This window comes from Streptomyces sp. H27-H1, assembly GCF_026627445.1.
GTDB lineage: Bacteria > Actinomycetota > Actinomycetes > Streptomycetales > Streptomycetaceae > Streptomyces.
Genome location: NZ_JAPNLJ010000024.1, coordinates 1 through 56,227 on the forward strand (window position 1 = coordinate 1; position 56,227 = coordinate 56,227).

The 56,227-nt window shown below is 70.7% G+C and carries 53 protein-coding genes and 1 tRNA gene (1 of these 54 cut by a window edge); 23 read left to right on the forward strand and 31 right to left on the reverse strand.

Annotation, left to right across the window (positions count from 1 at the left end; translation table 11 throughout):
* Positions 1–409 precede the first annotated feature (409 nt).
* The 10 genes from OTB20_RS24415 to OTB20_RS24460 all read right to left on the reverse strand — a co-directional run bounded on the left by OTB20_RS24415 (position 410) and on the right by OTB20_RS24460 (position 10,440).
* On the reverse strand, positions 410–1,303 hold the full coding sequence (locus OTB20_RS24415; RefSeq protein ID WP_267820631.1) for an alpha/beta hydrolase: 894 nt from the start codon (positions 1,301–1,303) through the stop codon (positions 410–412).
* 170 nt (positions 1,304–1,473) lie between these two features.
* On the reverse strand, positions 1,474–2,685 hold the full coding sequence (kynU, locus tag OTB20_RS24420; RefSeq protein ID WP_267820634.1) for a kynureninase: 1,212 nt from the start codon (positions 2,683–2,685) through the stop codon (positions 1,474–1,476).
* The gene (locus OTB20_RS24425) at positions 2,678–3,526 is read right to left on the reverse strand and encodes a tryptophan 2,3-dioxygenase family protein (RefSeq protein ID WP_267820636.1); all 849 of its coding nucleotides are present in this window, start codon (positions 3,524–3,526) and stop codon (positions 2,678–2,680) included. The genes kynU and OTB20_RS24425 overlap by 8 nt, the downstream gene beginning before the upstream one ends.
* Positions 3,527–3,780: 254 nt before the next feature.
* Positions 3,781–4,194 (reverse strand): DUF3151 domain-containing protein, encoded by a 414-nt coding sequence (locus tag OTB20_RS24430; protein ID WP_267751754.1) that lies wholly within the window; start codon positions 4,192–4,194, stop codon positions 3,781–3,783.
* Between the two features lie 97 nt (positions 4,195–4,291).
* Positions 4,292–5,314, reverse strand: coding sequence for a class II fructose-bisphosphate aldolase (fbaA, locus tag OTB20_RS24435; protein ID WP_267751753.1), 1,023 nt, complete (start codon positions 5,312–5,314; stop codon positions 4,292–4,294).
* 254 nt (positions 5,315–5,568) lie between these two features.
* The gene (gene pyrE / locus OTB20_RS24440) at positions 5,569–6,108 is read right to left on the reverse strand and encodes an orotate phosphoribosyltransferase (protein ID WP_267820638.1); all 540 of its coding nucleotides are present in this window, start codon (positions 6,106–6,108) and stop codon (positions 5,569–5,571) included.
* A gap of 21 nt (positions 6,109–6,129) precedes the next feature.
* Positions 6,130–6,918 (reverse strand): aldose 1-epimerase, encoded by a 789-nt coding sequence (locus tag OTB20_RS24445; protein ID WP_267751752.1) that lies wholly within the window; start codon positions 6,916–6,918, stop codon positions 6,130–6,132.
* 93 nt (positions 6,919–7,011) lie between these two features.
* Entirely contained in the window at positions 7,012–7,962 is a 951-nt protein-coding gene (locus OTB20_RS24450) for a CoxG family protein (RefSeq protein ID WP_267820640.1), read from the reverse strand.
* Positions 7,963–7,992: 30 nt separating this feature from the next.
* Positions 7,993–9,642, reverse strand: coding sequence for a polyamine aminopropyltransferase (locus OTB20_RS24455; protein WP_267820642.1), 1,650 nt, complete (start codon positions 9,640–9,642; stop codon positions 7,993–7,995).
* A gap of 228 nt (positions 9,643–9,870) precedes the next feature.
* On the reverse strand, positions 9,871–10,440 hold the full coding sequence (locus tag OTB20_RS24460; protein WP_267820644.1) for a DUF2617 family protein: 570 nt from the start codon (positions 10,438–10,440) through the stop codon (positions 9,871–9,873).
* A gap of 755 nt (positions 10,441–11,195) precedes the next feature.
* On the opposite strand from OTB20_RS24460, the gene OTB20_RS24465 reads away from it, so the two are divergent.
* Together OTB20_RS24465 and OTB20_RS24470 are read left to right on the forward strand one after the other, a co-directional pair.
* Positions 11,196–12,389, forward strand: coding sequence for a pyridoxal phosphate-dependent aminotransferase (locus tag OTB20_RS24465; RefSeq protein WP_267820645.1), 1,194 nt, complete (start codon positions 11,196–11,198; stop codon positions 12,387–12,389).
* A gap of 159 nt (positions 12,390–12,548) precedes the next feature.
* Positions 12,549–13,727 (forward strand): mannosyltransferase family protein, encoded by a 1,179-nt coding sequence (locus OTB20_RS24470; RefSeq protein WP_267820647.1) that lies wholly within the window; start codon positions 12,549–12,551, stop codon positions 13,725–13,727.
* A gap of 25 nt (positions 13,728–13,752) precedes the next feature.
* Here the strand turns inward: OTB20_RS24470 and OTB20_RS24475 are convergent, their stop codons facing one another.
* Both OTB20_RS24475 and clpB read right to left on the reverse strand, forming a co-directional pair.
* Positions 13,753–14,304, reverse strand: a complete 552-nt coding sequence (locus OTB20_RS24475; protein WP_267820649.1) for a YbjN domain-containing protein — start codon at positions 14,302–14,304, stop codon at positions 13,753–13,755.
* A 209-nt stretch (positions 14,305–14,513) separates the two neighbouring features.
* Positions 14,514–17,111 (reverse strand): ATP-dependent chaperone ClpB, encoded by a 2,598-nt coding sequence (gene clpB / locus OTB20_RS24480; RefSeq protein WP_267820651.1) that lies wholly within the window; start codon positions 17,109–17,111, stop codon positions 14,514–14,516.
* A gap of 145 nt (positions 17,112–17,256) precedes the next feature.
* On the opposite strand from clpB, the gene OTB20_RS24485 reads away from it, so the two are divergent.
* Positions 17,257–17,697 carry a pyridoxamine 5'-phosphate oxidase family protein gene (locus tag OTB20_RS24485; protein WP_267820653.1) on the forward strand — a complete coding sequence of 147 codons (441 nt, stop codon included), beginning with the start codon at positions 17,257–17,259 and terminating at the stop codon, positions 17,695–17,697.
* Between the two features lie 214 nt (positions 17,698–17,911).
* On the opposite strand, the gene OTB20_RS24490 is transcribed toward OTB20_RS24485, so the two are convergent.
* Positions 17,912–18,223 (reverse strand): (2Fe-2S)-binding protein, encoded by a 312-nt coding sequence (locus OTB20_RS24490; protein WP_266906367.1) that lies wholly within the window; start codon positions 18,221–18,223, stop codon positions 17,912–17,914.
* Positions 18,223–18,429: a hypothetical protein gene (locus tag OTB20_RS24495; RefSeq protein ID WP_267820655.1), complete on the reverse strand. Its 207-nt coding sequence runs from the start codon at positions 18,427–18,429 to the stop codon at positions 18,223–18,225. The genes OTB20_RS24490 and OTB20_RS24495 overlap by 1 nt, the downstream gene beginning before the upstream one ends.
* Positions 18,430–18,532: 103 nt before the next feature.
* Between OTB20_RS24495 and OTB20_RS24500 the strand changes: the two genes are divergently transcribed.
* The gene (locus OTB20_RS24500) at positions 18,533–19,552 is read left to right on the forward strand and encodes a helix-turn-helix transcriptional regulator (RefSeq protein ID WP_267820657.1); all 1,020 of its coding nucleotides are present in this window, start codon (positions 18,533–18,535) and stop codon (positions 19,550–19,552) included.
* 118 nt (positions 19,553–19,670) lie between these two features.
* On the opposite strand, the gene OTB20_RS24505 is transcribed toward OTB20_RS24500, so the two are convergent.
* The 4 genes from OTB20_RS24505 to dnaK all read right to left on the reverse strand — a co-directional run bounded on the left by OTB20_RS24505 (position 19,671) and on the right by dnaK (position 23,894).
* Positions 19,671–20,123, reverse strand: a complete 453-nt coding sequence (locus OTB20_RS24505) for a heat shock protein transcriptional repressor HspR (protein ID WP_267820659.1) — start codon at positions 20,121–20,123, stop codon at positions 19,671–19,673.
* 1 nt (position 20,124) lies between these two features.
* Positions 20,125–21,312, reverse strand: coding sequence for a molecular chaperone DnaJ (dnaJ, locus tag OTB20_RS24510; protein WP_267820660.1), 1,188 nt, complete (start codon positions 21,310–21,312; stop codon positions 20,125–20,127).
* Positions 21,313–21,381: 69 nt separating this feature from the next.
* The gene (gene grpE / locus OTB20_RS24515; RefSeq protein ID WP_267820661.1) at positions 21,382–22,047 is read right to left on the reverse strand and encodes a nucleotide exchange factor GrpE; all 666 of its coding nucleotides are present in this window, start codon (positions 22,045–22,047) and stop codon (positions 21,382–21,384) included.
* Positions 22,047–23,894, reverse strand: coding sequence for a molecular chaperone DnaK (gene dnaK / locus OTB20_RS24520; RefSeq protein WP_267820663.1), 1,848 nt, complete (start codon positions 23,892–23,894; stop codon positions 22,047–22,049). Before dnaK ends, grpE begins: the two co-directional genes overlap by 1 nt.
* Positions 23,895–24,125: 231 nt before the next feature.
* On the opposite strand from dnaK, the gene OTB20_RS24525 reads away from it, so the two are divergent.
* Together OTB20_RS24525 and OTB20_RS24530 are read left to right on the forward strand one after the other, a co-directional pair.
* A complete protein-coding gene (locus OTB20_RS24525; protein WP_267820665.1) occupies positions 24,126–24,674 on the forward strand; it encodes a sugar transferase in 549 nt (182 codons plus the stop codon).
* A 217-nt stretch (positions 24,675–24,891) separates the two neighbouring features.
* Complete coding sequence (locus OTB20_RS24530) at positions 24,892–27,267, forward strand: (Fe-S)-binding protein (RefSeq protein WP_267820667.1); 2,376 nt, start codon at positions 24,892–24,894, stop codon at positions 27,265–27,267.
* Positions 27,268–27,342: 75 nt separating this feature from the next.
* On the opposite strand, the gene OTB20_RS24535 is transcribed toward OTB20_RS24530, so the two are convergent.
* Entirely contained in the window at positions 27,343–28,410 is a 1,068-nt protein-coding gene (locus OTB20_RS24535) for a hypothetical protein (protein WP_267820669.1), read from the reverse strand.
* 267 nt (positions 28,411–28,677) lie between these two features.
* On the opposite strand from OTB20_RS24535, the gene OTB20_RS24540 reads away from it, so the two are divergent.
* Positions 28,678–29,586, forward strand: a complete 909-nt coding sequence (locus OTB20_RS24540; protein WP_267820671.1) for a Yip1 family protein — start codon at positions 28,678–28,680, stop codon at positions 29,584–29,586.
* A gap of 92 nt (positions 29,587–29,678) precedes the next feature.
* Here OTB20_RS24540 and OTB20_RS24545 read toward each other — a convergent pair whose 3' ends face one another.
* On the reverse strand, positions 29,679–30,179 hold the full coding sequence (locus OTB20_RS24545; protein ID WP_267751730.1) for a phosphoribosyltransferase: 501 nt from the start codon (positions 30,177–30,179) through the stop codon (positions 29,679–29,681).
* Positions 30,176–30,763, reverse strand: a complete 588-nt coding sequence (dcd, locus tag OTB20_RS24550; RefSeq protein WP_267751728.1) for a dCTP deaminase — start codon at positions 30,761–30,763, stop codon at positions 30,176–30,178. Before dcd ends, OTB20_RS24545 begins: the two co-directional genes overlap by 4 nt.
* A 464-nt stretch (positions 30,764–31,227) precedes the next feature.
* On the opposite strand from dcd, the gene OTB20_RS24555 reads away from it, so the two are divergent.
* Positions 31,228–31,298: transfer RNA gene (locus tag OTB20_RS24555), tRNA-Gly, on the forward strand.
* A gap of 188 nt (positions 31,299–31,486) precedes the next feature.
* Here OTB20_RS24555 and OTB20_RS24560 read toward each other — a convergent pair.
* From OTB20_RS24560 to OTB20_RS24570, 3 genes are read right to left on the reverse strand one after another with little or no spacing between them, the layout of a single operon-like run.
* Positions 31,487–32,524 carry an ABC transporter ATP-binding protein gene (locus OTB20_RS24560; RefSeq protein ID WP_267820673.1) on the reverse strand — a complete coding sequence of 346 codons (1,038 nt, stop codon included), beginning with the start codon at positions 32,522–32,524 and terminating at the stop codon, positions 31,487–31,489.
* Entirely contained in the window at positions 32,521–34,068 is a 1,548-nt protein-coding gene (locus OTB20_RS24565; RefSeq protein WP_267820675.1) for an ABC transporter permease, read from the reverse strand. Before OTB20_RS24565 ends, OTB20_RS24560 begins: the two co-directional genes overlap by 4 nt.
* A 2-nt stretch (positions 34,069–34,070) precedes the next feature.
* Entirely contained in the window at positions 34,071–35,090 is a 1,020-nt protein-coding gene (locus OTB20_RS24570) for an iron ABC transporter substrate-binding protein (protein WP_267820677.1), read from the reverse strand.
* A gap of 270 nt (positions 35,091–35,360) precedes the next feature.
* Here OTB20_RS24570 and OTB20_RS24575 point away from each other — a divergent pair, with 270 nt between their 5' ends.
* Both OTB20_RS24575 and OTB20_RS24580 read left to right on the forward strand, forming a co-directional pair.
* Positions 35,361–37,979 (forward strand): AMP-binding protein, encoded by a 2,619-nt coding sequence (locus OTB20_RS24575; RefSeq protein ID WP_267820679.1) that lies wholly within the window; start codon positions 35,361–35,363, stop codon positions 37,977–37,979.
* 86 nt (positions 37,980–38,065) lie between these two features.
* Entirely contained in the window at positions 38,066–38,641 is a 576-nt protein-coding gene (locus tag OTB20_RS24580) for a hypothetical protein (protein WP_267820681.1), read from the forward strand.
* A 105-nt stretch (positions 38,642–38,746) separates the two neighbouring features.
* On the opposite strand, the gene OTB20_RS24585 is transcribed toward OTB20_RS24580, so the two are convergent.
* The 3 genes from OTB20_RS24585 to OTB20_RS24595 all read right to left on the reverse strand — a co-directional run bounded on the left by OTB20_RS24585 (position 38,747) and on the right by OTB20_RS24595 (position 41,040).
* Positions 38,747–39,484 (reverse strand): hypothetical protein, encoded by a 738-nt coding sequence (locus OTB20_RS24585; protein ID WP_267820683.1) that lies wholly within the window; start codon positions 39,482–39,484, stop codon positions 38,747–38,749.
* Positions 39,485–39,592: 108 nt separating this feature from the next.
* Entirely contained in the window at positions 39,593–40,021 is a 429-nt protein-coding gene (locus OTB20_RS24590; RefSeq protein WP_267820685.1) for a hypothetical protein, read from the reverse strand.
* Between the two features lie 725 nt (positions 40,022–40,746).
* A complete protein-coding gene (locus OTB20_RS24595) occupies positions 40,747–41,040 on the reverse strand; it encodes a thioredoxin family protein (RefSeq protein ID WP_267820687.1) in 294 nt (97 codons plus the stop codon).
* Positions 41,041–41,167: 127 nt separating this feature from the next.
* Between OTB20_RS24595 and OTB20_RS24600 the strand changes: the two genes are divergently transcribed.
* Positions 41,168–41,500 (forward strand): MerR family DNA-binding protein, encoded by a 333-nt coding sequence (locus OTB20_RS24600; RefSeq protein WP_267820688.1) that lies wholly within the window; start codon positions 41,168–41,170, stop codon positions 41,498–41,500.
* 98 nt (positions 41,501–41,598) lie between these two features.
* Here the strand turns inward: OTB20_RS24600 and OTB20_RS24605 are convergent, their stop codons facing one another.
* Together OTB20_RS24605 and OTB20_RS24610 are read right to left on the reverse strand one after the other, a co-directional pair.
* Positions 41,599–42,867: an MFS transporter gene (locus OTB20_RS24605; RefSeq protein WP_267820690.1), complete on the reverse strand. Its 1,269-nt coding sequence runs from the start codon at positions 42,865–42,867 to the stop codon at positions 41,599–41,601.
* A complete protein-coding gene (locus tag OTB20_RS24610) occupies positions 42,864–44,228 on the reverse strand; it encodes an MBL fold metallo-hydrolase (protein ID WP_267820692.1) in 1,365 nt (454 codons plus the stop codon). Before OTB20_RS24610 ends, OTB20_RS24605 begins: the two co-directional genes overlap by 4 nt.
* A gap of 90 nt (positions 44,229–44,318) precedes the next feature.
* On the opposite strand from OTB20_RS24610, the gene OTB20_RS24615 reads away from it, so the two are divergent.
* From OTB20_RS24615 to OTB20_RS24640, 6 genes are all read left to right on the forward strand, one after another.
* Entirely contained in the window at positions 44,319–44,987 is a 669-nt protein-coding gene (locus OTB20_RS24615; protein ID WP_267820694.1) for an ArsR/SmtB family transcription factor, read from the forward strand.
* A 662-nt stretch (positions 44,988–45,649) separates the two neighbouring features.
* Positions 45,650–46,111 (forward strand): hypothetical protein, encoded by a 462-nt coding sequence (locus tag OTB20_RS24620; RefSeq protein WP_267820696.1) that lies wholly within the window; start codon positions 45,650–45,652, stop codon positions 46,109–46,111.
* A gap of 380 nt (positions 46,112–46,491) precedes the next feature.
* On the forward strand, positions 46,492–46,626 hold the full coding sequence (locus tag OTB20_RS24625; protein ID WP_267820698.1) for a hypothetical protein: 135 nt from the start codon (positions 46,492–46,494) through the stop codon (positions 46,624–46,626).
* A 378-nt stretch (positions 46,627–47,004) separates the two neighbouring features.
* A complete protein-coding gene (locus OTB20_RS24630) occupies positions 47,005–47,217 on the forward strand; it encodes a hypothetical protein (RefSeq protein ID WP_324290414.1) in 213 nt (70 codons plus the stop codon).
* Complete coding sequence (locus OTB20_RS24635) at positions 47,217–47,681, forward strand: hypothetical protein (protein ID WP_267820700.1); 465 nt, start codon at positions 47,217–47,219, stop codon at positions 47,679–47,681. The genes OTB20_RS24630 and OTB20_RS24635 overlap by 1 nt, the downstream gene beginning before the upstream one ends.
* Positions 47,681–48,325, forward strand: coding sequence for a hypothetical protein (locus OTB20_RS24640; RefSeq protein ID WP_267820702.1), 645 nt, complete (start codon positions 47,681–47,683; stop codon positions 48,323–48,325). The genes OTB20_RS24635 and OTB20_RS24640 overlap by 1 nt, the downstream gene beginning before the upstream one ends.
* 314 nt (positions 48,326–48,639) lie before the next feature.
* Here OTB20_RS24640 and OTB20_RS24645 read toward each other — a convergent pair whose 3' ends face one another.
* Positions 48,640–49,359 carry a DUF4232 domain-containing protein gene (locus OTB20_RS24645; protein WP_267820704.1) on the reverse strand — a complete coding sequence of 240 codons (720 nt, stop codon included), beginning with the start codon at positions 49,357–49,359 and terminating at the stop codon, positions 48,640–48,642.
* A 330-nt stretch (positions 49,360–49,689) separates the two neighbouring features.
* Here OTB20_RS24645 and OTB20_RS24650 point away from each other — a divergent pair, with 330 nt between their 5' ends.
* The 5 genes from OTB20_RS24650 (at position 49,690) to OTB20_RS24670 (ending at position 54,555) form a co-directional block, all read left to right on the forward strand.
* Positions 49,690–51,153, forward strand: a complete 1,464-nt coding sequence (locus OTB20_RS24650) for a helix-turn-helix domain-containing protein (RefSeq protein WP_267820705.1) — start codon at positions 49,690–49,692, stop codon at positions 51,151–51,153.
* 508 nt (positions 51,154–51,661) lie between these two features.
* Complete coding sequence (locus OTB20_RS24655) at positions 51,662–51,865, forward strand: cold-shock protein (protein WP_030873616.1); 204 nt, start codon at positions 51,662–51,664, stop codon at positions 51,863–51,865.
* A gap of 323 nt (positions 51,866–52,188) precedes the next feature.
* Positions 52,189–53,739, forward strand: a complete 1,551-nt coding sequence (locus OTB20_RS24660) for a DEAD/DEAH box helicase (RefSeq protein WP_267820706.1) — start codon at positions 52,189–52,191, stop codon at positions 53,737–53,739.
* Between the two features lie 47 nt (positions 53,740–53,786).
* On the forward strand, positions 53,787–54,191 hold the full coding sequence (locus OTB20_RS24665; RefSeq protein WP_267820708.1) for a CBS domain-containing protein: 405 nt from the start codon (positions 53,787–53,789) through the stop codon (positions 54,189–54,191).
* A gap of 49 nt (positions 54,192–54,240) precedes the next feature.
* The gene (locus OTB20_RS24670; protein ID WP_267820709.1) at positions 54,241–54,555 is read left to right on the forward strand and encodes an SCO5918 family protein; all 315 of its coding nucleotides are present in this window, start codon (positions 54,241–54,243) and stop codon (positions 54,553–54,555) included.
* Between the two features lie 94 nt (positions 54,556–54,649).
* Here the strand turns inward: OTB20_RS24670 and OTB20_RS24675 are convergent, their stop codons facing one another.
* Positions 54,650–55,054 (reverse strand): ATP-binding protein, encoded by a 405-nt coding sequence (locus tag OTB20_RS24675; protein WP_267820710.1) that lies wholly within the window; start codon positions 55,052–55,054, stop codon positions 54,650–54,652.
* Between the two features lie 1,170 nt (positions 55,055–56,224).
* Between OTB20_RS24675 and OTB20_RS24680 the strand changes: the two genes are divergently transcribed.
* Positions 56,225–56,227 carry the 5' portion of a MerR family transcriptional regulator gene (locus OTB20_RS24680; protein WP_267820712.1) on the forward strand. It continues 336 nt past the right edge of the window, so the window shows 3 of its 339 coding nt (coding positions 1–3); it begins with the start codon at positions 56,225–56,227; its stop codon lies beyond the right edge, outside the window.

The window sequence follows — 56,227 nt, forward strand, 5'->3', positions numbered from 1 at the left end:
GAACAACACAAGACTCCAGGGAACCCCCCGGCCGTGCACCGGGGGGATCCCTGGTGTCTTGTGTTGTTCCGTGGGGGGACGGCCCGTCAAGGGTGGCCGAAGGCCATCGCGAAGCGACGCGACCGCAGGGAGCGCCCTTGACGGGCCGTCCCACCACGGAAGGACACTCGACTGCCGGGACGCCCACCGGCACTCACGCAGCCCCCGACCAGCCCGCAGCACAAGCCCACCCCCGGGGCACCATGAGCCTCGTCCATCTCCGGGCCGGGCAGATCGTAGGGAACTCCCTACGGCCAGATCAACTTCTTCATCGCCCTCGCCTTCATCGGCAAGCCGGCCCCGGTCTCGTCCCTGGCCGACCAGCAGTGGGGCTTACGGCCGCACCGGCCGTCATCGGCCCCCAACACCCCTACCAAGCCAGTTGGGAGATCTCCTCCGACACCACCGCGCACGCGTCCGCCGCCGGGTCGATGAGCGGGAAGTGGCCGACCCCGTCCAGCAGGGTCAGCCCCACCGTCTCCCCCGCCAGTGCGGCCGCCGCGACGTACGCCTCGGACACCGCCTCCGGGACCACGATGTCGCTGCGTCCCTGGACCAGCGCCGTCGCGATGCCCGTCGGGAGCAGCGCCGCCGGGTCGGCGTACGGGCGCCGCGCGGCGAAGCCGCTCGTCCCGCCGAGCAGCTGCGCCGAGGCTCCTCCGCACACCCCGAGCTCCTCGGCGACGGTGAAGTCGGCGATCGGGGCCAGCGCCACCACGCCGCGCAGCGGCGGCGGCGCGGGCAGTCGCCAGCCGGGCGGGGCGTCGTACGGGAGCACGTGCCGGGCCGCGGCCCACAGTGCGAGGTGGCCTCCTGCCGAGTGGCCGGTCAGGACCATGCGGCGCGGTGCGGCCTCGGGCAGGCAGTCGGCGGCCAGGTCCGGCAGGGCGTCGAGGGCGGCGGCGACGTCGTCGAAGGTCTCGGGCCAGCGGCCGGCCACCGGGCCCTGGGCGTCCTGGTGGGGCAGGGAACTCCCGCGTCGGTACTCGACGTTGGCGACGGCGAATCCCTGTCGGGCCAGGAAGTCCGCGAAGGGGGTGATGTGCTGCCGGTCGTAGGGGGCGCGCCAGGCTCCGCCGTGGAGCAGCACGACCAGCGGGGCGGAGTTGCGCGGTCCGGCCGGGCCCGCGCGGCGCGGGGCGTAGAAGTCGACGATCTGGTCGGGGTGTTCACCGTAGGAAGCCGTCGCGTCGGAAGCGACGGGCGGATGCGAGAAGGCCGAGGCTGCCTCGGCGGCGTCCCGTTCGACTGCGGGGTCCGTCATCGGCTCAACCTCCGGTAACGCATGGGACAGGGGGGACTGATGTTCCGGTGTTCCGGCAGAGCGGGACCGTATCAGGCCGGAACGGCCCCCTCCGTGGTGGGCCGGGGAGATACCGGCGCGGGCGGGGCCGCAGCCCCGCCCGCGTGGTGATGTGACGTTTCGCTACTGGTTCACCCGAAAATGTGACCCAGTACGCGCGCCGCACGCTCCGCGTCCGCGAAGCCGACGTACAGCGGGGTGAATCCGAAGCGCAGCACATCGGGGGCGCGGAAGTCCCCGATCACGCCCCGGGAGATGAGCTCGCGCATGATCCCGTCCGCGTTCTCCGTCCGGAGGGACACCTGGCTGGCACGTTGCCCGTGCTCCTCGGGGGTGACCAGCTCGACCTTGCCCGCCGGGACGTACGCCGCCACGCAGTCGAGGAAGAAGTCGGTCAGTGCGAGGGACTTCGCGCGGACGTCTTCGACCGCGACCCCGTCCCAGGCGTCCAGGGCGGCCTCCAGGGCGAGCATGGACAGGATGTCCGGAGTGCCGACGCGGGCCCGCGCCACGCCCTGCGCGCCTTCGTAGGAGGGGGTCATCGCGAAGGGGTCCGCGTGGCCGTTCCAGCCCGGCAGCGGGGTGTCGAAGGCGGGCTGGTGGCGGGCGGCGACGTACAGGTACGCGGGGGCCCCGGGGCCGCCGTTGAGGTACTTGTACGTACAGCCGACCGCGAGGTCCACCGCGTGCGCGTCGAGGCCCACGGGCAGGGCCCCGGCGGTGTGGCACAGGTCCCAGACGACGAGCGCCCCGGCGGCGTGCGCCGCCGCGGTGAGTGCGGGGAGGTCGTGCAGGCGGCCGGTGCGGTAGTCGGCGTGGTTGAGGAGGACCACGGCGGTGTCGGGGCCCATCGCCCCCGCGGCGGCGGCCGGGTCGACCGGGACGACGCGCAGGCCCGTCATCCGGGCCGCCGATTCGGCGATGTAGCCGTCGGTGGGGAAGGTGGCGGCGTCCACGAGCAGCTCGGTCCGGCCGGGAGCGGCCAGCCGGGCGGCGCCGACCAGGGCCTTGAAGAGGTTGACGCTGGTGGAGTCACCGACGACCACCTGGCCGGCGGCGGCGCCGACCAGGGGGGCTATCCGGTCGCCGATGCGCTCGGGGGCGTTCCACCAGTTGGCTTCGCCCTCGGTCCAGGAGCGGATGAGCTTGGTGCCCCACTGCTCCGTGACGACCTCGGCGAGGCGGGCGGCCACTCCTGCGGGGAGCGCGCCGAGGCTGTTGCCGTCGAGGTAGACGACGCCCTCGGGGAGGGTGAAGCGGTCCCGGAGCTTGCCCAGGGGATCGGCCGCGTCCAGGGCTTCGGCGCGGGCCGACAGGTCCGGGGCCGCGGTCGGCTCAGACATGGCTGCGCGCCGTCCACAGTTCCGGGAAGACGTTCTTCGTCGCCCGCTTCTCCAGCCAGGCCACGCCGGCCGAGCCGCCCGTGCCCGTCTTCGCGCCCATCGCGCGCCGGGTGGCGACCAGGTGGTCGTTGCGCCAGCGCCAGACCAGCTCGGCGACGTCCGTCAGGACCTCGCCGAGGCGGTGGAGGTCCGGGTGGGCGTCCGGGGCCGCGTACAGGGCCGTCCACACGGTCTCGACCTCGGGCGAGGGCTCGTAGCGCTGGGAGAGGTCGCGGTCCAGGACGGACTGCGGGACCGGGAGCCCGCGGCGGGCGAGGAGGCGCAGGACCTCGTCGTAGAGGCTGGGCTCCTGGAGGGCCTTCTCCAGCTCCGCGTGGACGCGCGGGGCGCCGCGGTGCGGGACCAGCATGGAGGCGGCCTTGTCGCCGAGCAGGAACTCCATCCGGCGGTACATCGCCGACTGGAAGCCGGAGCCTTCGCCGAGGGCCGCGCGGTAGGCGTTGAACTGGCCCGGGGTCAGCTGGGCGAGGGGGCGCCAGGAGGCGTTGAGGGCCTCCAGCTCGCGGAGGGATCGTTTCAGCGCATCCATCGCGACGGGGAGCTGGTCCTCGCGGAGTGCCTTCGCGGCGGTCTCCCACTCGTGGACGATGACCGTGAACCACAGCTCCATGACCTGGGTGGTGACCAGGAAGACCATCTCGCCCGGGTCGTCCGACCGCAGGTGCTGGAGGTGGGTGAGGACGTCCGCCTGGACGTAGTCCTCGTAGGGGGTCGTGCCGGCGAAGTCGAGGTTCGGGGTGGCCGAACCGCCGTCTCCGGAGGCATCAAGGGCGTGCGACATCGCTGTCTCCTCGATACGTGCTTCCGGGTAGCGGTCCGCTCCTTCCGGTGAGGTGAGTGGAGCTCCGGTCCCCTGTCCGCATCATAAGACCGTCGTGCCGCAGGGCTTCAATAGTCAGTGGCGCACGTCACGTCCCGCGACCGGGCTGAGCCGGTCGGTCGAGCCGGTCGAGCGGTCGGTCGAGCCGGTCGGGTCGAGCGCGACCGGACCGGGCGGGCCCCCGTGGAGCCCGCCCGGTGCCGGACGCCGGGGCGTCAGGCGCCGAGGACGTCCGCGGCCGTCTCGGAGGAGTCGCGCAGGAAGGTCGAGCAGCGCTCGTACTCCTCCTTCTCGTCGATCGCGCCGGCCGCACGGGCCAGGGCGTTCAGGGCGCGCAGGAAGCCGCGGTTCGCCTCGTGCTCCCACGGCACCGGGCCATGGCCCTTCCAGCCGGCGCGGCGCAGCGCGTCCAGGCCGCGGTGGTAGCCCGTACGGGCGTACGCGTACGACTCGACCGTGCGGCCGGCCGCGAAGGCATCGTCGGCGAGGACCGCCCAGGCGAGGGAGGACGTCGGGTGCGCGGCGGCCACCTCGACGGCGGGGGTGCCGGCGGCGATGGCCTCGCGGCCCGGCTCGTCGGGCAGGTGGGTGGGGGCGGGGCCCCCGAGCAGGTTCTGGTGAAGAGACATGCCCCCAGTCTGGGGGATGCCGGCAACCGCGAAGGCCCGGCCCCGCCGTCCGTGGACGGTGGAGCCGGGCCCTTCCGGCAAAGCCGCGGCTATGCGACTACTTGAGCTTCGTGCCGGTGGAACGCAGGTTCCCGCAGGCCTCGGTGACGCGGGCGGCCATGCCGGCCTCGGCGGCCTTGCCCCACGTGCGGGGGTCGTACTTCGACTTGGTGCCGACCTCGCCGTCGACCTTCAGGACCGCGTCGTAGTTGCGGAACATGTGCTCCACGACCGGGCGGGTGAAGGCGTACTGGGTGTCGGTGTCGAGGTTCATCTTCACGACGCCGTTCTCCAGCGCGGTGGCGATCTCCTCGGCCGTGGAGCCCGAGCCGCCGTGGAAGACGAAGTCGAACGGGGAGGACTTGCCGTACTTCTCGCCGACACCGGCCTGGAGGTCCTTGAGGAGCTCGGGGCGCAGGACGACGTTGCCCGGCTTGTAGACGCCGTGCACGTTGCCGAAGGAGGCGGCCAGCAGGTAGCGGCCCTTCTCGCCCAGACCCAGAGCCTCGGCGGTGCGCAGCGCGTCGTCGACGGTGGTGTACAGCTCGTCGTTGATCTCGTGGCTGACGCCGTCCTCCTCGCCACCGGTCGGGGTGATCTCGACCTCGAGGATGATCTTCGCGGCGGCGGCCTTGGCCAGCAGCTCCTGGCCGATGGCCAGGTTGTCGGCCAGGGTCTCGGCGGAGCCGTCCCACATGTGCGACTGGAAGAGCGGGTTCAGGCCACGGGCCACGCGCTCGGCGGAGATGTCGATCAGCGGGCGGACGTAGGTGTCCAGCTTGTCCTTGGGGCAGTGGTCCGTGTGCAGCGCGACGGTGATGTCGTACTTGGCGGCCACGATGTGCGCGAACTCGGCCAGGGCGGCGGCGCCGGTGACCATGTCCTTGTTGTACTGGCCACCCAGGAACTCCGCACCACCGGTGGAGATCTGGATGATGCCGTCGCTCTCGGCCTCCGCGAAGCCGCGCAGTGCAGCGTGCAGGGTCTGGGTCGAGGTCACGTTGATCGCCGGGTAGGCAAACTTGCCTGCCTTCGCCCGGTCGAGCATCTCGTTGTAGACCTCGGGGGTTGCGATGGGCATCTGTCCGCTCCTTGGATGTGCGGGGAGTGTGCTTATTGCGGGCCCTGACCTGGGGGCGACGTTGCCGTCGGGCCCATCTTTCCAGACTCCCGGGCGCACTCCACCTCGATGACGGCGGGGCGCGGGCCGAACCGGGTGGAGTGTTTCACGTGAAACACTCCACCCGGCCGAAAAACCCCAGGTCAGAGCCTGGTTAGGAACTGCCGGGGACCTAAGTCACCAGTTGTACGGAAGTACGACCCGGTGTCCGAGGGTTAGGACAAACCGAGGTCGTCGAGCTGGTAGCCCGTGAGGTAGGGCAGGCCCGCGGCCGCGATGGCGTCGGCCGCGCCGCGGTCGACGATCGTCGCGACGGCGACGACCTCGCCGCCTGCCTCGCGGACCGCCTCGACGGCGGTCAGCGGGGAACCGCCGGTGGTCGAGGTGTCCTCGACGACCAGGCAGCGCTTGCCCTTCACGTCGGTGCCCTCGATACGGCGCTGCATGCCGTGCGCCTTCTGCGCCTTGCGGACGACGAAGGCGTCCAGGCGCGCCCCGCGCGCGGCGGAGGCGTGCAGCATCGAGGCGGCGACCGGGTCGGCGCCCAGGGTCAGGCCGCCGACGCAGTCGAACTCCAGGTCCGCCGTGAGGTCGAGCATGACCTGGCCGACCAGCGGGGCGGCTTCGCCGTCCAGGGTGATCCGGCGGAGGTCGATGTAGTAGTCGGCCTCGCGGCCGGAGGAGAGGATCACCTTGCCGTGCACGACGGCCTTGTCCTTGATCTGCTGCAGAAGCGCATCGCGTACGTCACTCATGGCCCCGAGCTTAATTGGGCACTACCCGAGCCGCCGCCACGTCCACGTCGTGGAGATCTCCAGCGGGTCCACCGGGGTGACCAGCTGCGGGAGGCTGTTCAGGCCGTTCGGCGGTCCCGACTGCGGTTCCACGCAGACGGCCTCGGGCTGCTCGTCGTAGACGACCACCCATTCGGAGCGGCTGGTGACCTTCAGCTCGAGGGCGTCGGGCCAGGTGAGGGTGACGTCGACCCCGTACGGCATACCGAAGCAGTCGTCCCAGGGGCCGGGCTTCGGGTCGATGCGGTTGCCGGTGGGCAGGTGGTCGGCGCCGCGCTCCTCCTGCCAGGCGGCCTCGAAGTCGATGCGGACGTCACCCCCGCCGGTGCCGAGGTTCCGCTGGAACCAGGGGTGCCAGCCGGCCTGCGCCGGGAAGGAGTCCCCGTAGGTCTCGATGCCCATCGTCAGGGTCAGGGCGTTCTCGCCGAGCTCGAAGATCTGGGTGACGAGGCCCTCGTAGGGCCACGGGTCCGCGAGCGGGTACGTGAAGACGGCCTCGGCGGCGCTGGTCCGCGCGGTGCGCCAGGCGGCTTCGCGGCCGAAACCGTGGATGGCGTGCGGCGGGTGGTTGAGCGGGAGCTGGTGCAGGGTCGCCCCGTCCTGGAACTGCCCGTTCCTGGTCCGGCCGCACCAGGGGACCATGGGGAAGGACCCGTAGTGGTCCCCCTGCCGCAGCAGTTCCGTCCCGTCGATGCGCAGACTGCTGATCCGGCAGCCGTTCTCCTGGTCGATGGTCACCTCGGCGCCGCCGGCGCGCAGTTGCGTACTCATGCCATGACCTTAGTCAGCCCCGCGGGGTGCTGACCGCCGCACGGGGAAGCGGGCGAGTTCCCCGGCGTCGCCGAACGGCGGCTCGACAGCGGCTCAGCGGCGGAGCCAGCGGCGGCGGCGCAGGGCTCGGCCCAGGAGGACGGCCGAGGCCACGGCCACGGCGGCGGCCGGGGCGATCCAGCGGAGGCCGGCGCCCGCGGCGGCGGAGGTGGGGGCGGGGACCGGGGCGTAGCGGCCGCGCGGGGGTGCGTGGTCGACCTCTTCGGCGCTCCTGCCGATCATCGTGCGGCGGGCGTGCGCGGCCTCGGCGGGCGGGCGCGGGGGGCCGCCGAGGTCCCCGAGGTCGGCCATTCCCTCGAAGGTGCCCTCGAGGAAGGGATCCAGCGACGGGGGCGGCACATCGGTGTCGAACACGGACGCGGTGACCTCGGTGCTGTCCGGGCCGGTGTCCGCGTCGGTGACCGGGTCCAGGCCGGCAGCCGCGTCCGGTCCGGCCGCGTCCACGTCCGCCTCCAAGCCGGTGTCCGCGTCCACGTCCGCCTCCAGGCCGGTGTCGGCCTCCGCCGCGGTGTCCAGGGGGGTGGCGGGTGCCACGGTCGCTTCCGCCGGCTCGTCGACCGCGAGCGCCGCCAGGTACCCGGCGGCCCGGTCCAGGAGGCGGTGCGCGGCCGTGGCGGCCGCCTCGGGGGCGAAGGCGGCGGCGCGGCCGTCGGCGGCGGACTCCGCGGCGAACTCCAGCCGGGTGCCGCCGCCCGTCTCTGCGAGGCGCAGCTCCAGGGAGAGCTTCACGGTCCCGTTCCCCCTCACCTCGGTGCCCTCGCCGGCGAGGGCGAAGTGGTCCGGGTCCCGCTCGGTGACGCTGAGGGCGCCCCGGTAGGTGACGGTGTGCCCGCCGACCCGCACTTTCAGCCGGCCGGTCAGCGGCCCGGCATCGGTGTCGGCGTCCTGCTGGAGCCCCGGCACGCAGCGCGCCACCCGGGCGGGGTCGCGCAGCAGGGCGCGGACGTCGGCGGCGGGGACCGGAACGAACACCTGATGCTCCATGCGGTCGAGCCTACCGACGCGGCAGCCCGGCTACGAGTACCTGGGGTGCGGCAGCGTGGACGGCGGGAGGCCGGACACCCGGGTGCGTTCCGTGTCCCGGGCGGCGTCGGCCAGTGACTGGGTGGACAGGGACCGCAGGACGGGCGTGTCCCGGTCCACGCGCAGCCCGGGCGCGCCCTCGCGGGCGGCCAGGACGAAGCCCCAGTCCTGGGGGAGCGTCGCGGCGGCGGAGCCGGCGCCGAGGACCCGGTCGGGGCCGGCTGTGAAGCCCGAGAGGCGGCCGCCCGCGCTGTAGGGGGTGGTGCGCAGGCCGGCGGCGCGCAGGGTGGCCTCGACGGTCCAGTAGGTACGGGGCCTGGTGCCCGGCGGTCCCGCGTGGACGGCGAGCCGCCCGCCGGGGCGCAGGGCCCGCGCCGCCAGCCCGTAGAACTCCTGCGAGTACAGCTTCGTGCTGGGGGTGATCCCGGGGTCGGGCAGGTCGGAGACGATGACGTCGAAGCGGGCCCGGGCGCCGGTTCCGCGCAGCCAGCGGAAGGCGTCCTCGGTGACGGCGCCGAGGCGCGGGTCCTCGTATGCCCGCTCGTTCAGCGCGGAGAGCATCGGGTCGGTTCGGGCGAGCCGCACGACTCCGGGGTCGAGCTCGACGACGGTGACGGAGGCGACGTCGCGGTAGCGCAGCACCTCGCGGGCGGCGAGGCCGTCGCCGCCGCCGAGCACCAGGACGCGGGTGTGCGGGCCGGTCATCGCGGGGTGCACGAGCGCTTCGTGGTAGCGGTACTCGTCGTAGCCGCTGACCCGCAGGCGGCCGTCGAGGAAGAGGTCGAGGGAGCGCGGGGAGCCGTTCGGGGGGCCGGTGAGGACGAGTTCCTGGACGCCGGTCTGCACGGCGACGCGGACCTCGCCGCCGTAGACGGCGCGACGGGCCACCCGTTCGAAGTCGTCGGCGAGGACGGTGGCGCCGGCCAGGAGGGCGAGGACGGTGACGTTGACGGCGATGAGCAGCCAGCGGGCGCGGCGGCTCAGGTCCCGGCGGAACAGCCACAGGACGAGGCCGCCGCCGGCGGTGACGTTGACGGCGCCGGTGAACATGGCGCCGGTGAGCTGGCCGAGGACGGGCAGCAGCAGGAAGGGGAAGGCGAGGCCGCCGACGAGCGCGCCGACGTAGTCGGCGGCGAACAGGTCGGCGACGGCGCCGCCCGCGTCCTGTCTGCGGATGCGCTGGATCAGGACCATCAGGAGCGGGATCTCTGCGCCGATGAGGACGCCGATCGCGAAGGAGAAGGCGACGAGCGCGGGCCGGGACTCCCCCAGCCAGGCGAAGCTGGCGTAGAGAGCCATGGCGGAGAGCCCGCCGAGGAGGGCCAGGGCCGCTTCCACGAGGGCGAAGCCGAAGGCGGGCCGGGTGCGCAGGGCCTTGGCGAGCAGGGATCCGACGCCCATGGCGAAGACCATGACGGACAGCACGACCGACGCCTGGGTGACGGAGTCGCCGATGAGGTACGAGCCGAGGGCGAGCAGCTCCAGTTCGTATACGAGCCCGCAGGCGGCGCAGACGAACACGGTGGCCAGGACGAGGAGTCGGCCGGTTCTGGGCCGTACGGGCAGGGCGGCCGGGGCGCGGGCCACACCGCGCGGCTCCGGAGCCGGGAGCACCCCGCGCGGGGCGGAACGGTCGATCATGAAGCGAACCGTACGTCACCGCCTGCTCGCACCCGGTCACCCACATGGGTGTAAGTGGAGTGCTGGTTCCGGCAGTTGGCGTAACCGCCCGGCAACTCCGCGACCCTGCGACCCCGGAGCTCCCGGATCACCACCCGCGACCCCGCGACCGCCGGATCACTACCGGCGGACCCGCGGCCCGGCGACCCCCCCCCCCTGCGCTCCCGCTCCCGCCCCCGCCCCCGCCCCCTAGATCAACACTGGCGACTCCACGGCCGCCGCGGCGCCCGTCACCAGCCCCGCACCGCTCCCGGCCGTCCGTACGCCGACCCGGGTGCGGGTGGCCACCAACTGCCCTTCCTGCGGGTACGCGTGCCAGGTGCGCCACCGCACCTGGCCCTCGTAGCGCTGCGCGAGCATGGCGGTGAAGGCGTGCGGGCTGCCGGGGAAGGTGCCGGCGAGCCCGTTCGGGTGATCCGCGACCAGAGCGAGCAGTTCCTGCGCACGGCCGGCGAAGGAGCCGCGCGAGAGGTTCTCGACCCGCGCGGCGAACTCGTACTCCCAGTCGCCGACGCGCTCGGCCACGCCGAGCGGAAGCGGGGTGCTGCTGCCGGGCATACAGGCGACGGTCTCGGAGCAGAGCACGTCGCCCTCTTCCAGGAGTACCTGGTGAGAGGCCCCGAGCAGACGCAACTCCACTTTGGCGTCACCCAGTTCGAGATTCAGTACGGCCAGGGCGGGCAGCCGATCCCGCCCCAGGGCCCAGGCGAGGTCGGAGGCACGCGTGTCGGTATAGGTGGTCTGGAGGGTCGTGAGCATGAGTCGGCTCCGCAAACGCGCGAGGGAGATGGGCCGGAGCCCGCCAGCGGTAGTCAACGGGTGGGGGGACACCGGCACGGGTCCACAGGAAGTCCAGGGAGGTCCGAGGACTGGTCTACTCAACCGAGGGAATCATGAAAGGCACGGCACTCACAGCGTTTTTACCCAAGTTGCAGGGGTTTACATCCCCTCGGGGGCTACGCAGTTCACGTGTTCAACAGCATGCCGCCCGTACGTCGTAATGCGCGGTATGAGCGTCCGAACAAGAAGACGCCCGACGGAAGTTGTACCCGGCGGGCACCCCGCGCATGTCGGCGGGGAACCCACGGGTCCATGCTGCCCCCTGTCAGCTGGAACCGCATCCGCCGCCGCCGCAGGAGGAGGACGAGGAGGAGGAACCACAGGAGGACGATGACGAACCGCACGAAGAGGAAGAGGATCCGCAAGAGGACCCGTGCGAGCTGCCACTGCCCGCCCACCAGCTGCTGCTGCTGTCACCGGACCCACCCGAATCCCCCGACCCACCCGATGCGTACCCGCTGCGCGCCGCTCGAGCCGACGCCACCACCACCAGCACGATGCCGGCGAGCACGGCCATACCAACCACGACCAGGACGACCACCATGATCGTCCCCCCCTTCTGTCGAAACCCGGATACCCGGGGTGCGGGCTCCCATTCGTCCGCGTGCAGGGGGAATTCCCTAGGTGCACGCGGCCCAAAGCACACTTGAGCAAGTCCAGAGCTTCCCCGCAGGATGGCGCCCATGAGCGCTCCCGAACGCACCCCCCGCCTCGCCCGCCCGATCCTCAACCGCCGGCTGGCGGCCTTCGGCACCACGATCTTCGCGGAAATGTCCGCACTGGCCACCGCCACCGGCTCCATCAACCTCGGCCAGGGCTTCCCCGACACCGACGGCCCCGCCGAGATCGCCGAGGCGGCGGTGCGCGCGATCCGCGACGGCCGGGGCAACCAGTACCCGCCGGGCCCCGGTGTTCCGGAGCTCCGTACGGCGATCGCCGCCCACCAGCAGCGCTTCTACGGCCTGGACCACGACCCGGACACCGAGGTCCTCGTCACCGCCGGGGCCACCGAGGCCATCGCGGCCTCCCTCCTCGCCCTCCTCGAACCGGGCGACGAGGTCATCGCCCTGGAGCCCTTCTACGACTCCTACGCCGCCTGCATCGCGATGGCCGGGGCCGTCCGGGTGCCGCTGACCCTGCGCGCCCCCGATTTCCGCCTCGACGTGGACGCGCTGCGGGCCGCGGTGACCCCGCGCACCCGGCTCCTGCTGCTGAACACCCCGCACAACCCGACGGGTACGGTCCTGACCCCCGCCGAGCTGGCCGCGGTCGCGGAGCTGGCCGTCTCCCGCGACCTGCTGGTCATCACGGACGAGGTGTACGAGCACCTGGTCTTCGAGGGCGCCCACACCCCGCTGGCGGGCCTGCCGGGCATGCGCGAGCGCACGGTCACCATCTCCTCCGCAGGCAAGACCTTCTCCTTCACGGGCTGGAAGGTCGGCTGGGTGACGGGGGCGCCGGAGCTGGTCACCGCGGTCCGCTCGGCGAAGCAGTTCCTGACGTACGTGGCCTCGGGCCCGTTCCAGTACGCGATCGCCGAGGCCCTGGCCCTCCCCGACACGTACTACGACACCTTCCGCGCGGACCTGGCCGCCAAGCGCGACCTCCTCGCCGACGGCCTCGCGGCGGCCGGCTTCGAGGTCTTCCGCCCCCAGGGCACCTACTTCGTCACCACCGACATCACCCCGCTCGGCGAGCGGGACGGGCTCGCCTTCTGCCGGGCCCTGCCGAAGCGCTGCGGAGTGGTGGCCATCCCCAACCAGGTGTTCTACGACGACAAGGCCGCCGGAGCCACCCAGGTGCGCTGGGCCTTCTGCAAGCGCACGGACGTCCTGGAAGAGGCGGTGGAGCGGCTGCGGCGGCTCTGAGGCGGCTTAGTGCTGTGACCGGAAAGGTTCACCGCGTCGCGGCGCCCGGCACGGCACCTAGCGGCGGCGGAATCGAATCGTCGGGCCCCGCCCTCGTAGTGTTCCTCTTCCTCCATCACGGCGCCTCCGACCGGGAGCCCTCCAGAGAGTCGGTACCGCATGGCGACGGAAACGCTGTCGAACGGCATACGGACCGGGCGGCGCGCCGGCCGGTACGGCAGGATCCCGGGCTCCGTGCTCGCGCTCGGGGTCTACGCGGCCGTGCGCGCCGCCGGGGTGCTGGCGGTCGCCGTGGCGGCCTGGTGGAGCGGGCGCAGCCCCGTACGGGTGCTCGGTGAGTCCTGGGACTCCGTCTGGTACCTGCGGATCGCCGAGCACGGCTACGGCCGGACCCAGATCCATCCCGGGATCGGATCCGTACAGAGCGACTCCGCGTTCTTCCCGCTCTACCCCGTCCTGATCCGCTGCGCCTCCCTCGTGCTGCCCGGCTCCCTGACCGTCGCCGCGCTCGCCGTGGCCTGGATCGCCTCGGGCGCGGCCGCCGTGGGGGTGTACCGGGTCGGGGAGCACCTGCTCGGGGCCCGCGCCGGAGTACTGCTCGTCGCACTGTGGGCGGCGCTGCCGCACGCCCTCATGCTGACCCTCGCCTACACCGAGGCCCTGCTGGCCGCCTTCGCCGCCTGGGCCCTGTACGCCCTGCTGCGCGGCCGCTGGGGGTGGGCGGCGGGGCTGGCCGTGCTCGCGGGGCTGACCCGGCCCACCGGGATCGCCGTCGCCGCAGCCGTGACGGCGGCCGCCGCCTACGAGGTCTGGCGGCGGCGGGGCCGCGCGCCCGCGGCGGTGTGGGCCGCCGGGCTGGCCGCTCCCGCGGGCTGGGCCTCGTACGTCCTGCTCGTCGGCGTGCACCGGGGGGATCCGCTCGGCGGCTACTTCGCCGTCCAGAGCGGCTGGGGCTCGCGCTTCGACTTCGGCGCCGGGGCGCTGCGCTCCGCGCGGCACGCGCTGGGCTCCCCCGGGCAGGTGGAGCTCGCCACGGTCGTGACGGTGGTCCTGCTGGCGGCCGCGCTGGTGCTCGCCGGGCTGCTGGCGGCCGACCGCCGGATCCCGCTGCCGCTGTTCGTGTACACGGGCGTGCTGCTGCTGATGACCTACGGCGGCGCGGGCTTCTTCGAATCGAAGCCGCGCTTCCTGCTGCCCGCGTTCCCGCTGCTGCTGCCGGCGGCGGCCCTCATGGCGAAAGCCCGGCCGAGCACCGCGGTCGTGGTGACCGGGGTGCTGGCCGGGCTCTCGTACGGATACGGGCCGTACCTGCTGCTCGCGTCCGGGGTGGCGCCGTGAGGGGTGGGACGCGGACCGCGAAGACCTAGTTGGTCTCGCTGTCGCCGCCCTCGCCGTCCTTGTCGCCGTCGGTGGAGTCGACGTCCTTCTCCAGGCCGAACTGCTCGACGAGCCACTTGTCGAACTCGATCGACGCGCGGACCCAGCTGACCGTGGAGGACACGAAGTGCTCCAGGTTCACGCCGGTGCCGATCAGCATCTGCGCCTCGCCGATCAGGCGGACGGAGCCGTCGTCGTGCGTGTGGCTGTAGACCTTGGGCCACAGCGTGCGGCGGTTCCAGTCGTCGATGGACTCGAGGAGCTGAGCCTTCTCTTCGATCTTGTGCGGACGGTCGTAGAAGGTCCGTACGGAGAAGACCTGCTGCTCGTCCTCGCCGCGGAACATGAAGTACGTGCGGAAGTCCTCCCACGGCGCCGCGAGGTCACCCTCGTCGTCGACGACGTACTTGAGCTCCATCTGCTCCAGGAGCTGCTTGACCAGATCCTGGTCGGGGACGACGGGGCCCGCCGGTCCTGTGGCCTGCGGATCGGGCTGCTGCCCTCCGAAGTTCGGAATCGAGGCCGGGTCGATGCTCACCGTGTGACTTCCCTTCGTGCGGATGCCGCCATCCTCTCCCATCGCGCCCACCCCGTGTCCACCCCGGGCGGTACCGATCCGCGCAGGGCGGACAGGAGTAGGGACCGGGTAAGCCGGGCCCCGGATGGACCGGGGGCCCGGCTGAGGCGGGATTGCGCCGGATGCCTGGGCGGGATCCCGCCGGGTTTCCGGGCCGGGACCGCTCCGGACTACAGCGCCTTGCCCACCAGCAGGTCGTCGCCCGCGACGGAGACGCGGACGGTGTCGCCGTCCTTGACCTCGCCCGAGAGGATCTCGCGGGCCAGGCGGTCTCCGATGGCCGTCTGGATCAGACGGCGCAGGGGGCGGGCGCCGTACGCGGGGTCGTTGCCCTTGTCCGCCAGCCAGGCCAGGGCCTCCGGGGTGACGTCCAGGGTGAGGCGGCGTTCGGCCATCCGTTTGGCGAGGCGGCCGACCTGGAGCTCGGCGATGTGGGCCAGCTCGGACCCGCTCAGGGCGGAGAAGACCACCAGGTCGTCGAGGCGGTTCAGGAACTCCGGCTTGAAGGAGGCCCGCACCACGTCCAGGACCCTGGCCTTCTTCTCGTCCACACCTGTGGACGGATCCATGAGGAACTGACTGCCCAGGTTCGAGGTAAGGATCAGGATGGTGTTGCGGAAGTCCACCGTGCGGCCCTGGCCGTCCGTGAGGCGCCCGTCGTCGAGGACCTGGAGCAGGACGTCGAAGACCTCGGGGTGGGCCTTCTCCACCTCGTCCAGGAGGATCACGGAGTACGGGCGGCGGCGGACTGCCTCCGTCAGCTGGCCGCCCTCCTCGTAGCCCACGTAGCCGGGCGGCGCGCCGACGAGGCGGGCCACGGTGTGCTTCTCGCCGTACTCCGACATGTCGATGCGGATCATGGCCCGCTCGTCGTCGAAGAGGAAGTCCGCGAGGGCCTTGGCCAGCTCCGTCTTGCCCACGCCCGTCGGCCCGAGGAAGAGGAACGAGCCGGTCGGCCGGTCGGGGTCCGCGATGCCGGCGCGGGTGCGGCGTACGGCGTCGGAGACGGCACGCACGGCCTCGCCCTGGCCGATCAGGCGGCGGCCCAGCTCCTCCTCCATGCGCAGCAGCTTCTCGGTCTCGCCCTGGAGCAGCCGGCCCGCCGGGATGCCCGTCCAGGCGCCGACCACGTCCGCGATGTCGTCGGGGCCGACCTCGTCCTTGACCATGCTGTCCTTGGAGCCGGAGCCCGCCTTGACGGCCTCCTCCTCCGTGGCCTCCGCGAGCTCCCGCTCCAGGGCCGGAATCTCCCCGTAGAGCAGCTGGGAGGCGGTGTCGAAGTCCCCGTCGCGCTGGGCGCGCTCGGCCTGGCCGCGCAGGTCGTCCAGGCGCTCCTTGAGCTCGCCGACCCGGTTGAGGGACTCCTTCTCCTTCTCCCAGCGGGCGGTGAGGCCCCGCAGGTCCTCCTCCTTGTCCGCCAGGTCCTTGCGGATCTTGTCGAGGCGTTCGCGCGAGGCCGGGTCGGACTCGTTGTTCAGGGCCAGCTCCTCCATCCGCAGCCGGTCCACGGAGCGCTGGAGCTCGTCGATCTCCAGCGGGGAGGAGTCGATTTCCATGCGGAGCCGGGACATGGACTCGTCGACGAGGTCGATGGCCTTGTCGGGGAGGAAGCGGGAGGTGATGTAGCGGTCGGAGAGGGTGGCCGCGGCGACGAGCGCGCTGTCGTTGATGACGACCTTGTGGTGGGCCTCGTAGCGGCCCTTGAGCCCGCGCAGGATCGCGATGGTGTCCTCGACGCTCGGCTCCGCCACCAGCACCTGCTGGAAGCGCCGCTCCAGGGCCGGGTCCTTCTCGATCCGCTCGCGGTACTCGTCGAGGGTGGTAGCGCCGACCATCCGCAGTTCGCCGCGGGCCAGCATGGGCTTGAGCATGTTGCCCGCGTCCATGGCGGAGTCCCCGCCGGCGCCGGCGCCGACGACCGTGTGCAGCTCGTCGATGAAGGTGATGATCTGGCCGTCGCTGGACTTGATCTCCGCGAGGACCGTCTTGAGCCGCTCCTCGAACTCGCCGCGGTACTTGGCGCCGGCGACCATCGCGCCGAGGTCCAGGGAGACCAGCCGCTTGTTCTTCAGGGACTCGGGGACGTCGCCCTTGACGATGCGCTGGGCCAGGCCCTCGACGACGGCGGTCTTGCCGACGCCGGGCTCGCCGATGAGCACCGGGTTGTTCTTCGTACGGCGCGAGAGGACCTGGACGACGCGCCGGATCTCCTGGTCACGGCCGATGACCGGATCGAGCTTGCCCTCGCGGGCGGCCGCCGTGAAATCGGTGCCGAACTTCTCCAGGGCCTTGTACTGGCCCTCGGGGTCGGGGCTGGTCACCCGCCGCCCTCCTCTTGCGTTCTCGAATGCGGCCAGCAGCTTCTTCGCGGTCGCGCCCTGGGCGGAAAGGAGCTCACCGGCGGCGCCGCCCTTGGCGGCGACGGCGATGAGCAGGTGTTCGGTGGAGAGGTACTCGTCGCCGAGCTTCCCGGCCCGCGCGTCGGCCTCCGCCAGTACGGCGAGCAGCTCGCGGGTGGGCTGCGGGGGCGCGACCGTGGAGCCCGTGACGCTGGGCAGGGCGGCGAGCAGCCGGTCCGCTCCGGCGCGGACGGCGGCCTGGTCGGCGTCCGTCGCGGCCAGCAGGTCGGTGACGTTCTCGTTGTCCTCACCGGTGAGCAGCGCCAGCAGCAGGTGCGCGGGCGTCAGGTCCGCGTGCCCGTCCTTGACGGCCCTGGTGGTGGCCGCGTTGAGCGCGTCCCGGCTCCTGTTGGTCAGCTCGGCATCCACGTGCGCCTTCTCCCTTCCGTGCGGGTCGTACGACTCGTGCAGCTTGCGGCTTGCACCGCAGCTCTCGCGTGCTTGTGCTTTACATGGACAACCTGCACAAAGTTGAGTCTATTCCACTCAAGGTGGCGCGACGTACCCTTCGCGCATGTCGGTTACCAGCACAGCCCATGACGTACTCAACCCGACGGCCGAGTACCTCGCCTTCTGGCGGGAACGGCACGTCTGCACGCTGACCACGCACCGCCCCGACGGCAGTCCGCACGTGGTCCCGGTGGGTGTGACGTACGACCCGGAGGCCGGGCTGGCACGGGTGATCAGCAACAAGCACAGCAAAAAGGTCCGCAACGTGCTGGTGGCGCAGGACGGCCCGCAGGGCGACCCGCGGGGCGGGGTCCGGGTGGCGGTGTGCCAGATGGAGGGGCGTCGCTGGGCGACCCTGGAGGGTCGCGCGGTGGTCCGTACGGACGAGGCCTCCGTCGCGGAGGCGGTGCGGCGCTACGCCGAGCGGTACGGGCGGACGCCCTCGCCGAACCCTGACCGGGTGGTCGTGGAGATCAGCCTGGACCGGGCCATGGGGCGCGCGTAGCCGGCGGAGTCCGCCTCGGCCTTGCCCGGCACGCGCCCGCCCGGGGCCGCCCCCTCCGGCACGACCACGCCCGATCCGGCCGTGTCCGGTTCAACCATGTCCGGTTCAACCACTGGACACGGACATCACAGCGACGCCATCGTGGTCAGGTCCACGATGGCGTCGCTGTGTGGGGGGTAGCGCCTGAGCGATCTTCGACAACAGGGGAATCGCTTCAGGCACTGCGGGGGGTGGCAGCGGATTCGGGCTCGAAAAGTTGGTGATCACGCTGGTCCAGATTGACGAAGACCATGCCGTACCGGATCTCGCAGCGGACCGGCTGCGGTGCGCCTCGGGGGCGGCGCAGACAGCGGTAGGCGCGGACGTCCTCGTCCTCCTCCCGCACCACGATGATCGGCTGGCCGAAGAGGGTGACCTTCAGCGAGTCACCCGCGTAAGGAATGGCGCTGGTGAGATCGATGAACTGCCAGCCGGAGCGGTATGCCGATGCCATTTCACGGCGGAAGCCGTGATCGTCGGGGGTCATCAGTCCCAGCCGAGGTCGTCGGTCGACGCTGCGGCCGAGTCCCAGCCCAAGTCGTTGGGCGTCGAATCCCAGCCCAGATCAGGCTGGCCTATCGCCACGGGCGTGTCGGTACCCCCCACGTCCCCGCCGAAGGCGCTGACTGCCCCGATGACCGCAGCGGCGGAGAACCCAATGGCAAGTACCGAGCGAAGCATTCTCTTGTACATGGTCGGCTTCGTCCTCACTTGATGGAAATCTTCTCCCCCGCGTGTCAGACGATGGCTCATTCGGGCACGTCGCTGCCACAGGGACGATGCATCATGTTCTTGCATGTTCAGGACCCTGGGGGGTGGAGATTTGCCCAGAAACAACACAAAGCCGACACATCCCCACCCCGTCACGTCCATGTGCGAGGAGGGAACACGGCTCTACACGGCCGCGCTGAGCACCGGCCGGGTCACCCGCAGCGAGGTCGAGAACGCCCCCTGCCTGCTCGAATTCGCTCTGCTGAGGCCCGACCCCGATGACGCGAACCAGCTGCGCGCGGTTCCCCCGTCCGTCGCACTCGCCCAGCGGCTCCATCCGCTCGAGCGAGAGATTCAGGACCGGCGCCGCGACACCATAGATCTCACCGACGCATTCGAGCCGTTTCTGACCGTCAGCGCACAGAGCCCCGCGAACACCCACGCCATCACCGTGCTGGAGGGGTTCGACCAGATCCACACCGCGCTCGACCAGGCCACCGCCGAATGCCGGACCGAGGTGCTGACCGTACAACCGGGTGGGGCCCGGTCCACGTCCGTCCTCACGGAGGCGCTGGAGCGCGCCGCTCCCCTGGTCAACCGCGGGGTGCGGATCCGCACGCTCTACCAGCACACCGTGCGGCACAGCCAGGGCACGCTCGCCTACGTGGACCGGATCTCCGCGGGGAAGGTGGAGATCCGCACACTCGAAGAGCTCATAGAGCGTCTCATGATCTTCGACCGCACGGTGGCCTTCATCCCCACCAGCGACGACCGCAAGACAGCCCTGGAACTGCGCCACCCCGGGCTGGTCGACTACCTCATCAAGGTCTTCGAGCAGTTGTGGCACCGCGCCATCCCGCTGTCGGCGGAGGTGACGTACCAGCACACCCCCGGCGGCATCTCCGGCGTGCAGCGCTCCATCGCCCAGCTCCTCATCGAGGGGCACGTGGACGAGGCCATCGCGCGCAGGCTGGGGATGAACGTACGGACCTGCCGCGCCCACATCGCCAAACTGGCGGCCTCGCTGGGCAGCGGCAGCCGGGCGCAGCTGGGCTTCCTCATCGCCCGGTCGGGAATCCTGGAAGACCCGGCGCCCGGCCCCTGAGGGCGGCGCCCGGACGCTGAAGGCCGCGCGCAGGCCCTGCAGGGCACCGGGGGCGACGCGGAAGGCCCCGCCCGGTGAACCCGGGCGGGGCCTTCGTCGCACGTCCGTACGGGCGCGCTCAGTCCATCGGGCGCTTGGGCGCCGGCCGCCAGACGACCAGGGCGCTGCCCGGCTGCGGCGGCTGGTAGGGGACCAGGTCGCGCCGGTACGAGGCGTGCACCTGGGCCTCGCGCTGCTGGAGGACGGCGGCGGCGCCGTCGACCGCCGTGGAGAGCTCGGCCACGCGCTGCTGGAGCGCGGCGACCTGGTTCTCCAGCTCGATGATCCGCTTGATGCCGGCCAGGTTGATGCCCTCTTCCTGGGACAGCGCCTGCACCGTGCGGAGCAGTTCGATGTCACGGGCCGAGTAGCGCCGGCCGCGCCCGGCCGTACGGCCCGGGGAGACCAGGCCGAGGCGGTCGTACTGGCGCAGGGTCTGCGGATGCAGGCCCGAGAGCTGGGCGGCCACCGAGATCACGTAGACCGGGGTCTCATCGGTGAGCTGGTACTGGCTCCTACGGCGGCCGTCCATGTCATGCTCCCTTCGCGGACTCGAACAGTGCGGAGCGTGGGTCCTCGGACTCCGTAGCCTCGCGATACAGCTCCATGGCCTCGCGGGCCTTGTCGTTCAGCTCCGTCGGGACCGCGACCTCCACCGTCACGAGCAGGTCGCCGCGGGTGCCGTCCTTGCGGACCGCCCCCTTGCCGCGGGCCCGCATCGTGCGGCCGCCCGGGGTACCCGGGGGCAGCTTCAGCGTCACCGAGGGGCCGTTCAAGGTCGGGACCTTGATGTCGGCTCCCAGCGCCGCCTCCGCGAAGGTCACCGGGACGGTCACCGTGAGGTTGTCGTCCTTGCGGCCGAAGACCGGATGCGCGTCCACGTGCACGACCACGTACAGGTCACCGCCCGGGCCGCCGCGCTCGCCCGGGGCTCCCTTGCCGCGCAGCCGGATCCGCTGGGAGTCGGAGACCCCCGCCGGGATCCGGACCTGCATGGTCCGGGAACTACGGGCCCGTCCGCTGCCCTTGCAGATGTCGCACGGGTTCTCGGCGATCAGGCCGCGGCCCTTGCAGTCCGCGCAGGGGTCGGTCAGCGAGAAGCCGCCGCCGCTGCCTCGGGAGACCTGGCCGGTGCCGACGCAGGTCGGGCACACGCGGGGCGTGCCGTTCTTGTCGCCGGTGCCCGAACAGGCCTTGCAGGGGGACTGCGAGGACATCCGGAGCGGGACCGTGGCCCCGTCCACCGCCTCCGTGAAGGAGAGGGTGACCTCCGACTCGATGTCCTGGCCGCGCCGCGGCTGGGTACGGGTACCCGGGCCGGGGCCGGCTCCGCCGCGGTTGAACAGGCCGCCGAAGACGTCTCCCAGGCCACCGCCGCCGAAACCGCCGGCCGCGCCGCCCTGCTGCTGGCCCCCGAAGAGGTCGCCGAGGTCGAAGTTGAACGAGCCGCCGCCCCCGCCCGGACCGGGGCGGAAGCCCCCGTTGCCGAACAGGGCGCGGGCCTCGTCGTACTCCTTGCGCTTTTTGGCGTCACCGAGGATGTCGTTCGCCTCGGAGATCTCCTTGAAGCGCTCCTCGGCCGAGGCGTCGCCCTTGTTGGCGTCCGGGTGGAACTCGCGGGCGAGCTTCCGGTACGCCTTCTTGATCTCGGCCTCGGTGGCGTCCTTCGGGACACCGAGGACCTTGTAGTAGTCCTTCTCGACGAAGTCCTTCGTGCTCATCCCCGGTGTCCCTCCTCTCGTACTTCTCGTCCCTCTGGTACTGCGCGTTCAGCTACTGCGTGTTCTGCGTCAGCCCTCGTCGGGGGCATCCGCGTCCTTGTCGGACGGCGTCTCGGCCTCCGCCGCCTCGGACTTCGGCGCCGTACCCGGCTGGGGCTCGGCCACCGCGACCCGCGCGGGGCGGATCGTACGCTCGCCGATCCGGTAGCCCGGCTGCAGGATCGCCACGCAGGTGTCCTCGGTGACGTCCGCGGCGTACGAGTGCATCAGGGCCTCGTGGATCGTCGGGTCGAAGGGCTCGCCCTCCTTGCCGAACTGCTGCAGGCCCATCTTGGCCGCGGCGGTCTCCAGCGATTCGGCCACCGACTTGAAGCCGCCGACCAGCTCGCCATGTTCCCGCGCCCGGCCGATGTCGTCCAGAGTCGGGAGGAGTTCCGTCAGGAGGGACGCGACCGCGATCTCCTTGACGGCGATCCGGTCCCGCTCCACGCGGCGGCGGTAGTTCTGGTACTCCGCCTGGACCCGCTGGAGGTCCGCGGTGCGCTCACCGAGCGCGGTGCGGGCCTGGTCCAGCTGGGCCAGGAGAGCTACGTCCTGTACTGCTGCGGAGTCCCCGGCCGGGGCCGCGGCCTCCTCCTCGGAGGAAGCTGCGGCCTTCGGCTCGGCGGCGTCGTCAGGCGCGGCGTCGGCGGGGACTTCGGGCTTCTCGTCGAAACCCGGGGTCTCCTCCGACATCAGACAGCGCCGCCCTTCGGCTTCTCGTCGTCGACGATCTCGGCGTCGACGACGTCGTCGGCGTCCGCGGCTCCGGCCTGGCCCGCGTCAGCGGTCGGCGCGCCACCGGAGGCCTGGGCGTCGGCGTAGATCGCCTGGCCGAGCTTCTGGCTGACGGCACCGAGCTTCTCGGTCGCGGTGCGGATCTCGGCGGCGTCCTCGCCCTTGAGCTTTTCCTTCAGCTCGGCGATGGAGGCCTCGACCTCGTCCTTGACGTCGGCCGGGACCTTGTCCTCGTTGTCCTTGACGAACTTCTCCGTCTGGTAGACGAGCTGCTCGCCCTGGTTGCGGGACTCGGCCGCCTCCTTGCGACGGAGGTCCTCGTCCGCGTACTGCTCCGCCTCCTGGCGCATGCGGTCGACCTCGTCCTTGCCGAGCGAAGAGCCGCCGGTGACGGTCATCTTCTGCTCCTTGCCCGTGCCGAGGTCCTTCGCGGTCACGTGCATGATGCCGTTCGCGTCGATGTCGAAGGAGACCTCGATCTGCGGGACGCCACGCGGGGCCGGCGGCAGGCCGGTCAGCTCGAACATGCCGAGCTTCTTGTTGTACGCCGCGATCTCCCGCTCGCCCTGGTAGACCTGGATCTGCACGGACGGCTGGTTGTCCTCGGCCGTCGTGAAGATCTCGGACCGCTTGGTCGGGATCGTGGTGTTGCGCTCGATGAGCTTGGTCATGATGCCGCCCTTGGTTTCGATACCCAGGGACAGCGGGGTCACGTCGAGGAGCAGGACGTCCTTGACTTCACCCTTGAGAACGCCCGCCTGGAGGGTCGCACCGATGGCGACGACCTCGTCCGGGTTGACGCCCTTGTTGGCGTCCTGACCGCCTGTGAGCTCCTTGACGAGCTCGGCGACGGCCGGCATGCGGGTGGAGCCGCCGACCAGGACCACGTGGTCGATCTCGGACAGGTTGATACCCGCGTCCTTGATGACGTTGTGGAACGGGGTCTTGCAGCGGTCGAGCAGGTCCGCGGTCAGCTGCTGGAACTGGGCGCGGGTGAGCTTCTCGTCCAGGTGCAGCGGGCCCTCGGCGGAAGCCGTGATGTAGGGCAGGTTGATCGAGGTCTCCGTGGAGGAGGACAGCTCGATCTTCGCCTTCTCGGCGGCCTCACGCAGACGCTGGAGCGCCATCTTGTCCTTGGCCAGGTCGACACCGTGGCCGTTCTGGAACTGCTTCACCAGGTAGTCGACGACACGCTGGTCCCAGTCGTCGCCACCGAGGTGGTTGTCGCCGTTGGTGGCCTTGACCTCGACGACGCCGTCGCCGATCTCGAGGAGCGACACGTCGAAGGTGCCGCCACCGAGGTCGAAGACGAGAATGGTCTGGTCGTCCTTGTCGAGACCGTAGGCCAGGGCGGCGGCCGTCGGCTCGTTGACGATGCGAAGGACGTTCAGGCCCGCGATCTCGCCGGCCTCCTTCGTCGCCTGACGCTCGGAGTCGTTGAAGTAGGCCGGGACGGTGATGACCGCGTCCGTGACCTTCTCGCCCAGGTACGCCTCGGCGTCGCGCTTCAGCTTCTGCAGGATGAAGGCGCTCATCTGCTGCGGGTTGAAGTCCTTGCCATCCAGATTGATCTTCCAGTCAGTGCCCATGTGGCGCTTGACGGAGCGGATGGTCCGGTCGACGTTCGTGACTGCCTGACGCTTGGCCACCTCGCCGACGAGGACCTCGCCGTTCTTGGCGAAGGCGACGACGGACGGCGTGGTCCTGGCGCCCTCGGCGTTGGTGATGACGGTGGGCTCGCCGCCTTCCAGAACGCTGACGACGGAGTTAGTGGTGCCCAGGTCGATGCCGACCGCACGTGCCATTTTGATTCCTCCAGCTGACTTGAGTGGAACAGACTCAAGACTGCCGGATCGGTTTGCCGGTGTCAACAGAGGTGAGCCGAGGGGGCTCAACCTTTAGGCTGCGTTTACGCTCAGGCACACCGCTTCGCCCGGCCCCGGCACCGACACCCCACCGGCTCCGCCTCAGCCGAACGGGGCACGGCCGCAGCGCGGCGCCCGCACACCGAGGGAGGCGTCCGGCACGGTGCTGGCATGCCTCTGCTGTCACGCCTCCCCTTCCCGTCAGGGCTGCGACCGGCCGGGCCCCCGGCCAAGCGGGTGCTCGACCTCGCCGGCGCGGCGCTCCTGCTCGGGCTGCTCCTCGTACCGCTGCTGCTGACCGCCGGGATCCTGTACGCGACCCAGGGCGCGCGGGTCCTCGTACGCGAACCGGCGGCGGGGCTGGCTGGGCGGCCCTACCGGGCGTGGCGGTTCCGGGTCGGCAAGGGCCGGACCGGGGCCGCGCTGGAGCGGTACGCGCTGGACGGGCTGCCGCAGCTGCTCAATGTGGTCCGGGGCGAGATGTCGCTGGTCGGACCGCGGCCCGGACCGCCCCCCGTGAACGGCGCACCGCACCGGCCCGACCGGCTCCTCGTACGGCCCGGGATGACCGGGCTGTGGCAGGTGGGCGCGCGTTCGGACCTGCCGTGGGAGGAGATGGACCTGCTGGACCGGCACTATGTGGAGAACCACTGGCTGGGGATGGACCTGGCGATCCTCGCGCAGAGCCCGCGGGCGGCCTGGCGGTACGGGCGGCTCTGAGACGGGGTCGGGCGGGGACGGGACGCTGACGGGACGCCGACGTGGCGGCGACGAGGCGGCGACGAGGCGGCGACGAGGCAGGGCCGGCCCCGCGGCGGCCGGGGCGAGCGACGCAGATCACCGCGCGCTCGGCTACATTGCGGCGTCGGGACTGGGTAACCTCAAGCCTTGACTGGATAAGTTACCGCTTAGTAAGTGCCGCCCGAGGAGCCCTTCCATGCAACTCGCCGCGATCATCGTGTCGCTGGTCCTGACCGTGGTCGGCGTCGCGCTGCTCGCCCGAGCCGTGGCGCAGATCTACCGCTTCGTGAAGCTCGGACAGCCCGTACCGGCCGGCAGCCGTACGGACGACCCGAAATCCCGAACGCTCACCCTGGTCCGGGAGTTCCTCGGCCACAGCCGGATGAACCGCTGGGGCCTCGTCGGCTTCGCTCACTGGTTCGTCGCGATCGGCTTCCTGACGCTGCCGCCGACCCTGGTGCAGGCGTACGGGCAGCTCTTCCAGGCCGACTGGACACTGCCGATCATCGGCGGCTTCCTGCCGTTCGAGATGTACACCGAGTTCATCGGCCTGATGACGATCGTCGGCATCGCCGTCCTGATCGTGATCCGCCTGCTGTCGCTGCCCTCGCGGGCCGGCCGCAAGTCGCGCTTCACCGGCTCCAAGGCCTGGCAGGCGTACTTCGTCGAGTACATCATCCTGACGATCGGCCTCGCGATCCTGGCGCTGCGCGGCCTCGAGGGCGCGATCCACCACGTCGACTCCTACGAGCCCGCCTACTTCGTCTCGTACCCGCTGGTGCTGGCGTTCAAGGGGCTCTCGCTCGGCGCGCTGCAGAACGCCATCTACTTCACCGGCATGATCAAGATCGGCACCTCGCTGATCTGGATGATCGTGGTGTCGCTGAACACCAACATGGGTGTGGCCTGGCACCGCTTCCTCGGCTTCCCGAACATCTGGTTCAAGCGGAACGCGGACGGCTCCACCGCCCTCGGCGCCCTGCAGCCCATGACCAGCGGCGGCAAGGTCATCGACTTCGAAGACCCGGGCGAGGACGACGTCTTCGGCGTCTCGCAGGTCGAGCAGTTCTCGTGGAAGGGCATCCTCGACTTCTCCACGTGCACGGAGTGCGGTCGCTGTCAGTCGCAGTGCCCGGCCTGGAACACGGGCAAGCCCCTCTCCCCCAAGCTCCTGATCATGTCGCTGCGCGACCACGCGCACGCCAAGGCCCCGTACCTGCTGGCCGGCGGAGGCAAGGACATGGAGGGCAACGAGAAGGCGACGCCGGAGCAGCTGAGAGACGTCCCGGCATCGGCCCTCGCGGAGGCCGAACGCCCGCTGATCGGCACGGCCGAGGAGAACGGGGTCATCGACCCCGACGTCCTGTGGTCCTGCACGAGCTGCGGTGCGTGCGTCGAGCAGTGCCCGGTGGACATCGAGCACATCGACCACATCGTCGACATGCGGCGCTACCAGGTGATGATCGAGAGCGCGTTCCCGTCCGAGGCGGGCACGATGCTCAAGAACCTGGAGAAGAAGGGCAACCCCTGGGGCCTCGCGAAGAAGCAGCGCGTCGAGTGGACCAAGGAGGTGGACTTCGAGGTCCCGATCATCGGCAAGGACGCGGAGGACCTCTCCGAGTTCGACTACCTCTACTGGGTCGGCTGCGCCGGCGCGCTGGAGGACCGGGCGAAGAAGACCACGAAGGCCTTCGCGGAGCTGCTGAACATCGCGGGCGTCAAGTTCGCGATCATGGGCGGCGACGAGAAGTGCACGGGTGACTCCCCGCGCCGCCTGGGCAACGAGCCGCTGTTCCAGCAGCTCGCGCAGGAGAACGTCGCGATGCTGAACATGGCATTCGGCGAAGACGACGAGGACGAGTCGACGCGCAAGCCGAAGACGGCGAAGCGGATCGTCTCCACCTGCCCGCACTGCTTCAACACCATCGCGAACGAGTACCCGCAGCTGGGCGGCGACTACGAGGTCATCCACCACACGCAGCTGCTCCAGCACCTGATCGACGAGGGCCGCCTCACGCCGGTGACCCCGGTCGACGGGCTGATCACGTACCACGACCCCTGCTACCTGGGCCGGCACAACAAGGTCTACACGCCGCCGCGCGAGATCATGTCGGCCGTACCGGGCCTGCGGCAGCAGGAGATGCACCGCCACAAGGAGCGGGGCTTCTGCTGTGGCGCCGGTGGCGCGCGGATGTGGATGGAGGAGCGGATCGGCAAGCGCATCAACAACGAGCGCGTCGACGAAGCCCTGTCCCTGAACCCGGACATCGTCTCCACCGCGTGCCCCTTCTGCCTCGTCATGCTCACCGACTCGGTGAACGGCAAGAAGAACGACGGCCAGGCGAAGGAACACGTCACGGTGGTCGACGTGGCGCAGCTGCTGCTGGAATCGGTGAAGACCGTGGAACCCGTGGAGCCCGTGGTGGTGGACGAGGAGGAGCCGGTGGCCGAGACGGCTGCCGCGCCGGCTGCCGAGGCCGCTGCCCCGGCCGCTGCCACTCCGACCGAGGCTGCTGCTCCGACCGAGGCCGAGGTCCCGGCGGAGCCGGAGACCGACGCCGAGGCGAAGTAGCCCGCGCGGTCGGAACGCCGGAACGGCCCGCCCCCTTCAAGGGGCGGGCCGTTCCGCTGTACGGAGCCGGGCCGGTCAGGACCGGCCGCTCCCGGCACGGTTGCGGCGCAGCATCGCGAAGCCGAGGCCGGCCGCACCCACGGCGGCCATGCCCCCGCCCGCGGCCAGCAGCAGCGGAGTCTGCCCGTCGGCCTCCGCCGACACCGGGGTAACGCCCTCGGCGCCCGCCTTCACGCCGCCCTTCGGCACGACCCGCTCGGCCGGCTTCTTCTCGGCCGGCTTCGTCACTGCCGTCTTCTTCTCGGCCGGCTTCGCGTCCTTCGGGCCGCCCTTGGCGACCTCGTACTTCTCGATCAGCTTGCCGCTGGTGAACTCGTACACCCAGCTGTTCCCGCCGCTCCTGCCGTCGATGACGACGAACTTCACGCGCTTGCCGTCCTGGACGAGCTTGTACGTCCAGCCGTCGTTCATCGCGCTCGGGTGCTTCAGGTCGATCGTCCCGAGGAGGTTCCCGTCCGACATCAAGATGTCGGCGCGCTTGCCGTTCGGGCCGTCGATCAGCTTCGCGGTCCATCCGTCGGGCATCGCGACCCGCACGAAGGTCTCCTTCTCCACCACGGGCTTAGGCTCGGGCTTCGGCTCGGGCTTCGTCTCGTCGACCGGCTTGGACGTGCCCTCGACCCACGAGGTGACGGTGCCGTTCGGCTGGAGGACCACGTACATTCCGTTGTTCTGACCGCGGGCCGGCCTGCCGTCCTTGCTGACCAGGGTGTCCAGCTTGACGTCGCCGGAGAAGATGTCGGCCTCGAAGTGGCCGTCGCCGAACTTGTAGACCTTGGCGACCGATCCGTCGGCCAGCTTCACGGTCGTGACGTAGGCCCGGACCGAAGGCTGCACGGGCGGGGTCGCGGGCGGGGTGGTCGGCGGAGTGGTCGGCGGGACGGTGGGGTCCACCTGCGGCTCCTGCGGATCCACGGAGGGCTGCGGGTCCACGGAGGGCTGCTCGACGCCGGGCAGGACCTGCGGCTCCGGAACCACCGGGGAATCCGCGAAGGCGGACCCCACCGGAAGGGCGAGGACGGCGGCCGCACCGGCCACGACGGCGGCGGTACGGAGGGTGGTGCGTCGGTGCGGGCTGCGCATGGCGGGGGCTCTTCTCGTGCTCGTTCGTACTTCGTGGCGGTGGCGACGTCTACGAAGCTACGGACCCGGTATGTCCGTATTCCATCGGAGATGTAACGGGAACCGGCAGACTGCCGCGCAGCCACGTAAACCACCCCGAGAAGGCCCCCGGGCACCCCGTAGACGCCCCCGGGATACCCCCTAGGGGATGTCACAGCTCAGCCGCAAAGGGGACTTCTTCGTCCGGCCCGGTCCTGCGGCCCCTCGGGAGCGGGTACTTTCGATCACGTGGCTGGATTCAGGATCGGACGCGGCCGGGACAACAACCGCACCCCGCAACAACCTCCGCGGCAGCAGCCGTACGGTCAGCAGCAGGCGCCCCAGGGCCCCGCGCCGTACGGCCAGCAGCCCTACCCACCCCAGCAGTGGCCGCAGCAAGCCGCTCCCGGGGGCCATGGCGAGCCCGAGTACTTCGACCCGCACGGCGGCAACGCCGGGCAGGGCCAGGGGTACGGCCAGGGCCCCGGCCAGGGATCGGGCGGCCCGAGCGACTCCCCGGGGTACACCCAGGCCTTCGCCATCGGCGAGGACCCGTACCCGTACAACCAGGGCGGGACCTACCAGGCGGGCGCTGCCCAGGCGGCCGCTCCCAGCGGCCCTCGGCTGCCGTGGAAGGAACTGCTCCGCGGCATCGTGACCCGCCCGGGCGCGACGTTCCTGCAGATGCGCGACTACGCCGTCTGGGGGCCGGCGCTGATCGTGACCTTCCTCTACGGACTGCTCGCGGTCTTCGGCCTCGACGACACCCGCGAGGACGTCATCAAGGCCACCCTCTCCAAGGCCGTCCCGATCGTGCTCTCGGCGGGCGTGGCCTTCGTGATCTGCGGCCTGGTCCTCGGCGCCGTCACCCACACGCTGGCCCGCCAGCTGGGCGGCGACGGTTCGTGGCAGCCGACGGTGGGCCTGTCGATGCTGGTCATGAGCCTGACGGACGTACCGCGGCTGCTGTTCGCCCTGTTCCTGAGCGGCGACAACATGCTCGTCCAGGTGCTGGGCTGGGTCACCTGGGTGGCGGCCGGCGCGCTCTTCACCTCACTGATCAGCAAGTCGCACGACCTGCCGTGGCCGAAGGCCCTGGGCGCGGCGTCCATCCAGCTGGTCGCCCTGCTGTCGATCATCAAGCTGGGCACGATCTAGTACGCCCGCGGACACACGAGGGGCCCGCCGCACGGCACACCGTGCGACGGGCCCCTCGTCACGACCACAACCACCTGACCTGTGCCGCAGGCTCAGGCGTCGAGCACCTGTCCCTCGCGCTTCACGACGGGCGGTTCGACCGACCAGGGGAAGTTGACCCACTCGTCGGTCTTCTTCCACACGTACTCGCACTTCACGAGCGAGTGGGACTTCTCGTAGATCACGGCGGACCGGACCTCGGCGACGTGCCCGAGGCAGAAGTCGTGCACCAGCTTGAGCGTCTTGCCCGTATCGGCGACGTCGTCCGCGATCAGCACCTTCTTGTCGGTGAAGTCGATCGCCTCGGGCACGGGCGCCAGCATGACCGGCATCTCCAGGGTGGTCCCCACCCCGGTGTAGAACTCCACGTTCACCAGGTGGATGTTCTTGCAGTCCAGCGCGTACGCCAGACCGCCCGCGACGAAGACGCCGCCCCGGGCGATGCTGAGGATGATGTCGGGCTCGTAGCCGTCGTCGGCGATGGTCTGCGCAAGCTCGCGCACGGCCCGGCCGAAACCCTCGTAGTCGAGGTTCTCGCGCAATCCGTCACTCATGCCTCGTGCCTCACCTGGGTTCGGTGGAAGTTCTGGAAGGACCGCGACGCCGTCGGGCCGCGCTGGCCCTGATACCTCGATTCGTACCGCTCGCTCCCGTACGGGAACTCCGCGGGCGAGCTGAGCCGGAACAGACACAGCTGCCCGATCTTCATACCCGGCCAGAGCTTGATCGGCAGCGTGGCGAGGTTCGACAGCTCGAGGGTCACGTGCCCGGAGAACCCGGGATCGATGAAACCGGCGGTCGAATGCGTCACCAGGCCGAGGCGGCCCAGACTGGACTTCCCCTCCAGTCTGGAGGCGATGTCGTCGGGCAGCGAGATGACCTCGTAGGTCGAGGCGAGCACGAACTCGCCCGGGTGGAGGATGAACGCCTCGTCCCCGTCCGGCTCGACCATTCGGGTCAGATCCGACTGCTCGGTGGCGGGGTCGATGTGGGCGTAACGGTGATTCTCGAAGACCCGGAAGAACCGGTCGAGACGTACATCGATGCTGGAGGGCTGCACCATCGACTCGTCGAAGGGGTCGATGCGAACCCGTCCGCTGTCGATCTCGGCCCGGATGTCTTTATCAGAGAGAAGCACGTCCCGAGGATACGCAGAGCGCGCGGGCCGCCCCAATCGAGGCAGACGCCCGCGCGCCGGTCACCACGCCACTAATGCTTCGCCGCTGCCCCCACGGGCACGGCATGCCGCAACCGCGCACACCGCGGACACCGCAGCAGCCGGCCCGGCCCGATCCGGCCGGCACCGAGGTGCTGCAGCGGAAACGAAGCGGTGCTGAATACGTGCCCTTCGGCACAACGGACGACGGTGTGCTCCATCGAGTCCCTTTCCCCAACCAACCGTACTGCGATGAATCGCCACATTAGGGGATGAACAAGACCCCCTCCAGCCGCCGCTCCGCACGCACACGCTACGCCCCCAACTCCCGCCCCCACGACCCTCCGTGCACCCCACACACACCACGACCCCCGGGGTGAATTCACCGGGGGTCGATCATGGGGTAGGGTGAGAAACGATAGAGCTCCGGGCAACCGGGCTGCTATGCGGATGTAGTTTAATGGTAGAACATGAGCTTCCCAAGCTTATAGCGCGGGTTCGATTCCCGTCATCCGCTCTTGCAAGAAGGCCCAGGTCAGCGACCTGGGCCTTCTTCGTTGTCTAGACCTCTATGGCCCTACGGTGCCCTCCGCGTGCCCCAACTCGCGTAAATGCCCTAGCCGGAGGAGCCCGGCGCACCATCCGCGCCACCTCGGCGCCGCGCACCTCAAGAAGACCGCGGGCTGACGACACCGCGCGACCGGGTTATGTATGAAGGGTGGCCTCGCCGGTGATCCGGATACCGGTGTCTTCGCCCGGACGGACGGTGAGTGGGCCCGCGACGCGGACGTCGATCGGGGTGTCCAGGCCGTCGACGGCGACGGTGACCATGGTGTCGTGGCCGTAGAAGCACACGTTGGTCACGGTGCCGCGGGCCGCGGACGTCTCGCTCAGGTGCAGCTGCTCGGGGCGCAGCAGGACCGTCCCCGTGCGGTGGCCCGCCGTCGGGGTGGCCAGCGGTACGGAACCCAGTGCGGTGCTCGCCGTGCCGTGCTCGGCGGTGGCCGGGAGCAGGACGGCGTCGCCGACGAAGGCGGCGACCCAGGGGTCGGCGGGGCGGCGGTACAGCTCCTGCGGGGTGTCGCACTGGGCGACCCGGCCTTCACGTACGACGGCGACGACGTCCGCGGTGGAGAGTGCCTCCTGCTGGTCGTGGGTGACCAGGACAGCGGTGGCGCCCGTGGCCTGGAGGGCGGCCCGGACGTCGGCCCGCACCCCGGTCCGCAGGGCACTGTCCAGCGCGTTGAACGGCTCGTCGAGCAGGACCAGTTGGGGGCTCGGGGCGAGGGCGCGGGCCAGGGCGATGCGCTGCTGCTGGCCGCCGGACAGCTCGTGGGGCATCCGGTCGCCATAGCCCGCCAGTCCGACCAGCTCCAGCATCTCCTCGGTACGGCGGCGGCGGTCGGCCCGGTCGAGGGAGGTCAGGCCGAAGGCCACGTTGCGGGCCACGCTCAAGTGGGGGAAGAGCGCGCCCTCCTGGGGGACGATGCCGATCTGCCGGTGTTCCGGCGGCAGGTGCACGCCCGGCCCGGTCAGCACGCGTCCGCCGACCGAGACCGTGCCCGCGTCGGCGCGCAGGAAGCCGGCGATGATGCGGAGCATGGTCGTCTTGCCGCAGCCGGAGGGGCCGAGTACCGCGGCCAGGGCGCCGGCCGGCACCGTGAGGTCGAGGCCGTCGAGGACGGGTGGGGCGTCGGGGCCGCCGTAGGACTTGGTCAGGCCTTCGATGTGCAGCCCGGTCATGTGCGGTGCCTCCCGAGGAGGTAGGAGGGGATGGCCGCGAGCAGGATCAGCGCGGCGGCGTACGGGGCCGCAGCCGCGAAGGATCCACTGCCGGTCTCCGTCCACAGCCGGGTGGCCAGGGTGTCCATGCCGGTCGGGCGCAGCAGCAGGGTGGCGGGCAGTTCCTTCATGCAGACCACGAAGGTCAGCGCGGCTCCCGCCGCGACCCCGGGGGCGGCGAGCGGCACGGTGATCTCGCGCAGCACCCTCCAGGGGCCGCGGCCCAGCGACCGGGCGACGTCCTCCAGCGCGGGCGGGGCCTGGAGGACGGCGGCGCGGGTGGCGGCGACCGCGACGGGCAGGAACAGTACGGCGTACGCGCAGACCAGCAGCGGGAGTTCCTGGTAGAGCGGGCGGGCGTAGCGCACCGCGAAGAAGACGAGGGAGAGCGCGACGGTGATGCCGGGCAGCGCGTGCCCGGCGTACGCGGCCTGCTCCAGCAGGTGCGCGGTGCGGCCCCGGTAGCGGGCGGCGATCACCCCCACGGGCAGCGCGAGCACGGTGGTGAGCGCGGCGCCCGCGGCGGCGACGCCGAGCGTGGCCCAGGCGGTCTCGGCGAGCCCGGCCGGATCCCAGGTGGCGGAGGAGCCAACGGCCAGCCAGTAGCCGAGGGTGGCGAGCGGGAAGCCGACGGCTGCGGCAGTGACCAGCCCGCACCAGCCCAGCGCGGGAAGCCGCCACCGGCCCAGCGGGGCGGGGACGGCCGGGCGGGCGGTCCCGGTACCGGTGCGGGCGTACCCGGCGCGGCCCCGCGTACGGGACTCCACGGCGACCAGGGCCACGGTCAGCAGCACCAGGACGACGCTGAGCGCGGCGGCCGGGGTGCGGTCGAAGCTGGCGCGGTAGGAGGTGTAGATGCCGCGGGTGAAGGTGTCGTACCGCATCAGCGAGACGGCGCCGAAGTCGGAGAACACGTACAGCGCGACCAGCACCGCGCCGCCCACGGCGGCCGGACGCAGCTGAGGAAGGGTGACGCGCCGGAAGGTGCGCACCGGGCCGAGGCCGAGCGAGCGCGCGGCCTCCTCCTGGGCGGGGTCCGTCCCGCGCAGGGCGGCGGCGACCGGGAGGTAGACGTACGGGAAGCTCACCAGGGTCAGGGACAGCGCGGCCCCGGTGAACCCGGCCAGTTCGGGGAAGGCCGACAGCCAGGAGAAGGCGGCGACGTAGCTGGGCACGGCCAGCGGCAGGGTCGCCAGGACGGACCAGCCGCGCGCCCACGGCAGTGCGGTACGGGCGGTCAGCCAGGCCAGGGAGACCCCGAGGACCAGGCTGGCCGCCACGACGACGGCGGCGAGGCCGACGCTGCGGGCGAGCAGCAGGCCGCTCTGATCCGTGGTGACGATGGACCAGGCGTATCCGGGACCGCGTTCGAGCGACCGGAGGGCGAGGTAGCCGAGCGGCAGCACGGCGAAGACCGCTGCTACCGCGGCCGGGACGACCAGCGCCCACGGGGGCCTGCGCACGGTGGACCGGCGCGGTGTGGTCTTGACGGTGACGGCCGGCACGGTCAGACGAGTCCGGTTTCCCGCAGCATGGCCAGCGTCTCCTTGAGGGAGTCGAGCTTGCCCAGGTCGATCTTGGGGGCCTGGAGGGAGTCCAGCGCGGGCAGGCCCTTCTCGGGGGCGACGCCGGCGGCGAGCGGGTACTCCTTGGTCTCCTCGGCGAAGTAGGTCTGCGCGTCCTTGGAGAGCAGGTAGTCGGCGGCCTTCTGGGCGAGTTCGCTCTCCTTGGCGGTCTTGCCCTTGAGGAGACCGACACCGGCGACGTTGACCAGCCCACCCGGGTCGCCGTTCGGCAGGAACTGGAGCTTCGCCTTGAGCTTGCCCTCGCCTTCCTCGGCGGCCTTCTCGTACCAGTAGTAGTGGTTGATCAGGCCGAGGGAGATCTGTCCCTTGTCGACGGCGGCGAGGATCTCGGTGTTCTTGTCGTACGCCTTGGGGGCGTTCGCCTTGAAGCCCTTGAGCCAGGTGCGCGTGGCGTCGTCGCCCTCCAGGACCCTCATGCCGGTGACGAACGCCTGGAAGGAGGCGTTGTTCGGGGCGTATCCGATCTTGCCCTTCCACTCGGGCTTGACCAGGTCGTGGACGGTGACCGGCGGCGTGGGGACCTTGGCCGGGTTGTACGCGAGGACGCGGACGCGCCCTGATACGCCGACCCAGTCGCCGGCGGCGCCCCGGTAGGACGGGGCGACCTGGTCGAGCGTCGCCTGGGGCAGCGGGGCCAGGCGGCCTTCCTTCGACAGCGCGCCGAGGGCCCCGGCGTCCTGGGAGAAGAAGAGCGCGGCCTTGGTCTTGTCGCCCTCTTCGAGGATCTGCGCCGCCAGTTCGGCGCCGTCGCCGTAGCGGACGTCGATCTTCACGCCGAGCTGCTTCTCCATCTTCTCGATGAGCGGCTTGACGAGCTTCTCGTTACGGCCGGAGTAGACGACGATGTCGCCGGGCTCCTCGCTGCAGGCCGCGAGGCCGGGCAGCAGCAGGCCCAGTGCGAGGAGCGGGGCGGCGAGTCGGCGGGCCGTGGGGCGTCGCATGGTGATGCCTTCCTGACATGACATGGCTTGCGTGGTGTCGCCGGCACATCGCGTCGTCACTGGGCCGGGGAGCGGGCGGCGGAGCGACCCACTCCGGGCCACCGACCCTATGAATAAGGTAAAGCTAACCTCACCGTCAAGAACGACGTAATAACGGCTTGCGCGTGCACCCGAAATATCGGTCATGCGCCGTCCGCGCGCTTCCCTGTGCACCGCCTGTGATGAATCTGTGCCTTTCCAATGAGGTAAGCCTCACCTAAGGTTCCCGCTGTGCTCACCCCCCACCATCCCTCGCCGGGCATAGCGGACCCCCAGCAGACGCTGTTCGCCCGGCATCTCGCCTCCTACGGAGACCGTCCGGCCATCCTCGGCCCCGACGGCGATCTGTCCTACCGCGAACTAGCCGAACGGGTCGCCGAGACGGCCGACCGCCTCGGCACGGACCACCGGCGCCTCGTCCTGCTCGCCGGCGCCAACACCGTCGACGCACTCGTCGTCTACCTCGCCGCCCTCGCGGCCGGGCACCCGGTGCTGCTGGTCCCGGGTGACAACGACGACGCCGTGCGGTCCCTGACCGCCGCCTACGACCCGGACACCGTGGCCCGGCCGGACGCCGCCGGCCGATGGGTGATCGACGAACGCAACCCCGTCTCGGCACACGAACTGCACCCGGAGCTCGCACTGCTGCTCAGCACCTCGGGGTCCACGGGATCGCCGAAGCTGGTGCGGCTGTCGTACGACAACCTCCAGGCCAACGCCGAATCCATCGCCGACTACCTCGGCATCCGCGAGGACGACCGCGCCGCGACCACCCTGCCCCTGCACTACTGCTACGGCCTGTCGGTCGTCAACAGCCACCTGCTGCGCGGCGCCGCCCTGATCCTCACCGGCCTCTCCGTCTCCGACGACGCGTTCTGGACCCTCTTCCGCGATCGCCGCGGGACCGCGCTCGCGGGGGTCCCGTACACCTTCGACCTGCTCGACCGGGTCGGCTTCACCGAGATGGACCTGCCCCACCTGCGGTACCTCACCCAGGCCGGCGGCCGGCTGGCGCCCGAACGGGTCACCGAGTACGCCGGACTGGGCCGGCGGCGCGGCTGGGACCTGTACGTCATGTACGGCCAGACCGAGGCCACCGCCCGCATGGCCTACCTCCCGCCCGGCCTCGCCGCGACACACCCGCAAGCGATCGGAGTGCCGGTCCCGGGCGGCACCTTCCGCCTCCAGCCCCACCCCGACTGGCCCGGCCGGGACACCGGCGAACTGGTCTACGCGGGACCGAACGTCATGCTCGGCTACGCCGATCGCCCCACGGACCTCCGCCTCGGCCGCACCACCGACGAGCTCCACACCGGGGACATCGCCCGGCGCACAGCCGACGGGCTGTACGAGATCGTGGGCCGCAGCAGTGGCTTCGCCAAGGTCCTCGGCCTGCGGATCGACCCCCAGCAGACCGAATCCCTGCTCGCACGGCACGGCTTCACCGCCTACTGCACGGGCGCGGACGGCACCCTCGTCGTGGCCGTGGCGGGCCACGCGGGCACCGACCCCGTCGAGGTGCGCCGGATCGTGACTGCCGCGTGCGGCCTCCCGGCCCGCGCCGTACACGTCCACGTCCTGCCCGAACTGCCCCGCCTGGCCACCGGAAAGCCCGACTACCAGGCCGTACGCGCCCTCGGGTGTCTCCCCGCGGAGATACCCGCGCGGTCCACCGGTCGGACGGACCTACGGTGCCTGTACGCCGAAATCCTCGACCGCAGTGACGTCACCGAGGACAGCAGCTTCATCTCGCTGGGCGGCGACTCCCTCTCCTACGTCGAGATGTCCATCGCCCTGGAAGAGGCACTCGGCCACCTCCCGGACGACTGGCACACCCTGCCGATCCGCGAACTGGCCGACGTGCGAACGGAACTGGACCCGAACCCCGGCCCCCGGGCCGAGCGCCGACGCCGGCGCCGCCTGGAGACCGGTATCGCCCTGCGCGCCGCCGCGATCGTCTTCGTAGTCGGCTCACACATCCCCGACGTCTTCTACATCAAGGGCGGCGCCCACCTGCTGCTGATGGTCGCCGGGTTCAACCTCGCCCGCTTCCACCTCACGCCGTCCGCCGAACGCCGCGACCGCGTCCGGAACCTGGGGCGCGCCATCGGCCGGGTCGCCCTGCCGAGCATGGCCTGGATCGGCCTCGTCATGCTCGTCAACGACGACTACGACCTGGCCAACCTCTTCCTGCTGAACAGCATCCTGGGGCCGCACGGGGACACACCCCGCATGCAGTTCTGGTTCGTCGAGACACTCGTCTACCTGCTGATCGCCCTGGTGGCGCTGCTGGCTCTGCGGGCCGTGGACCGCGCCGAACGCCGCTTCCCCTTCGCCCTGCCCATGGCCGTCGTCGCGGCCGGACTGACCACCCGCTACGACGTGTTCGGCCTGACGGACCGCTTCCACGTCCCCGAGGCCGCCGCCCTCCTCTGGCTGTTCACCCTGGGCTGGGCCGCCGCGAAGTCGAGCACCGTACGCCAACGATGGCTGGTGACGGCGGTGGCGACGGCCACCGTTCCGGGCTTCTTCCCCGGCCTGCAGCCGTTCCGGGAGGCTCTCATCATCGCCGGATTCGCAACTCTGGTGTGGGCACCGAGCCTGCCGAGCCGCGGATGGATCAACCGAGCGGCCGGGATCCTGGCCGGCAGTTCGCTGTACATCTACCTCACCCACTGGCAGATCTACCCCCACTTCCAAGGGTCCTACGGCTGGCTCGCGCTGTTCACCTCCCTCGCCCTCGGCATCGGCTACGCCGAAGTGGCCACGCGCGTGGCACGGAAGCTGCCCGCACTCCTCCGCCACGCCCGCGGTGTCCACACGTCCGCTCGTGCGGCCGAGGTGTCGTAGGCCTGCGCCCGCGCAGCCAACGCACCTTGCTCTACGTGGTCCCGCCTGAAGGGCCACGCACGTCCCTCTCCCGGAGCCCCCTCCACATGCTGTCGCCGACCGCCTCCGCCTCCGTCGCCCCCACGCCCGATCCCCGGCCCCTCCGCCTGTACGACTCCTGGTGGACCGTGGCAGCGGCCGCCTTGCTCGCGACGCTCGCACTGACCGCCGGGCTGTGGTCCTCCCTCCACGTGCGCGCAGACGCGGCGCTGCACACCGCCGCGCTCTTCGTACATCTGGCGTCCCTCGTGCTCGGCTTCGGCGCCGTGCTCTGCGCCGACTACTGGGGCATGCTGTGGCTCACGCGCCGGTGCTCGCTCGACGAGGTCCTGGGCGCCGTGTCCCGCCTCCACACGCCGATCTGGGCCGGCCTCGGCGGGCTCGTAGCGAGCGGATTGCTGCTCCACCCCAACCTCGGCTCCCCGCTGACACTCACCAAACTCGCGCTCGTACTCGTACTGACCCTCAACGGCCTCCAGGCCGGATTCCTCGGCCACCGCCTCGCTGCCACCCCCGCGCCGATCGGCAGAGGGATGCTGATCTGGGCCAGCGCCACCGCGCTCATATCCCAGGTGTGCTGGTGGGGCGCGGTCGTGATCGGGTTCCTCAACTCCAACCGCTGAAGTCCGCGGAACGGGCGACTCTGTCGAAGTCCCAGATAGGCGTGACCGCCCCGGCGACGTCGGTCGCCGGGGCGGCGGCGGAGGCCTTGCTGAAGGGCGGGCGACTCAGTGGCCGTGGGCGTGACCGTCGCTCTGGATCGGAGTCTGAGAGTCGGGCGTCGCCGCCGGAGAGGCCCCTGGGACCGGAGTCGTGACGGCGGACGGAGTAGCGGCGGGTGCGTGGTCGTCGGCGGCCGGCTCCTCGGCGGTGCCGTGGCTGTGCCCCCCACCGGGCGCGCTCTCCATGGAGGCGGCTACCTGGCGCAGGCCGAAGTACCCGAGCGCGGCGACCACGAGGACGGCCAAGCCGACGAGGCCGAAGATGCGGCGGGTGGGGATGTCCGCGTCCTTGATGACGTAGGCGATGAAGGAGACGACGAGCCCTGCCGGGACGAGGACGGCGCCGCGGGCGGGGAAGTCGTCGAAGTGCTGGAGGCCGCCGGAGAGCATGCCGATGCCGAAAGACAGGAGCAGCGAGGAGCCGATCACGACCAGCGTGCGGGCCCAGCCGGGCCGCTCGCGGGTGAGGAGGAACTCGTTGATGACAGTCGCGGCGAGGAAGACCAGTACGCCGTAAACGGCGATGCGGAGGTAGCGGGCGGGGTCCAGCGGGTGGTGGACGACGGCGCCGCTGATGAGGCCTGCGCCGACGAAGTAGCCGACGTAGCCGAGGTAGCGGGCGGCCAGTGAACGCTTGCGCGCCTGCCGTGAGTCCTCCTTGCGGCGTTCGGCGCGTCCACGGGCGGGCGGAGCCGGGGTCGTGGTGTCGGGGGTGGGGGTGTCGAGGAGCTGGGCCTGGTTCACGTACGAGTTCCTTGTGCGTGCGGGTGTGGCTCATCGCCTGGCGGGCGCACGAATCGGCGCGGCCATGTCAGCGATGAAGGGTGACAGAGCGGGTGAAAACGCCCGGATCTATACCTGCTGCACCACAGAACTCAGGGAGCTTCGCCACGGAGGCGGGGCGGAGGAAGGCGTCGGCGCCCAGGAAGCCGGACCGGCGGCACCGCATCCGGGAGTCAGCGCTCCCAGGGGAACGAGTGGCGGGCTCGGCAGGAGTGCGGCCTGCTCTGGATGGGCCGAGGCGCAGGCCTCCGCCGGGTGGGAATGCTCCTCGCCGTCCTCGTGCCCGTCGGGCGCCTCGTCCATGCGCCCGTCCGCTCTGTCCGCTGATAGGTGCGGCACCGTGGCCGCACCGCCGGTGACGTGTGCGGTCGCACTGTCGGCCCCGGCGGCGTGGGTGTAGAGGAAGCCGAACAGCAGGGCGGCGAGCCACAGCAGCCGCAGCGGGCCCGCCGGGCGGCGGGTCCGCGACGCGCCTGAGGCAAGCCGTGCCGTGACCATGCCGCGACCGTATCCGGCGTCGGAGGCAGCCCGTCCAGGTGTCCGGTCCTCGACCACACCAAGTGGTGATCTTGACCAACTCAGGGAACCGGCCGCAGCCCGCCGAGAGTGACGCCGACCAGGCGCCGCACAGCGGTCTCAGACTCGGCTACCTCAGCCCTATCGAGTTCGAGGAGAAGCGCTACGCCAACCAGCCAGCCAGCCAGCCAGCCAGCCAGCCAGCGAACCAGTGAACCTGAGACAACGCCAGCCCGCCCTGACCAGCTGATCAGCCACTCCCGCGCAGCGGGGGAACCTCACAGCGGCAGAGATGCGCGTCCCACCAGACCCGGCTTTGCTGATGAACGCCAACATGCCGGTCAACGCGATCACCATCCCGGCCGGCACCTCGTCTGATGCCGTACGGAAGGCCGTCCCACAACGTGCCAGTAGGGCCGGGCCGGGTGATTCCCAAGCTTATAGCGCGGGTTCGATTCCCGTCATCCGCTCTTGCAAGAAGGCCCAGGTCATCGACCTGGGCTTTCCTTTTTGTCTAGACCTATCAGCCCCTGCCGTGCCCTCCCCGTGGCCCAACTCGCGGAAAACCCCTGCCCGGAGGGGCTCCGGCCCACCATCCGCACCACCTCGGCACCGACCCTTCTCGCGTCACGGGACGCACTTTCAGTGGCCTGCGCCACGCCGCGATACCCGGACTGCGAATTCGCACCCATAGAGCGGCGGTTGATCTACCGAAGGACCTGTCGCAGCTGTTCGACGCTCGGGGCGCCATCGCCGCGCGCGTCGGCGGCGCGGTAGATCCGGCACGACACACTCGTGGCGGCGTCTGCTGCGGCGAAGGGATCCGTCCCGTTCACGAGGAGGGTCGGGGAGCCGTGCATCCCTGAGTGAGCCGCCTCGGCCTCTGTCGTGATCACCTGGACCGGGATCGGCGGCCGTGCTCCAGGTAGCGCCTTTTCGAGACGCTGGAGCAGCAGGGCGACGTTCGGGCAGTCTGGCACAGCCAGAACGGTCAGCTCCAAGGCTCCTCCCTCCGAGCGATGGGCGGATGGGTGTGCCGTGCGGCGGCCTGCTCACGCAGAAGGCGCAGTTCCTCGCGGGTGTGCCTGATCTCCGCGTCGACGCTCTCCCGGGTACGCCGGGGCGGAGTTGTACAGCAGCCGGCGTTGCGCCGCATCGGGCGGATGCAGCGAGCAGGCGCTGCCCGAACTGCACTTCATCCGCCAGGCCCAGGCCCTCGGTCTGAGCCTGAAGGAGATCAAGCGCATCCTGGACCTCCAGCGTCAGGGCGTACAGCCCTGCGACCTGGTCACCAGCCTTCTCGACGAGCACCTCGCCGAGATCGACCGGCGCATCGAAGACCTCCAGACCCTCCGGGAGACGCTGAAGAGCGCCCGCGACCGCGCCGACCAGGCCGCTGGCCGCGGGGAACCTGGCGTCATCTGCCACATCATCGAGGCGACCGCAGGCGACCCGGCCTGACGACCGGCCTCGGTCGGCTTCGGCCCGCCCGACTACCCCGCCGGCCATCAGCACGAGTCAAGCCGACCGCGCCTGTGCGCGGCGCGGGTTTACCGCGCTCAGGTGCGGGGGTGGGTTTCATACATCCTGGCCGCGACGAGCAATCCGGAGGCGGCAGTGAGAGCGGCGATGGACCAGATGGCGGTGGTGAGGCCGTAGGCGTCGGCGAGGATTCCGGCGAGGAGGGCGCCGATGGCGAAGCCGCCGTCCCGCCACAGGCGGTAGACGCCCACGGCGCGGGCGCGCCAGGCAGGGTGGGCGACGTCGCCGATGGTGGCGAGCAGGGTGGGGTAGACCAGCGCGGTGCCGACACCGAGGAGGATCTGGGCGCCGGCCCAGACACCGAAGGTATTCCCGGCGGCGACCAGGGCGATGGCGGCGGCCTGGACGAGCATGCCCGTAGTGATGAGGTGTTTGCGGCCGATGTGGTCGGACCACCAGCCGGTGAGCATCTGCCCGGCTCCCCAGACAGCGGGGTAGAGGGCGGCGAGGATGCCGATCTGTGTGATGGACAGGCCGTGTGCGGCGAACAGCAGGGGGAAGATTCCCCAGGCGAGGGCATCGTTGAGGTTGTTGACCAGGCCGGCCTGGCTGGCGGCGGACAGGGCCTTGTCGCGGGCGCTGGTGAGCCAGGCGATCTGGCTGGTGGTCAGTTCGCTGTGCCGATCGGGACTGTCCGGCGCCGGATGGCGGGCGGCCTCTGCGCGGGCGTAGTCGCGGGTCTCTCGGACGGCGAGGGTGGAGAGGCCCAAGGCGAGCACGACGTAGGCGGCGCCGAGAAGGAACGGGGCAGGGCGAAGTCCGTAGTGGGCGGCGATGGCTCCGGTGGCCATGGCGGTTGCGGCGACGGCCACGTAGCCGGCGGCCTCGTTGAAGCCCATGGCGAGGCCGCGGCGCTCGGGTCCCGCCAGGTCGATCTTCATGATGACGGTGGTGGACCAGGTCAGGCCCTGGTTGACGCCGAGCAGGACGTTCGCGGCAACGATCCATCCCCAGGACGGGCCCCACGCCAGCATCGCCGGTACGGGGAGGGCGATCAGCCAGCCCGCGACGAGGACGGGTTTGCGGCCGTATCGGTCAGACAGCGTGCCGGCGAAGAAGTTTGTGACGGCCTTGGTGGCGCCGAACGCCAGGATGTAGGTCAGGGCCGACGTGTACGCATCGAGGTGGAAGACTCGGTCGGCCAGCAGTGGCAGGACGGTGCGTTCCTGGCCGAGCATGCCGCCGACCAAGGCGTTGATGGCAACGAGGAGGGTGAACTGGCCGAGGTTGGCGCGCAGTCCGAGCCGGAGACCGCTGGTTGGGCGGGTGCCGTCGCTCGTGGTCACTTGCCCTCCTGAAGAGGGCGGCCGGTGGCGGATGCCCAGTCGGTGGGACCGCCGTCGAGGACCGCGAGGCCATGATGTCCGGCGCGTTGCAGCAGACTGGCAGCAGTCATGGCCCGCTCACCGTGGCCGCAGGCGACCACGGCGCCAGCCGGGGTCTGGTCGGCTTGTGCGGCGAGGTCGCCGAGTTCGATGTGGAGCGCGCCGGGGATGTGCCCCGCGGTGTGCTCCGCGCTCTGCCGGACGTCGAGAACAGGGCGGTCGGCGACGCGGCCGGGTGCGAGGAGGTCGATGCTCTGCTCGGCTCCGCCGTCGGCCTTCCAGGCGGGCATGCCACCGCCCAGGTGACCGGCGAAGCGCTCGTAGCCGATCTTCAGGGACTGCCAGGCGACCTCGGCCAGATCCTGTCCGGGGTCGGCGACGAAGACGAGCGGCGCGGTGTCGGGCAGCAGCCAGCCCAGCCACGTCGCGAACTGGCCGCGCAGGGGGATGGAGACCGCGCCGGGGATGTGGCCGGCGGCGAACTCCGCCACTGGCCGCACGTCGATGACGTACGCCCCTTCGCCGAGCAGGGTACGCACCTCGGCGGGGCTCAGGGCAGGCAGGACGGGCTCGGCGGTGAGGAGGGCCGGACCTCGTCGGTTGACCTCGCTCAGGCGCTCGAAGTAGGCGGGGTAGGAGCCGAGACCGGACAGCAGCGCCGTCACGAAGGCGTCCTCGTCGGGGGCGGCCAGCAGTTCGTTGGCCCGCTTCTGCGCGCCGATGGTGGTGGTGCGCTCAGACCCGGGCGGTGCGGAGCAGAACGAACCGGCCCCGTGGGTCGGCCACACCCCGGTGGAGTCGGGAAGGGAGGACAGGCGCTTGAGGGAGCGGTACTGGGCACGGGCCAGTTCCTCGGTGCGTTCATTGCCCAGGAGGTCGGTTCGGGCAGCCGAGCCGACGATCAGGGAACCGCCGGTGAACACTCCCAGCTCGGCCGATCCGTCGAGCAGCAGGAAGGACAGGTGCTCGTCGGTGTGGCCGGGGGTGGCCAGGGCTCGCAGGGTCAGCCCTCCGAGGTCCACCTCGTCGCCGTCGCCCAGAGCGGTGTGGGGGAACGCTCGGTGGCCGGTGGCGGAGGCCAGCACCTGGGCGCCGTCGTCAGCGGCGAGCTGGAGCGCCCCGGAGAGGAAGTCGGCGTGCAGGTGGGTATCGGCAGCGAACGCGACGGTCAGGTTGCGCCGGTCAGCGGCGGCCCGCAGGGCGCGCAGGTCCCGGGCGGCGTCGACGGCCAAGGCCCGGCCGTCGCCGAGGTCGACCAGGTAGGCGCTGTTGCCCAGGCCCTCGTCGACCAGCGGTATCAGATGGCGGTCTTCGAAGCTCATCACGCACTCCCAGGGACGTAGGACCAGGGTCGAGGTGGCGCGGCCACCCTTCCCACTCATACAATATTCCATGGATTGATGGAGGAAGCCATGGGAGACCCCACACGCAAGGCCGCCCTGTACGAGACGCTCGCACTCACCGGCAAGGCGCTGGCCAGCGGCAAGCGCCTTGAACTGCTGGACCTGCTCGCCCAGGGCGAGCGCAGTGTCGACGCCCTCGCCAAAGCGGCAGGGCTGGGCCTGACGACCTGCTCCGCACACCTGCAGACCCTCAAGCAGGCCGGCCTGGTCGCTACACGCCGCCAAGGAGTACGCATCCACTACCGGCTCGCCGGAGGCGACGTCGCCTCCCTGTACGCGCTGCTCCAACAGGTCGGCCGCACCCATCTCGCCGCCGTGGAGGCCGCCCGCACCGCCTACCTCGGCCCCGCCGACACCGATCACCTCACCCGCGAGGAACTACTCGAACGCGTCGCGGCCGGCACCGCCACCGTCATCGACGTGCGCCCCGCCGAGGAATACACGGCAGGCCACATCCCCGGCGCCCTCTCCATCCCCTTGGGGGAACTCGAAGCGCGCCTGGCCGAACTCCCCGTCGGCACTGAAATCGTCGCCTACTGCCGAGGCGCCAACTGCGTCCTGGCCCACGACGCCGTCCGCCTGCTCAACCACCGCGGCCACAAAGCGCTGCGACTGGCCGACGGCATGCTCGAATGGCGCCTGAGCGATCTGCCCGTCACCGCTGGCGCAGCAGGCTGAGCACCCACCGACACGGCCAGAAAGGGCGCGTGCCGCTACGTGCCAGTCAAGGCGGTAAACAGCGTTCAACAGAGGCGCATTCGAGAGCCCGACAACACGCCCGATGTGAAACGTTTCCGCAGGTCAGAAGCACGTCGGGTGCCAAGTGCCGGGTGATTCCCAAGCTTATAGCGCGGGTTCGATTCCCGTCATCCGCTCTTCTACGAAGCCCCAGGTCAGCGACCTGGGGCTTCGTTGTCATCTAGACCTGCTCAGGAGCCCCGCACCACTTGCGCACCACTTGACTCCTGCAAGGCCTGTTCTGCGGCCTTCTGCCGCGCGGCCCGCACCATCCCGTCCAGCCCGCCGGCCACCTCCTTCTGCCGCTCGATGCCGCGCGCCGGATGCCGATCGCCACACGGGATTCCCCGGGCCAGACGTCGGCTGGCGAACGGCACCGACCTGAGCGACTGATGTCGCGAGTGACCCTCGAAGGTGCGTTCGCCATCGATGGGGCAGGATGGCAAAGGCGTCCAGGCAAAGGATTTGACGTGGCATCAGACAACTTGTGCAGGAACGGACTTCGCAGGGGAATCGGGGCCCTGGCCCTTGCTTCTCTACTGCTCGTCTCGGTGGGCTGCTCCCAGAAGGGTGCTGAGGGGGCGGCACAAGCAGCCCCCACCGTGTCCCCCAAGCCGCTTGCCGAGCCGGTGAAGTCGGCGGAGGAAGCGGCCAAGGAACAGATCCTCTCCGCCTACCAGGGCCTTGATTCCGTCACGTCCAAGGCCTTCGAGACCGGTGAGCTCGACAACGCCGAACTGCAGAAGTACGCGCGGGACAAGGCTGCCGTCGGCGTTAGCATGGCTCTCGCCTGGTACAAGCAGCGAGGACTCAAAGTTATCGGCCGGAGCGCGCACGATCCCAAGGTGACAGCGCTCGACCTGGTCGGGGATCCGAAGACCGCCGTCGTCTCGGACTGCCACGACACCACCGGTTCCGACACCGTCTACACGGCCACGGGGAAGTCGGCCATCCGGCAGGACTCCACGGAGCCCCGGCGAAAGCCGGTCACCGCCAAGGCCATGCTCGTTGGAAACCAATGGCTGATCAGCGACTACGACGTGGACCGGAGCCGAACGTGCTGAGACTCCGGCCCCGCGGCGAAGGCCGCGCGTTGCGCTACGGGCAGATCGGCGGCCGCGGCCGTGCCACAACGTGCCAGTAGGGGCGGTAAACAGCGGTCGCCAACGGACTCGCCGGAACGCTCCGAAGCGAACCAGTGGCGACCGTTTCCGCAGGTCAGATGCCAAGTAGCGGCCCAAGTGCCGGGTGATTCCCAAGCTTATAGCGCGGGTTCGATTCCCGTCATCCGCTCTTGCAAGAAGGCCCAGGTCAACGACCTGGGCCTTCGTCGTTGTCCCGGCTCTCCGGAACTCCCACCTCTGATCTACAGGACCCCACTCAATACTATGAACGCCCGTACGTGGAGATACTCGTACGACGGAGCGATGGGCGGGGGCTCAGAATGCAGAACGCCGATCTGGGCGTCTCGGAGGACGGCCTCACCGGGCTGGCGAACGACCTCGACGAGATGCAGCGCTATCTGGAGCAGCAGATCCGCAGCATGGACGGGGTCGTCGACAAGATCGCCGCGGGCTGACAGGGGCCCACTGCCACCGCGTACCGCTCCCTGCACCGCGGGGTCGCGGAAGACGCCGTGCGCATCCGCAAGGTGGTGGTCCTCCTCGAAGCGGCCATGCGCGCCTCGCGCGACGCCTTCACCGAGCAGGAGCTGGAGGTGCTGGCCTCGTTCCGCCGGTCGTAGCAGCGCGAGGACGTGTCCGCCGCGGCCCGCGCCCTCACCGTGCCCGGCCCGGCGGCCGCGCCGGACGCCGTCCGGCCGACGAGTCGCCTTCTGGACATCTGAACACGGCGGGATCAGCGCCATGCCGGACGAAGACCGGATCACCGTCGACTTCGCGACCCTGCAACGCCTTCGGGAGACCTGGAGGAGATCCTCCGTGTCCTCAACGAGAAGTTGGAGACGCTGTACGACCGGGCCGCCAAAGCCGTCCTGGGCTGGGACGGCGAGGCCCGGGAGGCCTTCATCGACGAGCTGGACACGTGGAGTCGCTCCGCCGACGACCTCAAGGCCGCACAAGCCTGGCTCCACGAGGTCGTGGTCCAGGGACACCTCAACTACGCCGCCGCCAACAGGTCCGTCCTCCAGGGGTGGGGAGGCAGCGCCTGATGGCCGGCCCTTCCCCCACGCCCTCCCCCACGCCGTCGCCGGGCGGGAGCGGCACCATCGACGTCAAGCCGACCGACCTCTGGTGGGTCTCCGGACGGATCGCCTCGCAGCAGGACCTCCTGGTGCGCGGCGCCAACAAATTGCTGGACGAGTTGGGCCAGTACCCCGACGCCGGAGGCGCCGGCACCGAGGCCCAGAGGTTCGCCCAGACGTACAAGAAGATCGGCGACCGCTGGCTGGAGGTCTGGGGCCGTTCCGTGTTCAGCGTCGGCGGCGTCGCCGTCGGGTTCACCGAGACGGCCAACGCCGACACCAAGGCGGACGCGGCGGCCCATCCCCAGCCGGGTAAGACGGCCGAGCAGCGCCCGCGGCCCACGGTCATCGACAAGGCCCCGAACTTCGACCCGGTACCCGACATAAGTGGGGTGACGACGACGGCGGCGACGACATCCTGCGCAGCCTGATGGAAGGCATCCCCGAGATCGTCCGGGACCCCCTCCAGCCGCTGTGCAAGCACGTGTTCCGGGTCGGCAGGGTGGCGGACGTCCACCCCTTCCCGCAGCAGCACTACCTCAACTCCCTGTGCCACAGCTGGATGGACATCTCCGTCACGGCGACGGTGGTGACGGACCAGCCCACCCAGGCCGTCGGCACCATCACCAACCACCAGCAGGCCGACTGGGAAGCCGCCATGCGGACCTTCTGCGGCGCCCTGTGGGGCGGCACGTCATGGGGACAGCAGCGGCACGGCTACCAGTGGGCGCATACCGCCGACTCCGGCCGCGGCACGCCCCGCCTCCCCACGAACAGCGAGCCCGTGCTGTCCGTACTGAAAGACACGGCCGACAACATGGCCACCATCCTGCGCGAGTACGCGGAAGCCGCCGTCGATCTGAACCGCGACGTCAATGACGAGCTCGAGCGCGCCATGCTGAAGGCCGCCAAGGAGATCGTCGAGGACCTGGCCAAGCCCAAGGACCCCAAGAACATCCTCGGCACGGTCACTTCCGCCCTCGGCAAGGGGGTGGGCCTGATCCTCTCGTTCGACGTCAAGACCGTACTGAACATCGACACGGCCAATTCGGCGGACGGCCCGTTCTACCTGTAGGGCCGCACGCACATGTCCATGAAGCCCCTCGAACACGACCGCCGGTACGGCGAGCTGGACCGGCGTACCTCGCGAGTCGGTCCGCAGTGGCCTTCTCGTACCCGCCGAACCGCCGGACTATTTCGTCCCGGCGCTGGTGCAGCTTGTCGAGCTTGCCCCGGAGCTGAGCCAACTCACGCTCCAGGGGCTTGAGCTCGACTCGGACTGCCCTGAGTTCGGCGAGGCAGTTGTCCAGCGTTTCCTCGCCCAGGACAGTTGACCCGCCAGGCGACACACCCCGTGGGACGGCCGGGGCCGCGGCCCCGGAACTCCGTTCAGAAGGCGCTCAGCGCGTCGCGGGTGTTGGTGCGGTACAGGCCGACCTTCGGGTTGGCGACGCTGCCCGGCTTGGCCAGCTGGAGGCTGACGCCGTCCGCGTTCGGCATGTGCTCCTTGTCGGCCAGGACGTTGACCTCATCGGCCACGGGGCCGTTGCCACCCGACGGGTTGAGGTCCACGGCCGCGTACGCGGTGGCGCCGGGGTGCACCGGGTACGCCGGGGCGCCGCCCAGACCACCGGGGGCAGCGGCCTGGAGACCGAGCGCGCCGCCCTTGGCGCTGAAGCCGACGGCGGGGAAGTAGTCCAGACCGCAGGAGCTGGAACCGTTGTTGGTCACGGTGATGACGCGGACGGTGGCCGGAGTGCCCGTCGGGGAAGTGACTTTGACGGTCAGGTTGCGGGCCGAGCAGGGGTGGGTGTAGGCGTAGGAGTCACCGGTGGTGCCCTCCGTGCCCTTAGCGCCCGAACCGGCCTTCGCCGGGGTGGTGGTGGCCGTGCCGGTTCCCGTGACCTCGCCGGCGGACGGGGCGGCGGAGGCGCCCTTCCCGGACGGCGTCACGGTCCCGGTCGAGACCTGCTTGTCCGCGCTCTTGGTCGCGGCGGGGTTCGCGGTCGGCCCGCCGGCGCTGTCCGAGCCGCCGCAGGCGGTCAGGGCCAGAGCGAGGCCGGCGGTGGCGGTGGCCAGGGCGGTGGTGCGGAGTCGGTAGGTGCGCATGGGGAACTCTCCGTGTCGGTGCGGTCGTCAGGCGGAGGCTTCCGCTTCCCGCCTGACGAGACGTTGGGTGGGGCTGCTGTTCCGGTCGGCTGCTGCCGCAGGCGGCCGAGGGCGGCCGGTGGGGCGGGTGGGGACCCTCCCGTTGCGACCGCCGAATCCGACCGCCGATCCGATCGGCGGACCGACGGGCTGATGACGCAACAGTGGGGCCGGTTTTGTTCCAGTGGCGTCTGGGCCGGGATAGTAGGAACCCTGGAACGCTCCCGACCCTTCTCACCTGGGCGATCGGGCGAGCCTGGAACGTGCTTCCGGGATGAGGGGGAGGGTGGAATGGCCACGGAGACGGAGCGGTTCGCGGAGCTGATGCGCGGATTCAAAGAGCGCTCGGGGCGCAGCTACGGCACGCTCGCGAAGCGTCTGCACTCCAGCAACTCGACGCTGCACCGCTATTGCAGCGGCGCGGCGGTGCCCACGGAATACGCCCCGGTGGAGCGGTTCGCCCGAGTCTGCGGTGCCTCGGCCGACGAACTGATCGCGCTGCACCGGCAGTGGTTGCTGGCGCTGGTGGAGCGGCGGCGGGGGGTGACGGAGGGGCCGCCCGCATCGGCGGTGGTGGCTGGGGAGGCTTCGGAGGTCCGGCCGCAGGCGGAGACCGACCCCGCACCGGGACCGGCGTCCGCGGCCGGGTCCGCCCCGGCGCCCGGACCTGCCGCTGCGGAGGCACCCGCCCCGGCGCCTACCCCCGCTCCCGCGCCGGCACCGGCGGAGGCCCCCGCCCCTGCACCGGCAACGGAGGCACCCCACGCCCCCGCCGCCCTCATCCAGCCGGGCCCCGCCCGGACCTCCGTACCGGGGGCCCGGCGTCCTCGGCTGCTGCTCGCCCTTGCGGCCGCCCTGGCCACCGCCGCGGTGGCGGGGACCGCCGCCGCCGTCTCCGCCATGGGAGATACGGGTCACGGGGACACGCGCCGCGGCGCCGCCCAGCCGTCCTCGCGCGAGCGGGCGGCGGCGGGCCCGGCCTTGCCGTCCGGCGGGTCGTCGTCACCCACGCCCACAGCGGATTCCGCACCCCCGTCCAGCCCCGGACCGTCGTCCCCTCCGGCAACGTCCGCGTCCACCTCGGCAACGTCCGCGTCCACCTCGCCGGCCACCGCCAAGGAGGGGGCCTCCCCCGCCGCCCCGTTCACGGTCAACGTCCTGCCCGACAACTGGGACAGCCCCTGCGACCAGTGGTTCGCCCTGGACAAGGCACCCGGCACGGTCCCCCCGCCCCCCGCCGGGCAGGCGACCGAAGGGTGGGCCCGGGCCCTGCATGCCGTCCCGGCGGGGCACCTGCGCATGCAGCTGACCGTCCAGGGCACCGAGGGCAAGGCCGCGGTCCTGCACGCGCTGTACGTCCATGTCGTGAGCGGCCGCAAGGCTCCCGGCTGGAACGCGTACACCATGGGCGCCGGTTGCGGCGGCGCGCTGGTGCCGGCGTCCTTCGCCGTGGACCTGGACGACGCCTCCCCGAGGGCCAGGTCCGTACCTGGCAAGGAGGGCGAGCGGCTGACGGCCTCGACCGACTTCCCGTACAAGGTCTCCGCCTCAGACCCCCAGGTGCTGAACATCGACGCCGCCACACTCGGTCAGGACGTCAGCTGGTACCTGGAGCTGGCCTGGAGCAGTGGCGACCGCAAGGGCACCACCCGCATCGACGACCACGGCCGCCCGTTCCGCACGGTCGCCCTGAACGCCGGCCACAGCTACTGGTACAACGAGAATGACAACGCCTGGCTGCCGGACACGGAATGAAAGACCCAGTGCACCCGGTCCGAAGAGCGGCCGCGGTCCGGACACTCCGCCCCGGACGGTCGGCCTCTCGCCACCACCTCGACCGTGCCGAACGCAGCCGTCACCGCCGCGCCGTCCACGTCGTCGATACCGTCGAACACGATCGAGTCCCGGAACGATGCATCGGTCAGACACCGCATGCCGGAGCCGGCGGCGGGCACGTAGAAACGTGCGCTGGGGGCGAATCAATATCTGTCGCCGCGGCTTAAGAATTTAATGGATCCAGCGGAGAGAGTTTCTACCGCAACACAGCCGACGGAAATATCCACCGCGCGCAAGCCACTGCAGCGTGCTACTGTCGATCTCGGTTGCAGTTTTGGTACCCAAGAACTTCAAGCGCCTCCAGCCGGAATTCGTTCCACTGGAAGCGCTTTGTATTTCCCGGTCATTTACCGGGCGGGGCATCATCGCGGCGACACGGCGTCCGCACAGTGCAGACGCTGCTGTATTGCCCCAAAGGAGATATGACATGGCTGCTGGTACCGTGAAGTGGTTCAACGCGGAAAAGGGTTTCGGCTTCATCGAGCAGGAGGGTGGCGGCGCTGACGTGTTCGCCCACTACTCGAACATCGCCGCCCAGGGCTTCCGCGAGCTGAACGAGGGCCAGAAGGTCACCTTCGACATCGCGCAGGGCCAGAAGGGCCCGACGGCCGAGAACATCGTTCCCGCCTAAGCGCTGACACGCATTCTGCAGCTGGGGCCCGCATCCCTCGGGGTGCGGGCCCCAGCTGCACGCATTTCCCGCGGTGCGTTCACCCGCGGTAGTGAGCGTCGAGACACTCGGCCCACCGGCCCTCTCGGGGCTGCACCCGAGTCAATTGCCTTGGTTGTCGCGTCCACGTGACGCCATCTTATTCCAGCGCCTGAGCCCGGTACAGATTCTCTCTGTCCGCCAGATCCGCTTTCGCATTCCATTCGGCCCGTTCTCGCAATTCCCTGCGCCGCTCCTACGCTGCGGGAATTCCTTGATACGTGCCGTATCAAGGAAGGTTCCGCATGAACCCCACACGTACGAACGACCGCTCCTCCCGCACCCGCAGCCGCACCGGCGGTCCCGCTTTCGGTACCGGCGCTGCTTCGGGCCGGGGCAGCCGCTTCGGCTCGTCGGCCGAGAGCCGTTCCGGAGCGCCGAGCCGTTCCGGAGCCCCGAGCCGTTCCGGTGGCCCGAGCCGCTCGGGCGGATACGGCCGCCGGCCCGCCGCGATCCAGGGCGAGTTCGCACTGCCGAAGACCATCACCCCCGCGCTGCCCGCCGTCGAGGCCTTCGCCGACCTCGCCATGCCGGCCCAGCTGCTCGCCACGCTCACCCGTGAGGGCATGGCCACGCCGTTCCCGATCCAGGCCGCCACGCTGCCCAACACCCTCGCGGGCCGCGACGTCCTCGGCCGCGGCCGCACCGGCTCCGGCAAGACCCTCGCCTTCGGCCTCGCCCTGCTGGCCCGTACCGCCGGCCAGAGCGCCGAGTCGGGTCAACCGCTCGCGCTGGTCCTCGTACCGACGCGTGAGCTCGCCCAGCAGGTCACCGCCGCCCTCACCCCCTACGCCCGGGCGGTCAAGCTGCGCCTGGCCACCGTGGTCGGCGGCATGCCGATCTACCGCCAGGCCGCCGCACTGCGCGCCGGAGCCGAAGTGGTCGTAGCCACGCCCGGCCGCCTCAAGGACCTCATCGACCGTGGTGACTGCCGCCTGAACCAGGTCGCGATCACCGTCCTCGACGAGGCCGACCAGATGGCCGACATGGGCTTCATGCCCCAGGTCACCGCCCTGCTCGACCAGGTGCGTCCCGAAGGCCAGCGGATGCTGTTCTCCGCCACCCTGGACCGCAACGTCGACCTGCTGGTGCGCCGCTACCTGACCGACCCCGTCGTGCACTCGGTCGACCCCTCGGCCGGCGCCGTCACCACGATGGAGCACCACGTGCTGCACGTCCACGGCGCCGACAAGCAGCGGACGACCACCGAGATCGCCGCCCGCGAAGGCCGGGTGATCATGTTCCTCGACACCAAGCACGCCGTCGACCGCCTCACCCAGGACCTCCTCGACAACGGGGTCCGCGCCGCGGCCCTGCACGGCGGGAAGTCCCAGCCGCAGCGCACCCGGACCCTGGCCCAGTTCAAGACCGGCCACGTCACCGTCCTGGTCGCCACCAACGTGGCGGCCCGCGGCATCCACGTCGACAACCTGGACCTCGTCGTCAACGTCGACCCGCCGACCGACCCCAAGGACTACCTGCACCGCGGCGGACGCACCGCCCGCGCCGGCGAGTCCGGCAGCGTCGTCACCCTGGTCACCCCCAACCAGCGCCGCGAGATGGCCCGCCTGATGACGGCCGCGGGCATCACCCCGCAGACCACCCAGGTCCGCTCGGGTGACGAGGCCCTGAACCGCATCACCGGCGCCCAGGCACCCTCCGGCATCCCGGTCACCATCACCGCACCGGTGTCCGAGCGGCCCAAGCGCAGCACGGCCTCCCGCGGCCGGCGCGGGCCCGCCTCGGCCGCCCGGCGCGCGAGCGCGCGGCAGTCCGCCTTCGATGCGGCGGCCTGAGAACCCAGGTGATCAGGACACTGACCCATCTCTGCAGGAGGCACCTTTTGACGCTGGTTCAGATGCAGCCCCGCTCCGCGCATGCCGACCTCACGCACCGGACGGTGGACGACGCCATGAAGGCGGCCGGTCCGCAGGTCTGCGACGACATGACCGTCGAGGTGGCCCTGGCCGTCACGGCCAGTTCCCGCACGGACCATCTGCTCGTCTGCGACCAGGACGGCCTCTGCACCGGACTGATCACCCGGGAGCGGCTCAGCGCCATCCGCGACAGCGCCGCGTACACCGACCGGCTCCGTCTGCGCGATGTCCTCGGCGACCGTGGGCCGTTCACCTCACCCATGACCACGATGGCCGAGGCCGAGCACGCGATGCGCTACCGCAAGCTCGCCGCCCTGCCCGTCGTCGATGAACAAGGCAGCGCTCTGGGCATCCTCGCCCTCGCCCGCTGAACCACCTCACCATGGTCGGACCGTTCTCCTCTTCTCTCTGTGAGGCAACATGCGCTGTGTCATCGCCCGATTCCCGTTCGACCTGACCAAGACGGGCGTCCTGGAGTCCATGAAGGGCATCAAGCCTGAGCAGGTCCTCGGCGAGTCCGTGATCATCGGCCGCCGCACCTACCCCGTCAAGCAGGTCGGGCAGGTCCTCACCCGCCAGGACCGCCGCGACTTCAGTGCCGGCGAAGTCCTCCGCGCCATGACCCAGCTCGGCTTCACCTGCCGCGGAGCCCTTCCCCGAACCACCGTGGCCACACGCGTACTCAGCCCCCTCCAGCGGGCCTCCGCCATGCTCGGCACCCCCGTGACCGCCTGACCGGTGGGCGCCCGGCGCGCGCCGCCACCCGAACAGCGAAGAGGGCCCGACCGGCACGCCGGTCGGGCCCTTCCGCGTACCCCGCGGGCCGCGGCTATTCGCGGGTCCGGCGGGGGAGGAGTGCGCGTACGGTCTTTCCGCCTTCGGGCGTGGGCGTGACGACGGTGGCGTGGGCGAGGTCGTTGACCATGTGCCAGCCGAACCCGCCGGTGCCGTCGACGAGGTCGGGCGTACGCATGAGCGGCGGGTGGGGACTGGAGTCCTCGACGCAAACCTCAACGGTGTCGGGGTGCGCGGCCAGGCGAAGCGCGTAGGCGCCGCCGCCGTGACGCAGGGCGTTGGTGACGAGCTCGGAGACGACCAGGATCACGGTGTCGGCGCATTCCGGGGCGATGGTCGGCTGCCCGAGGGCTCCGAGGAAGGACCGGGCGGCCTGGCGCGCCTCGGCGACGGCGGCCAGAGGACGAAGGACTGTGCGCTCGGCGCTCATGGTGGTCATCGCGCGCTCCTGGTCTGTTGTTGGTGTCCGGCCTTGCCTGCCCGGTCGTTGTGCCCTGGCCGATAGCTGCTCAATCCGACAGGACGCGATTACCTCCGAGACACGCACTCAAAAATCTGTCCTGGCTGGAGTAGACATTGGGTGGTGCCATGGTTATGGTTTCTCTCGTAGCCAGAGAGACAGCAGGGCCTGGCAGAGATGAACTGCCGGGCAGCAGTACACGCAGTCCCCGTAGTTGCAGTGCGCAGGACGGTGCGGTGGTGGAGTTTCGAAGCCAGAGCTTTGCAGGACGGCGACGGGACTGACGACCGGACCGGGTGGCCCGCAGTGATCAGGGGCCACCACGAGCAGTACCCAGCAGTGAAGTCAGAGTGAGCAGCACCTTGGTGAAGGCGTCGGCTGCGGGCGCGCGCACCGGGAAGTTCGGCAGTGGGGTTCCAAGCCAGAGCAGACGCACGATGGGCGACGGGGCTGGCTGCCGAAACGTGGTGCCAGGTCAGGCCACGAGTGGTAAAAGCAGTGCGCGGAACGGTGCGGTGGTGGAGTTTCGAAGCCAGAGCTTTGCAGGACGGCGACGGGACTGACGACCGGACCGGGTGGCCCGCAGTGATCAGGGGCCACCACGAGCAGTTCGCAGTGAACGCAGTGGCAGTACCTGTAAGTGCAGTTCTCGTAGTTGCAGTACCCGGCAGTGAAGTCAGTGAGCAGCACCTTGGTGAAGGCGTCGAGTGCAGGCGCGGCCACCAGGAAGTTCGGCAGTGGGGTTCCAAGCCAGAGCAGACGCAGGACAGGCGACGGGGCTGGCTGCCGAAGCGGCGCCAGGTCAGGCCGCGAGCATTGCAAGCGGTACGCAGTAGAGCAGTGAGCATCACCAGCATTACGCAGTCCCCCGCTTGGTAAGCAATTGATCACCGAGGGAAGAACGGAGGAGCTTAGCGCCATCAGGATCGCCCGGGTCGGCAGGTAGAAGCCCGGGTACCGCAGGACATCGTTAGTGAGGTGGTCTCCGGTCAAGCAACCGCGATCCCCGCACCCCGATCACGTATGACTCGGGTCTGCGGACACAGAAGGCCGGCGCAGTATCAGGGCCGGCAGATGGTGTAGTAGTTCCTTCGGGGCCCTGGTGCCATAGGCACCAGGGCCCCTCCACGCGTTCCAGAAAGAGGTGCAATG

Coding starts and splice junctions, on each gene's coding strand:
- OTB20_RS24660 (WP_267820706.1), top strand. CDS start 52,189: ATGAACCCCACACGTACGAACGACCGCTCCTCCCGCACCCGCAGCCGC.
- OTB20_RS24675 (WP_267820710.1), bottom strand. CDS start 55,054: ATGACCACCATGAGCGCCGAGCGCACAGTCCTTCGTCCTCTGGCCGCC.
- fbaA (WP_267751753.1), bottom strand. CDS start 5,314: ATGCCCATCGCAACCCCCGAGGTCTACAACGAGATGCTCGACCGGGCG.
- OTB20_RS24640 (WP_267820702.1), top strand. CDS start 47,681: ATGGAAGGCATCCCCGAGATCGTCCGGGACCCCCTCCAGCCGCTGTGC.
- OTB20_RS24645 (WP_267820704.1), bottom strand. CDS start 49,359: ATGCGCACCTACCGACTCCGCACCACCGCCCTGGCCACCGCCACCGCC.
- dnaJ (WP_267820660.1), bottom strand. CDS start 21,312: ATGAGCACGAAGGACTTCGTCGAGAAGGACTACTACAAGGTCCTCGGT.
- pyrE (WP_267820638.1), bottom strand. CDS start 6,108: ATGAGTGACGTACGCGATGCGCTTCTGCAGCAGATCAAGGACAAGGCC.
- OTB20_RS24570 (WP_267820677.1), bottom strand. CDS start 35,090: ATGCGACGCCCCACGGCCCGCCGACTCGCCGCCCCGCTCCTCGCACTG.
- OTB20_RS24590 (WP_267820685.1), bottom strand. CDS start 40,021: ATGGTCACGGCACGGCTTGCCTCAGGCGCGTCGCGGACCCGCCGCCCG.
- OTB20_RS24580 (WP_267820681.1), top strand. CDS start 38,066: ATGCTGTCGCCGACCGCCTCCGCCTCCGTCGCCCCCACGCCCGATCCC.
- OTB20_RS24560 (WP_267820673.1), bottom strand. CDS start 32,524: ATGACCGGGCTGCACATCGAAGGCCTGACCAAGTCCTACGGCGGCCCC.
- grpE (WP_267820661.1), bottom strand. CDS start 22,047: ATGTCGGAGGAGACCCCGGGTTTCGACGAGAAGCCCGAAGTCCCCGCC.
- OTB20_RS24450 (WP_267820640.1), bottom strand. CDS start 7,962: ATGGAGCATCAGGTGTTCGTTCCGGTCCCCGCCGCCGACGTCCGCGCC.
- OTB20_RS24615 (WP_267820694.1), top strand. CDS start 44,319: ATGGGAGACCCCACACGCAAGGCCGCCCTGTACGAGACGCTCGCACTC.
- OTB20_RS24500 (WP_267820657.1), top strand. CDS start 18,533: ATGTTCAGGACCCTGGGGGGTGGAGATTTGCCCAGAAACAACACAAAG.
- OTB20_RS24425 (WP_267820636.1), bottom strand. CDS start 3,526: ATGTCGCACGCCCTTGATGCCTCCGGAGACGGCGGTTCGGCCACCCCG.
- OTB20_RS24525 (WP_267820665.1), top strand. CDS start 24,126: ATGCCTCTGCTGTCACGCCTCCCCTTCCCGTCAGGGCTGCGACCGGCC.
- kynU (WP_267820634.1), bottom strand. CDS start 2,685: ATGTCTGAGCCGACCGCGGCCCCGGACCTGTCGGCCCGCGCCGAAGCC.
- OTB20_RS24535 (WP_267820669.1), bottom strand. CDS start 28,410: ATGCGCAGCCCGCACCGACGCACCACCCTCCGTACCGCCGCCGTCGTG.
- OTB20_RS24445 (WP_267751752.1), bottom strand. CDS start 6,918: ATGAGTACGCAACTGCGCGCCGGCGGCGCCGAGGTGACCATCGACCAG.
- OTB20_RS24490 (WP_266906367.1), bottom strand. CDS start 18,223: ATGACCCCCGACGATCACGGCTTCCGCCGTGAAATGGCATCGGCATAC.
- OTB20_RS24670 (WP_267820709.1), top strand. CDS start 54,241: ATGCGCTGTGTCATCGCCCGATTCCCGTTCGACCTGACCAAGACGGGC.
- OTB20_RS24470 (WP_267820647.1), top strand. CDS start 12,549: ATGGCGACGGAAACGCTGTCGAACGGCATACGGACCGGGCGGCGCGCC.
- OTB20_RS24625 (WP_267820698.1), top strand. CDS start 46,492: ATGCAGAACGCCGATCTGGGCGTCTCGGAGGACGGCCTCACCGGGCTG.
- OTB20_RS24495 (WP_267820655.1), bottom strand. CDS start 18,429: ATGTACAAGAGAATGCTTCGCTCGGTACTTGCCATTGGGTTCTCCGCC.
- dnaK (WP_267820663.1), bottom strand. CDS start 23,894: ATGGCACGTGCGGTCGGCATCGACCTGGGCACCACTAACTCCGTCGTC.
- OTB20_RS24545 (WP_267751730.1), bottom strand. CDS start 30,179: ATGAGTGACGGATTGCGCGAGAACCTCGACTACGAGGGTTTCGGCCGG.
- OTB20_RS24650 (WP_267820705.1), top strand. CDS start 49,690: ATGGCCACGGAGACGGAGCGGTTCGCGGAGCTGATGCGCGGATTCAAA.
- OTB20_RS24655 (WP_030873616.1), top strand. CDS start 51,662: ATGGCTGCTGGTACCGTGAAGTGGTTCAACGCGGAAAAGGGTTTCGGC.
- OTB20_RS24455 (WP_267820642.1), bottom strand. CDS start 9,642: ATGATCGACCGTTCCGCCCCGCGCGGGGTGCTCCCGGCTCCGGAGCCG.
- OTB20_RS24460 (WP_267820644.1), bottom strand. CDS start 10,440: ATGCTCACGACCCTCCAGACCACCTATACCGACACGCGTGCCTCCGAC.
- OTB20_RS24505 (WP_267820659.1), bottom strand. CDS start 20,123: ATGGACGGCCGCCGTAGGAGCCAGTACCAGCTCACCGATGAGACCCCG.
- OTB20_RS24530 (WP_267820667.1), top strand. CDS start 24,892: ATGCAACTCGCCGCGATCATCGTGTCGCTGGTCCTGACCGTGGTCGGC.
- OTB20_RS24430 (WP_267751754.1), bottom strand. CDS start 4,194: ATGTCTCTTCACCAGAACCTGCTCGGGGGCCCCGCCCCCACCCACCTG.
- OTB20_RS24415 (WP_267820631.1), bottom strand. CDS start 1,303: ATGACGGACCCCGCAGTCGAACGGGACGCCGCCGAGGCAGCCTCGGCC.
- OTB20_RS24465 (WP_267820645.1), top strand. CDS start 11,196: ATGGCGCCCATGAGCGCTCCCGAACGCACCCCCCGCCTCGCCCGCCCG.
- OTB20_RS24635 (WP_267820700.1), top strand. CDS start 47,217: ATGGCCGGCCCTTCCCCCACGCCCTCCCCCACGCCGTCGCCGGGCGGG.
- OTB20_RS24610 (WP_267820692.1), bottom strand. CDS start 44,228: ATGAGCTTCGAAGACCGCCATCTGATACCGCTGGTCGACGAGGGCCTG.
- OTB20_RS24485 (WP_267820653.1), top strand. CDS start 17,257: ATGTCGGTTACCAGCACAGCCCATGACGTACTCAACCCGACGGCCGAG.